We start from the raw sequence: 57342 nt of genomic DNA on the forward strand, positions 1-57342 counted from the left end.
CAGCCTGTACGGCAAGGTCGGCAGGCTCGCCCACGCCATCGACGCCACCTACGAGGCCGGGGCCGGCGAGGAGTACCTGGCACGCCTCGTCTCCTCGTCCGAGGAATCAGCCAGCCAGACCCGGATCCTCAAGGACGCCCTGGTCTCAGACCTGAAGGAGATCCTGACTGACCTCGCCGAGCGCCAGATTGCGGCGACGACGCAACGCTCGGGCGAACTCGGGACGTCGATCGCCAGCGCGCTCACCGACGCATTGAGGGAGCCGCTCGACCAGATCGCGGGTGCCGTCGGACGCGTCAGCCAGGATCAGTCGTCCGCCGTCACGCAGCTTCTCACCGACGTGCTCGCCAGCTTCAGCGACCGGCTCGAAGGCATGTTCGGAAGCCAGCTCTCCGGCATCGGTGACATGCAGCAGCGGACGGTCGATGCGATGCAGACGGCGGTGGCGCGACTCCAAGATCTGACCGCCGGCATGGAAGCGGCCGGCACCAGGGCCACGGACGCAATGTCGGCCAAGCTGATGGAGGCAGTCGAGGCCGCCGAGGCGCGACAGACGGCGATCACCGAGGAGCTGCGCACCGCGCTATCCGAGATGCGCTCCGGCCAGGGGGCGGCGCAGGAGCAGACCCGGTCCCGCCTCGAGGGAATGCTGGACGATCTGGGCCGGCGGCTCGGGGAGGCCGTGGCCGGCATCGAGCGCACCGCGGAGGAGCGGTCGCGGCGTCAGGCTGAGGACGACGGCCGCCGGTCGGAGGCTGCTGCCCGGCAGGTCGCCGGCATGGGGGAGAGCGTCGGCGCGTTGACAACCAACGTGGACACCATGCTCGCCGCCGTGCGGGAGATGGTCTCCCGGATCGAGCTCGCGACGTCCGACGCCTTCTCACGGCTCAACGGCGGCGCCGACACCCTTTTGGCCGCCGCTGGCCGCTTCGAAACTTCGGGCCGGGAGGCGGCCGACGGGTTCTCCCGGATCGCCACGGTGACGTCCGGTCTCGCCGACGCGGCGGGCAGCGTGGCTGGCGCGGCGCGCAGCCTCGACTCGGTCATGGCCGACTACCGAAGCGCCCGGGACGCGGTCGGAACCATGGTGGAGGGACTGCGCGCCACGGTGGAGAGCGCGTCAAGGGAGGCGTCGCTCACCGCCGACGTGCTCTCCCGCATCGAGGGCGCTGCCCAACGGCTCGCCGCGGCCCAGGTCGAGGCGGACGGGTTCCTCGACGAGGTGGCGCAGGTGATCGCCACATCGCACGAGAAGTTCTCCGAGGGCATGCGCGGCACGGTGGTGGATGCCAATCGGCAGTTCCATGCCGAGCTGTCGCAAGCGACCGGGCTGCTCAGGGAGACCATTCAGGAGCTCGAGTTCGCGCTGCCGCAGGGCGGCCGGCGGGCGGCCTGAGCTAGGTGTTTGGACATCGCCATGCCATCGCGCCGCGCGGACGCGACGAGGGCGAGAAGCCCTTCTGGATCTCCTTCGCCGACCTGATGACGGCGCTGATGGTGCTGTTCCTTCTCGTCATGAGCGTCGCGCTGCTCGCCGTCACGAGGACGATCTCGGAGCGGGAGCGCCTCGAGAGCCAGAGGCAGGACGCCATCGAGCAACTGCTCGGACGCATCGAGAAGGCGGCCGAGCGCCAGCCGGGGGTTCATGTCGACCGGAACCGGGCGGTCATCGACTTCGGCGATCGCGCCCGCTTCGATACATCGAGCCATACGCTGAGCCCCGAACAGGAGCGGTTGCTGCGCGCGTTCGTCCCTGAGGTGCTCACGATCGCGCGGGATAAGGCGGGAAAGCGCTGGCTCAAGCGCATCGTCGTCGAGGGCTTCACCGACCGGCGCGGAAGCTACCTCTACAACCTCAATCTCAGCCTTCAGCGCAGTCAGCGGGTGCTATGCGCGCTGATGGCGAGGCCAGGTCCCGACGAACGGGCGATGTCCCGCTCCGAGCTGGAGGAGGTCCGTCGGCTGTTCCTCGTCGGCGGCTACTCGTCAAATTCGGCGCGAGAGTCACTCGATGCGAGCCGTCGGATCGAGCTTCGCCTCGAGTTCTTCGGAGTGGAGGAACCCGCCGCCTCAGAGGCAGCCGGCTACCAAGGCGAGTTCGGTCTATGCGCCCTCTGAGCCCGCGTTCGGTCAAGCTGGCCGAGCGGATGCGTGCGGTCGCAGAGGCGGCCCTCGGCAGCATGCCCGATCCCGATTTGGCCGAACTCAGATCCGAGATCCGTCAGCTCAAGGACATGCTAGGCGGCGCGGGCGCGGGTGCCGGAGCGGCGCCCGACCGCGTGCGCGAGCAGGTCTCGCTGTTCCGCCGGACCGGCACGCTGCCCGACGTCCGGGCGGCGCGCCTGGTTTGCTGGGGCACCACGCTCCGCGACGGGCGAGATCCCGCGCTGATCGAGGATCGCGAGCGATTTCCTGGTCTGATCGACGGCGTGGACGAGTTCCGCGACATGCGCCGACCCTACCGGCGCTGCTGGCGCGGCCTGCTGGACGGCTACGTCCGCTACGATCCGGGCGACGCGACCGAAGCAGGACGCCGCAACTGGACCATGCTGCGCGACTACCTGAACGCCAATCTGCCCTCGCTCGAGCGGTCGGGCAGCGTGCCCGATTGGCTGTCCACCATCGATGAGCACCCGAACCTGCTCGGGGAACGGCCCTGCGCTCGCTACGGAGCGGCGCTGCTCGAAGGCGATGCGAAGCTCCTGGAACCGCTCCGGCGCGACCTGTCGATGGGAGACTCCTCCTGGCTGACCAGGCGCATCTTCGAGGCCCAGATCGATGCCGCGGTCAACCACGACGACCGGGCACTGCGTCGGATCATGCCCAGATTGGTCGCTCTCCTCGCGGAGCACGACCTCCTGGCGGACGGCGCGCTTGTGCGTGTGCTCGACCGATGGGCGAGATGCCGCCCGCTCGAAGTGGAGGCGGAACTCCGAGATCTGTCGGTCGCTCGCTGGGGCAATCCCTGGCTGGAGCGCAACGACACGCAGTGGACGAGGGTCGAGGCGGAAACGCGCCAGATGGTCTCGTCCTGGCTCAAGCTGTCGCTGATCGAGAAATTCTTCTCGCTGCTGTCCGAGGACAAACTGAACGACCAGCGGCGGGTGGCATTCTGGAAGCGCTACGTCGACCGGATCGACGACATGCACTTCGCACTTGGCGAGGCGGCCTACACCAGCCCGAGCGCGGATTTCCGCGCACTGCGCAAGGCGATGGCGGGCAAGCTCCTGCGCCTCGACAACGGTGGCGTCGCCCGCAACAACGCCTTCATCATGCGCCTGGGTGGACACGTCGTGGTTGAGTTCGGCGAGCACGGCAATGCCATGTACGCCTTCGACGCGGCCTCTGCCCCTTTCGACCTCCGCCGTCCATCCATCTCGGGCAACAGAACGGCGCTGAAGCACCCGTCGCACGTGGCGCGCATCACGCACACCGACGGCGGCGAGAGGTGGGAGCGCAAGTTCGAGCGGAGGCTGGCAGAGGTGCTCGGCCGCGCCGGCAAGGCACCTACCGCCGCCCTTTCAACGGTATCCTCGCCGACAGCGGCTCCTCCGATCCGTCCCGCGCCGACCTCCATTCCGACCGTAGTCCCCCCCGTAGAAACCAAGCCGCAGGAAATGCGGCAAGCGGCCTCGGAGCCGCACGCCGTGCGAGACCTGCACGCCTTTCTCGCCGAGCACAGGGTTAAGTTCGCCGACCTGCGCGACAAGGGTGGCTCCCTCTGGGCATATGCGCCGGAGCGTGGCCCCGCCGCCGATGGCCTGCGGAGCCGCGGGTTCGCCTGGTCCGCCCGCCGGGGCGCCTGGTTCCTCAAGTCGTGATCTGGCGCCGGAGATCTTCGGCTTCGGCGCCGATCGCAGCAGCGTCGACCGAGGGCGAGCAACGCATTCGTGTAGAGCCGGAAGGATTGATCTTCCCGGCTGACGGCGTCCCACCTTCGATCGGGGTCGCCGCTGCGGCCCTGCTGGAGGAACTGGAGGACGAGGGGCTCGCCACCACCGTGGAGGGAGTTCGCCGCATCGGCTGGCGCGAGCTCTACACGATCCTCGACGACACGGTGCGGGCTGCGGACCTACCCGTCCTGAACCTTCCCGAGTCGGTTCTCGCCGTACCGCGTCTGGTCAGCAGGGGGTCGCTGACCGATACCGGCTTCGCCGTAGCGATCGATGGCTGGCTCGATGGCGACGGGCGCATAATCCACGGTGCGAGACTGCATGGCGGCGCGCTGGAGATCGAGGGCGTGCCGCACCTGCTGCCGCCCGCCGCTTGGCGGCTCGTGGATCGGGTCGCGGCCTTCGGCCGTCGCGGGCCCGACGAGCGGGGGGAGGGAGCGCAACGGCTCGCCTGGGGCGCGATACGCGCCGAGGCGCTTGCGGTCGGCGCGGCGCTCGACGACTTCCTCTTCCGCACGGTCGTGCTGACCCCCGACCGCCTCCAGATCGCACTCCGGCGGTCGGATCGCCTCGGGTTGGTCGAGGTCGAGCCCTGGTTCGAGGGAGCGCCCACGCACTGGCTCCAGGCCTTTGATCGCTCTGCTCAGGTCCGGGATCGCTACGATCTCGTCACGCCAGATGGCGTGGTCCAGGTCATGGTGTCGCCCGAGGTCGGGACGGTGCTGCGAGAGCTGAAGCGCATGCCTGGTCGCCGCCTCGCGGGCGAGCGCGCTCAGGCCTTCCTGGTCAATCCCATCGCAGCCCTCGGCCCGGATGCCGCCGAGGTCATCGACCAGGAGGCGTTCGAGGCGGCAAAGGAGGAGGCCGGCATCTCCTTCGACCGGTTCGCGGCGATCACACCCGAGACGCACGGTGACGGCGCGCTCGGGCTGCTGGTCACTTCCGGGACGGGCGAGCGCATCGAGACGAGCGAGATATCGCTGAGTGACGAGGACGCGCTTGAGTTTGTGGCGCGCGTCGAGGACCATGTCGCTCGTGGTCTGCAGCTTTGCGCGTGGGATGACTTCGAGTTCGAACTCGATGGCGACAGCGCACTGCACTGCGCGGCGCTGCGGCGCGCGGTCGGCCGACGTGCGGCGTCCGTGATCAGCCATGGGCAGATCTACGATCTCTCGGGCTACTCGGACCGTGTGGACGGCATCGGGGAGGAGCGGCCGTTCTACTCGCCCCACATCGCGCGCAAGAGCGACGATGCGGGCTGGTTTCCCGACAACCTCGTACCGATCATCGGCTGGAACGATCCGACTACCGGCGAGCCTGGGTCCGCACCACTGACCGACGAGCTGGCGGAGCGGCTGCGGAGCGATGTGGAGGAGGCCCGTCGGATTGGAGCCGGAGCCGTTAAGGTGCCGGGCTGCCCGGTGCCGATGCCGGTGCGCGAAGCCGAGGCGATCCTCAAGGCGTTCGGGCGCGTCCGCGTGGAGGCGGAGGCGGGCACGCTCGACCCCGCGCATGCGGCTCCGAGCCGGAAGCGGCCTACGCTCATCTTGAAGGCCAATATAGAGCAGGTCGACTATCGGGAGGAGCGGCTGGCCGCCATGTCGGCGCCACCCGGGCCACCACGCCTTCCCGCAGGTCTGCGCGAAGAGGTCCGCCTGAAGGACCATCAGCTGGAGGGGCTCGCATGGTTGCAGCACCTGTTCGGCCTAGCGCCCAACCGGTGCCGCGGCGCCCTGCTCGCCGACGACATGGGGCTAGGCAAGACACTTCAGATCCTCAGCCTTATGGCGCGCGCGAGGGAGGACGATCCCGCCACGCCTCCCGCGCTCGTCGTCGCGCCCCTCACTCTTCTCGAGAACTGGCGCGAGGAGGCCGAGAAGTTCCTGCGGCCTGGATCACTGAAGATCCTCACGGCCTACGGCGACACGCTGTCCGGGTTGAGGGTGGGCAAGTCGTCGGTCGACGAGCAGCTCCGTCGCGAGGGGCTTGTCCGTTTTCTTAGACCCGACTGGCGCGGCGACGCGGACGTGGTGTTGACGACGTACGAGACGCTGCGCGACCTGGAGTTCTCGTTCGCCCGTGAGCGCTGGTCCATCATGGTCTGCGACGAGGCGCAAAAGATCAAGAACCCCAACGCGTCCATGACCCGCGCGGCGAAAAAGCAGCAGGCCACGTTCAGGATCGCGTGCACCGGCACGCCCGTCGAGAACAGCCTGGTCGACCTCTGGTGCCTCTTCGATTTCGTGCAACCCGGACTGCTGGGCGCGCTGAACGAGTTCGGGAGCACCTACCGTCGGCCGATCGAGGCGGAGGGCGACGCCGACCGCGCGAAGCTGGAGGAGCTCAGGACGCTCATCGAGCCGCAGATCCTGCGACGCATGAAGTCGGAGGTCGCGGCCGATCTCAAGGCCAAGCTCGTGGACGAGGCGAGCCGACGCCTGCCGATGAGCATCCCGCAGAGGGGGCTCTATGTTGGCGCGATCGAGGGCTTTCGTCGTGAAGCAGGCCGGCCGGGCGCGCACCTTGGCCTGCTGCATCGGCTGCGGCTGATCTGCTCGGAGCCGGCCCAGGCGGAGGAGACCGGGTCGTATGACTCGATCGACGCCTATCGCGCCCGCTCGCCGAAGCTCGATTGGCTACTGTCTACGCTCGCTGCGGTCAGGGAGCGTCGCGAGAAGGTGATCGTCTTTTGCGAGTTCAAGGCCGTGCAGAGACTGCTGCGCCACTACATTCGCGAGGCGTTTGCGATCCCCGTCGATGTCATCAACGGCGATACGTCGGCGGCAGCTGGAGCGGCGGACAGCCGACAGAAGCGCATCCGGACCTTCCAGGAGGCACCAGGATTTGGTGTGATCATCCTGTCGCCTGTAGCGGTTGGCTTCGGCGTCAACATGCAGGCCGCCAACCACGTGATCCACTTCACCCGGACCTGGAACCCTGCGAAGGAGGACCAGGCTACCGATCGCGCATATCGTATAGGGCAGAGACGCGACGTATTCGTCTACTACCCGACGGTCGCTGCCGACGACTTCAAGACCTTCGATGTGAAGCTGGACGAACTGCTTGAACGCAAGCGGGCGTTGGCGGGCGACATGCTAAACGGAACCGGCGAGATCGGCGCAAAGGACTTCAACGTAGACGAGCTGCGACCGCATCCTGATCGGAACTGACCACGCGCTATTCTAACAAGTGCGATCGGGAAGCGCCGACCCGCCGAGGATACTGGTCGCGAAACGCCTCATAATTGAAACTGCGAGTGGCACTTAGGCTAGATCTTAAGCACCTGAACGAATGGCGGATCGTGGGCGGTCCCTCATTGAAGCTGAGTGGCTGGAAGTGGGTCCTCTTGATATCACGCGTCTTCGATGACGGTGCTGAGTAAGGTCAGGAACTCGCTCGCCGTAGCGCTCGGTGGGCGGTCGAGCAGATGCATCGCATGGACGTCGAAGGTCAAAGACGGCTTGAGCGAGCGCATTGCAAGGCCCGATGCCATCGAGGCTTCGGCGGTGAAATTGTCGACGACGGTCAGGCCGACGCCCGCGTTGACCAGCGCGGTGGCGATGTAGAAGGTCCGTGCGGAGGCCACTTCGTCGAGGTCGAGCGCGAGGCGGTCGAGTTCGGTGCTGAACAAATGTCCAATCGGTCCGCTGGCCGCCAGGGTGATAAAGGGCCGATCGACGAGTTGCGTTAGTTCCACGCGCGGCGGCGCATCGGGCATGTCCTGCTCCCGATAAAGGACGACGAGTTCGCCTTCGCCCAGCCAGATTTGACCGAGCGGGGCGCCGCGTGGAACCTCGGCGGCGATCGCGATGTCAGTTTCGCGTTCATAGAGCTTTCGCAACAGGTCATCGTGATGGACGGTCTGCAAGTCAAAGCGCACGTTCGGCCGGATCTTGAGGAAGCGTGCGACCGCCATCGGCAAAGCGCCCAGCGCCAGGCTGGGCAGCGCCGAGATGCGCAGCGTCGTGCCGGCGCCGGCCCGGAGATTGCGACCGGCTTCGCGCAGCGCACGGACGCGTTCCTGAATATGGGCGACATCACCGAAGAGCGTGTGGGCATCCTCCGTAGGAACGAGGCGGCTGGCACTACGCTGGAAGAGCTCGAAGCCGAGCAGCGTCTCCGCGTGGCGCAGCGTTTTCGAAACCGAGGGCTGTGAGATGTTGAGTGCGCGCGCCGCGGCGCTGACCGAGCCGTTCACGTACACTGCGTGAAAAATCTCGATATGGCGCAGGTTCATCATGCCTCTGTGTCAAGGCGGCACGGGTACAGGTCAAGCCGTCGCAAAGATCTCGGCATCGGCAACCGGTATAACCACAGGTTATGCGGCAGCGCAGCATTGGAACGCGCAGGCTGCGAAAGGGCGGATATGTTTCGGGAATGTGACCAAGAGGTTTCCGATGATCCGCAGTCCCTATCTATTATATCTGGGCCATTCCAATGACGAGGTCGGCATCAAGACCTCGCGCGGGCTCGCCGTGTTCCGCCCCGACGATTGCGTTGGCGAGTTCCGTCATGACGATTGCGCACTGACGCTTGGGCTGTCGCGCATGACACTGGAACAGGCGGTCGCGGCGGGGGCGAAGACGCTGGTGCTCGGCATCGCCAACGCCGGCGGCAAGCTGGGCGACGATCTGGTCGCCGATGCCATCGCCGCGATCGCGGCGGGGCTAGATGTCGCGTCGGGTTTGCACAACCGGCTGCGCGACGATCCGGCGCTGGTCGCGGTGGCGGAGGAGCATGGTCGCGCGCTGCACGACGTCCGAGACCCGCGACCCGACATCCCGATCGGCAACGGCAAGCGCCGCGCCGGCCGCCGCCTGCTGACCGTCGGCACCGATTGTTCGGTCGGCAAGATGTATGCGAGCCTGTGCCTGGAACGCGGCATGCGCGCACGCGGCCTGACCGCCGATTTCCGCGCGACCGGGCAGACCGGCATCCTGATCGCCGGCAGCGGCGTGCCGCTCGACGCGGTGATCGCCGACTTCATCTCCGGCGCGATCGAGCAGATTTCGCCGGCGCGCGAGGATGACGGCTGGGACCTGATCGAGGGGCAGGGGTCGCTGTTTCACCCGTCCTTCGCGGGCGTGTCGACGGGTCTGCTGCACGGTGCGCAACCCGACGCGCTGGTGCTGTGCCACGATCCGGTGCGCGACCATATGCGCGGGTTGCCGCATTACCCGTTGCCGGGGCTCAAGGAGACGCTGGAGGCCAACCTTGCGGTTGCGCGGCTCACCAACCCGGACGTGCGCGCAGTGGGCGTGGCGCTCAACACGTCGAAGCTCGCGCCCGAGGCGGCGAAACGGCTGTGTGCCGAAACCGAGGATGCGCTCGGTCTGCCCTGTACCGACCCCTATGCCATGGGCGTCGACTCCATTATCGATCGGATCACCGCATGTTTCGCACCCTCGCCGCGCGTCGCGACGCTTTCCCGCTAGCGACCCCGTTCCGCATCTCGCGCGGCGTGAAGTCGGTGGCGGATGTGGTGACGGTGGAAATCGCGAGCGCCGGCGTTTTCGGTCGGGGCGAGGGTGTGCCCTATGCGCGCTACGGTGAATCCGTCGACGGCGCGCTCGCGGAGATCGAAGGCGTGCGCGTTGCGATAGAAGGCGGCGCGACCCGTGACGAACTTCAGCAGCTCATGAGGCCGGGTGCCGCGCGCAATGCGGTCGACTGCGCGTTGTGGGACCTAGAGGCGAAGCGCGCGAGGCGCGCCGTCACCGACTTGCTGGGCCTGCCGCCGGTCGCAGCGACCGCCACCGCGATGACGGTCGGGCTCGACACGCCCGAGGTAATGCGCGTCGCGGCGCGCGCTTTGGCCGGTGTGCCGCTGATCAAGATCAAGGTCGACCGTAGCGACCCGGAAGCGCAGATCCGCGCGGTCCGCGATGCCGCGCCCGATCCGCGCATCATCGTCGACCCGAACGAGAGCTGGACCATCGCCGAGGTCGAGCGGCTGATGCCGTTGCTGGTCGATCTGCGCGTCGACCTGCTCGAACAGCCCCTGCCGGCGGAAGCGGACGACGCGCTGGAGGGGTTGACGCCGCCGGTGTCGATCGCCGCCGACGAATCCGCCCATGTCGCGGGCGACGTCGCGGCGCTCGCGCGGAAATATCAGGTCGTGAACATCAAGCTCGACAAGACCGGCGGGCTGACCGCCGCGCTGGCGCTGGCCGATGCGGCGCAGGCGGCGGGGCTGGGGCTGATGACCGGCAGCATGATCTGTTCGTCACTGTCGATCGCGCCCGCGCTGATCGTCGCGGCACGGTGCGGGTTCGTCGATCTCGACGGGCCGCTCTGGCTGTCCGCCGACTGGGCGGGCGGGGTGCGCGGGCTGGACGGCGTGCTCGCGCCGCCCGAGCCCGGTTTCTGGGGTACGGTGTAGCCCAAACAGTTTTCCATTTCGGAGGGGTTTTGCGATGACCAGAGCGAAGACATTGAAGGCGGCGCTCGCCTGCGCCACGGTCTCGATCGCCGCGGGCCTCGCCTGGGCGCCGGGCGGCGCGCAGGAGGCGGGGCCGGACCTCATCATCCAGGGCGGGACCGTCTATCCGGGCAATGCCGCGCCGTTTCGCGGCGACGTCGCCGTTCGCGGCGACCGCATCGTCTATGTCGGACCCAAGGCCCCGGTTGGCGCAAAAAAGGTGATCGACGCGACCGGCATGATCGTCTCGCCGGGGTTCATCGACACGCATACGCATATCGACGAGGCGCTGGCATCGGGCCTGCCGGCGGCGCGGCTGGTGCTGCCGTTCCTGACCCAGGGGGTCACCACCGCGTTCATCGGCGTCGACGGCAATGGCGATCCCGATATCGCCGCGACGTTCGGCACGGCGAAGAAAGCGGGCGGGGAGGGCGTTGCGGCGCTCGGGCAGAGCACGCGCGACTTCGGGGTGAATTTTGCGAGCTATGTGGGTCTGGGGCGGGTGCGCGCCGCGGTGATCGGCGATGCCGACCGCGCGGCGAGCGCCGCCGAACTGGCGAAGATGAAGAGTCTTGTGGCGGATGCGATGTGTGCGGGCGCGCTGGGGCTGTCGACGGGGCTGTTCTATGCTCCGCAGAGCTTCGCCAAGCGCGACGAGGTGGTCGCGCTGGCCGGCGTCGCGGGCGAGAAGGGCGGCATCTATGACAGCCATATCCGCGACGAATCGAGCTACACGATCGGGCTGAAGGGCGCGATCGACGAGGCGCTGACGATCGGGCGCGACGCGCATCTGCCGGTGCATATCGCGCATATCAAGGCGCTGGGCACCGACGTGCAGGGTCAGGCGCCCGCGATCATCGCGATGATCGAGTCGGCGCAGAAGGCGGGACAGGTCGTCCATGCCGATCAATATCCCTGGTCGGCGTCGGGCACCGGGTTGTCGGCGGCGCTGCTGCCGCGCTGGGCGCAGGATGGCGGGCGTTCCGCGTTGATGAAGCGGTTCGCCGACACCGCGACGATGGCGAAGATGCGTCCCGAGATCGTCGAAAATCTGCGTCGGCGCGGCGGGCCGTCCTCGCTGCTGCTGACCTCGGGCCCCGCCTGGGCCGAGGGCAAGACGCTGGAGGCGATTGCGAAGGAGCGCGGCGTCGATCCGGTCGACGCGGCGATCGCGGTGCTGAAGGAGCGCGAGGCCGGCGTCGCGTCGTTCAACCAGAGCGAGAATGACATCGCCGCATTCATGAAGCGTTCCTGGGTCGTGACCAGTTCGGATTCGTCACAGGGGCACCCGCGCTACTACGCGTCGTTCGCACGCAAATATGCGCTGTACGTGAAGCAGAAGCAGGTGATCGACCTGAAGACCTTCATCGCGCAAAGCAGCGCGACGACCGCGAAAATGTTCGGCCTGGAAGGGCGCGGGGAACTGAAGGTCGGGGCGTTCGCCGACGTGATCGCGTTCGATCCGAAGACCTTCGGTCCGCGCGCCGACTACACCCATCCCGCTCTGTTCTCGACCGGCATGCGCACGGTGGTCGTGAACGGGCAGGTTGCGATCGAGAATGGCGAACCGACCGGTGCGGCGGGCGGACGCCCGCTACCGCGCACACCCAAGCCAGGAAGCTGTCCGGCACGATAACGACACGGGGGGAGAGAGATGCGGCCGGCAACGACCGGCACAAGGCATCCTGATCATCACAAACAAGGGGACATATCATGACCGGATCACGGTGGATCGCGTCGACATCGGCGCTGGCGATCGCACTTGCGTGGAGCCCGCTGGCGCTTGCCCAGGACGCTACGCCCTCGGCGACGGCGCCGCAGACGGCCGAGCCCGCGCCGGACGCGGGGGCGGCCGAGATCACCGTGACCGGCACGCGCATTCAGCGGAACGGCTATAGCGCCCCCACCCCGCTGACGGTGCTGAGCAGCCAGGATATCGAGGCGACCGCGCCCGCCAACGTCGCCGATTTCGTTAATGACATTCCGTCGCTGGCGGGCAGCGTGACGCCGGCCAGTTCTAACCTGAACATCAGCGCGGGCACGGCGGGCGTGAACGCGCTCAACCTGCGCGCGCTCGGCACCGCGCGGACGCTGGTGCTGCTCGACGGGCAGCGATCGGTGGGCTCGACGCTGGGCGGGCTGGTCGACGTCAACACGTTTCCGCAAGGGCTGATCAAAAGCGTCGAGATCGTCACCGGCGGCGCCTCCGCCGCTTATGGCTCGGACGCGGTGTCGGGCGTGGTCAACTTCATCCTCGACAAGGAGTATTCGGGGCTGAAGGGCAATGCTGAATACGGCATCACCGATCGCGGCGACGCCGGCAGCTACCGGTTCAACCTGACCGCAGGCACTGGCTTTGCGGGCGGACGCGGCCACCTGTTGCTGAACGGCGAGCTGGCGGTGAAGGAGGGTCTGCACGGGGTACCCCGCGACTGGAACAACCAGGGCTGGTACATGATCAACAACCCAGCCTATGTCGCGGGGAACGGCCAGCCGGAGCGCCTGATCACGTCGGGTGCGGGGCTCAGCCAGGCGACACGCGGCGGCCTGATCACCAACACCGCGCTGCGCGGCACGCAGTTCGGGGTCGGCGGAGCCGTCAGCCAATATGATTTCGGAACCGTGCGCGATCCGTGGCAGATCGGCGGCGACTGGCAGTCGACGCAGGTCAACGGCTTCCAGTCGCTCGATCCGGAGGAGAACCGCAAAAGCGCGTTCGGGCGGCTGAGCTATGACGTCGCCGACTGGCTGAGCGTGTTCGGTCAGGCATCCTATGCCAAGTCGGACAATCTCGGCTGGCTGGGCGTGCAGCTCAACCAGGCGAACGTGACGATCCGGTCGGACAACGCCTTCATCCCGCAATCGGTGCGTACGCAACTCGCGGCTCAGGGCATCACCCAGTTCACGCTCGGCACCACCAATGCCGACCTGCCGATCCGCAAGAACGACACCGAGCGCGAATTGCAGCGCTATGTGATCGGCGCAAACGGGACGTTCGGACTGTTCGCCGGCAATGCGCGCTGGGACGCCTATTACCAGAAGGGCATCAGCAACACGCGGGAGATGGCGCGCCACATCACCAACAACGCGCGCCTGGCGCTTGCGCAGGACGCCGTGTTCGCGCCGGCCGGCAACGCGATCGGCGTCGCGGCGGGGACGATCGTGTGCCGGTCGACGCTGACCGCGCCGACCAACGGGTGCGTGCCGCTGAACCGGATGGGGATCGGCGTCGCGAGCCAGGCGGCGCTCGACTACGTGATCGGCAATCCGTTTCGCAAACAGAAGTTCGAGCAGGACGTGTTCGCGGCGAACCTGTCGTTCGACGCGTTTCGCCTGCCTGCCGGCGCGGTGTCGATCGCGATCGGCGGCGAGCATCGCCGCGAGAAGGTGACCGGCGAGGTATCAACCGAGTTCCAGACGGGCTGGTTCGTCGGCAATTTCCTGCCGACCTTCGGCAGCTACGACGTGACCGAAGGCTATGTCGAGGTGCTGGTACCGGTCATCAAGGGCCTCGACCTGAACGGCGCGGTGCGCGGGACCGACTATTCGACCTCCGGCTATGTGACGACGTGGAAGGCGGGGGTGACGTTCGAGCCGATTCCCGACATCCGGTTCCGCGCGACCAAGTCGCGCGACATCCGCGCTCCCAACCTGGGTGAACTGTACACGGCGGGATCGACGCGCATCAACGTGCTGATCGATTCGTCGCAGAACAACGCATCGGTGACCTTTGCGGGCACCACGCGCGGCAACCCGCTGCTCGAGCCCGAAAAGGCGGATCAGTGGGGCGTGGGTGTCGTGCTGCAACCCCGCTTCGTGCCGCGCTTCGCGCTTTCGGTCGATTATTACGACATCAAGATCAAGGGCGCGATCGGGTCGGTCGCGGCGCAAACCATCGTGGATCGCTGCAACGAAGGGGTCACGGCATTCTGCTCGGCGGTCGTGCGCGGTTCCAACGTGTTCGGCAACAATCTGCAGGTGTTCGAAAGCCCGTTCAACTTCGCGCAGCAGCGCGCGAAGGGCATCGACATCGAGAGCTCGTACCGGATAGCGGTGGGCGCCGGCAACGTGACCCTTCGGGCGATGGCGACGCGGTACATCAAGAATTACTTCAACAACGGCATCGATGCGCCGACCGACACGGTGGGGCAGAATTCGACCGGCGGCACGCCCAAATGGCTGTACCGGTTCCAGGCGGGGTACAGCAACGACGGGTTCGACCTGACGCTGATCGGGCGCGGGATCAGCGACGGGGTGTACGACAACAGCTTCGTCGAATGCACCAGCGCCTGCCCGGCATCGACCGTCACCAACCGGACGATCAACGACAACCATATTGACGGCGCCTTCTATCTCGACGCGACGATCGCGCAGGACATCGCGATGGGCGGACGCAGCATGCAACTGTTCCTCAACGCGACGAACCTGTTCGACAAGGACCCCCCGGTGGTGGCGCAGGGACCGGCAGGCAGCGCTTATGCGACGCCCGCCACCAACCAGTCGCTGTATGATCTGCTCGGGCGCACCTATCGCGTCGGCGTGCGGTTCAAGCTGTGAGGGCGGGGGTGATGAAGAGCCTATCGCTCCCTCTCGGTTTATGGCTGGCGGCGACGTCGCCGGCCTCGGCGCAGACCTATGACGTGCTCATCCGGGGCGGGACCGTCTATGACGGCGGCGAAACCCCCGGTCGCGTGACGGATGTCGCGATCAGGGGCGACCGCATCGTCCTGGTCGGGGCGGCGCCCAAGCGCGCGACGGCAAAGCGGACGGTCGATGCGACGGGACGGATCGTCGCGCCCGGTTTCATCGACCCTCATTCGCACGCGGGACCGACCATCGCGACCGCGAAACTGGCCGCCGCGCTGCCCATCCTGTACCAGGGCATCACGACATCGATGATCAACCCGGACGGCGGCGGCCCGGCCGATCTGACCGCGCAGATCGCCGCGATCCGCGCGGTGACGCCGGGGGTCAACGTCATTCCGCTGATCGGCCACAACGCGGTGCGCGGCGCGGTGATGGGCAATGCCGATCGCAAGGCGACGCCCGCCGAACAGGCGGCGATGGAGGCGCTGGTCGCGACTGCGATGCGGGCGGGTGCCTACGGCCTGTCCGACGGGCCGTTCTACATCCCCGCCAAATATTCCGACACCGCCGAGATCGTCGGGCTGGCCAAGGCGGCGGCGCGCTTTCCCCATGCCTTCTACACCAGTCACATCCGCGACGAGGGCAACTACAATGTCGGCGTCGTCGGCGCGGTGGACGAGGTGGTCACGGTTGCGCGGGAGGCGAAGATCCCGGGGATCGTGACGCATATCAAGGTGCTGGGGCCGCAGGTCTGGGGCAAGTCGGCCGACGTGATCGCCGACATTGAACGGGCGCGGGCGGACGGCGTGCAGGTCTGGGCGGATCAATATCCCTATGCGGCATCGGGATCGAGCCTCCAGGCCTCGCTCGTGCCCGGCTGGGCGCAGGAGGGCGGCCCCGAGGCGCTGGCCGCGCGGTTGAAGAACCCCGTCATGCGGGCGAAGATCCGCGCAGAGATGGTGCCCAATCTCGAACGGCGCGCGGGACCGCACGCGTTGATGATCCGGCATTTCGCCGCCGACCCGTCGCTCGACGGAAAGCGGCTGGACGAGATCGGGCGGGCGATGGGCAAGGATCCGCTCGACGCCGCGATCGACATGCTGATCCGCGGCGGCGCCCCGACTGTGTCGTTCAACATGAGCGAGGCCGATATCGAGGCGTTCATGAAACAGCCCTGGACGATGACCGTGACCGACGGCGCGTTGCCAGCGTTCGGCGAGGGATCGGAACATCCGCGCGCCTACGGTGCCTTCACCCGCAAGCTGAAGCGCTACGTCCTCGACAAGCCGGTGATCAGTATGCAGCAGGCTATCCACGCCGCGACCGGCCTTCCCGCGCGGGTCTTCGCGGTGCCCGACCGCGGCGTGCTGCGCGCGGGCGCGTTCGCCGACGTGATCGTTTTCGACCCCGCGACGGTCACCGATGTCGCGACCTATGAGCGACCGCACGCCTATTCTCGAGGCATGGACTATGTCTTCGTCAACGGCAACGCGGCGTTGGTCCGCGGTAAGGCGGTGCCCGAGCGGTTCGGTCGCGTGCTGTTGCGCACGCCGTGACTTCCGGACGAAAGGGCAACTGATGGCGCGGTGGTTTGCGATTCCCCTGTGGCAACGGGTGCTGGGCGGGCTGGCGCTCGGGCTGCTATTGGCGCTGGTTTGGCCGGCGGCGGCGCCGAAGGTTGCGTTCCTCGGTGACCTGTTCATACGTGCGATCCGGATGCTGGTCGCGCCGATCGTGTTGGTGACGATCGCGTCAGGGATCACAACGCTCGCCGACCCGAAGCGGCTCGGGGCGCTCGGCGGTCGCGCGGTCGGGCTGTTCGCGGCGATGACGGCGATCGCTGTCTGTGTGGGGATGGCGGTGGCGGTGGCGATTCAACCGGGCAAAGGCGCGCTGCTGGGCACCGCGGTGCCTAAAGCTCTTGGCGCGCCTGTACCCCTCTACGACCAACTCGTCGGCATCGTGCCGCTCAATATCGTCGAGGCGCTGGCAAAGGGCGACATGCTGGCCCTGATCTTTGTCGCGATCCTGGTCGGGGTGGGCACCGTGTTGACGGGCGAGGCAGGCAAGCCGTTCGCGGCAGTGCTGCAATCGCTGTCCGCCATATTGTTGAAGATCGTCGGGCTCGTGATGGAACTCACGCCGTTCGGGGTATTCGCGCTGATCGCAAATGCGGTCGCGACCAACGGCACCGGGGTGTTCCTGCACGTCGGGTGGCTGGCGCTGAGTGTCGTGATAGCGTCGCTCCTGCAGATCCTCGTCGTGCACGCTGTGATGCTGAAACTGGTCGCGCGGGTGCCGGTGTTGCCGTTCTTTCGCGGGATCGTCGATGCGCTGGTCGTGGCCTTCTCGACCGCGTCCTCGTCGGCGACGCTGCCGGTCGCGATGAAGGTCGCGGAGCGCAATCTGGGGATCGGACGATCGGTCTATTCGACCGTGCTGCCGCTGGGGGCGAGCATCGGCAAGGACGGGACCGCGATGTATGTCGGGCTGCTGAGCGTCTTCAGCCTTCAGGCGTTCGCCGTGCCGATCGACGCGGGCGTGCTGGCGATCGTGCTGCTGACCGGCGCGCTGGCGGCGTTCGGCACCGCGCCGGTGCCCTCCGCCTCGCTGTTCATGCTGGCGGCGGTGCTGTCGGCGGTCGGCGTCGCGCCGGAACAGACCGCGCTGGTCGTGGGGTTCGTGCTGCCCTTTGACCGGCTGCTCGACATGACCCGCACGGTGCCAAGCGCGAGCGCGAACCTGATGGTCACGACGGTCGTCGGTCAATGGGAAGGTGAGTTGGATCGGACGTCGTGCGAAGGCACTAGACTTTCAAGTTCGTAGCTGAAGCCGCGTCGAAGCAACCTAGAGGCGTGCCGCGCCTAATGCACCCTCAAAGGGCCGCTTGTTGAAGTGGGTCATGCTCCCGTCACCTAAAGCAGCTAATTCGTTTCGACCCACTTTCTGCCTTCCGACGCCGGGACGACCTCCGTTTATGCCGAGATGAACGAGCGTCTGAACTTGAAAAGCATAAAATCATCTGGGAACGGCGACTTGTGGGTCGTCGTGGTGCTTTGCGACTTCGGATCGGCCTAACCCATTGAGGTGCTGGTTGCAGCGCCGCCGCACGGCCCGCTACGATGCCCTACTCGTACAGCACGCCCAACACGCGGCGCGCTGATGCCATAACAGGGGTGCTTGCCACGTCATCGATTGTCTCGGTCGCGATTACGATCGACGAACCCAAGCCGCCGATGGTTTCGAACTGACGAAGGTGAGCGAGGCCGCCGCCAAGGCGGGCACCAACCCGTTTGAGTACGCTGGTTCCGTCGTTGAGCGTAACCGCAACGAGCTTGCCCTCCCAAGCGCTGAGGTCGTTAGGGCTTAGCTCGGCGCCGCCCAGAATGACTTGACCCGGTAATGCCAGTGGGATCGCGCTGTCTTCGCGGACACGATAGGCGACCTCGATTCGCGTCAACTCGGGCGCAGCATCGACCGGCGTCGCCTCGCCGCCGCCGACCGGCGGGGGCATGTCGGTGAAGATCGCCCCGACGATCCGGTATAGGCGCACCTTGCTCTCGTCATAGGTCATCGTTGGGCGCGGGGTTCGTGGATCGGGCGTCTCCGCCGCGAGCGAGATGCCGAGCGAGCCGGGCGCCTTGACCAACCGGCGCGCCAAGACGTTGCCCTGATGCCGGGCGATCACAAGGTTGCGATCGCGACCGGGATAGGGTTCGGCATCAACAACGGCGATCGCGCCGGACGGGATGGAGAAGCCCAGCGTTTCGCCGCGGACGTAGAACAACGCTTTGCCGTCGAACCAGTCGCCATCGAGTTGTTCGCTGGCGGTATCCTGCGAACCGCCCGCCGGCATCGCGCCGGCGAAGGCGGCAATGTCGGGGCAGATCGGAACCGAGAAGCCCGGTCGAGCCATGACTGGCAGCAGCACTATGTTGGTGTCGGTTGGATCGGTCGCCGAGAGTGGTTCGCGCCAGCGGTGAAGGCGAAACTGCTCGTGGACCTTCTCGACACCGGTGCGCAGACGCACGAACGCCGGCTCGACGTCCTTCACGTCCATATAGGTGATCGACGTCCGGTCCTGATGATGCGCCTTGTTGAGGATACGGCGCGGGGCCGCGCCATCGGCGAGCCCGGGATCGTCGGCGAAGCGCTTGAGGACCGGGTTGTTGAACAGCTCACCACTGCTGGCGGCGATCAGCGCGCGCAGCCGGTCGAGCAGCTGGAACAGCGTCAGCGCCTGGGTCGAGGTGGCGTGCGCCGGCTCCGCCAGATCGTCGAACAGGTCGCCCAGGCGTCCCTCGATGAACACGCGCAGGTCGGAGGCATAGTTCTGCGCGTCGATCGCCGAATCGAGATTGGCGACGAACGCCTGCCGACGCCGATCGACTTCCTCGATGGTCGGCGACAGGCTCAGCGTTGGATGCACGAAGTTCACCGCATGGACTGACAGGTGCTGGACGCGATCGTCGGCGCGGTTCTCGGCGACGAGCGACCGGGCGAACCTGCGATCATGGGTGGTGACGAACAGCTGCGCGCCCGCCGCGGCGACGGCGGCCAGCCCGTGCGCGAGCCGCTGGCGGTTATCGTGATCGAGCAGTTCCTGCGGATCATCCAGCACGAGCAACTCCAGTCCGCCGCGGGTGGCGAGAACGTGCTCGCGGAAGGCGAGAAAGAAGCCGAGCAGCGCACCGCGCAGCGCCGACGCGTTGGAAATGTGCTGCGCCGGCGCGGTCACGCCGTCCCGGCCGACCTTGAGGTCGAGCACACCGCGCGCATTCATCCCGGTGCCCGCCAGGTCGGGCGCGAAGGTCGTGGCGTTGCGATAGATCGCACGGCGCCAGTGCTCGGACCGGTTGTGCAGCTTGCGACGTAGCGTATCGACTTGCTTCTGCGCGAGCCCACCGAGGGGAACGAGCACGTTAAGCGCGGCAGAGGCGCGCCCACAGGCCGCGATCCGCTCCTTCTTCGCGGCATGAGCCACGCGCGCAGCTTCCAGTCGCCGCACCTGCTCGATCGCGGAGTTGAGCGGGGCGACGCCCTCGACGATCCGCAGCAGTGACGTCAGCCGCCGTCCGATTGCGCGCGGCGCATCGGCGTCGCCATCATCACCGCGCCGGACCGCCTGCAGAAATGCCTTGAGCGGTTCGCTGGCCGCTTTGCGCCACTCCGCGAACGCCAGCGCGCGGTAGATGCGCTTGATCATCTGCTGAAGACCGGCGACCGACTTTCCCAAGGCGACAGGCAATGAACGATCTGCGGGTTCGGTGAATTCGGGCAGGCCGGCGAGCCGTTTGTCGATCAGCTTCTCGGCATCGGGTCGGAGCGCGACCAGCGCGCCCTGAAACGGGTCGCTGGCGAACAGCTCATCGGCGAGCCCGGTTCGAAGCAGCGCGGCGGGGCCGGCGGGCAGGTCGCCGCGTGCTTCCCTCGCGATTGCCGGCGGCAGCGCCTGCAGCAGATGTCCGACCCAATGCCCCGCCCAGTCGGCGATCGTCCTGGCGATCACCTGACGGTCACGGGCCGCCTCGATAAGGTGATCGACGACGGGTTCCCCCGAGACCGGATCGCATGCGCCATGCAACTGGCCGACGCAGACCGGACAGGTGCCGTCATCGACATGCGCGTGATCGTGCATCCATGCTGAGACCTTGGCGTAAAGCTGAGCACGGCGGGCGCGGTCGGGATTGGTGGCCAACTGCGCGAGTGTGGCGGCCTCCGCTTCCACCTGCGTCAGCAAGGCGACGATGTCGGCCACCTCGGCGGCGTCCACGTTCAGGGCGGACAGGCGAGCAATCGACGGCAGTTCACCCGCCGTCCGCAACCGCTCGATCGCCGGAGCGATGCTGGCCTCAAGGTTGTCGCGCGCTTGCTTGTTCTCGGGATCGAATGCTTCGCCGAGCACGCCCTGCGCCTCGCTCAACGCCGTTGCCTTCATGTCGGCAAAATGGGCGGAGAGCTCGGCGATACTATCCGCGGCCTTCTCGCCGTCGACCGCAGGCACGTCGCCCTCGAACGAGATCGTCGGCGTCTCGACGATGATACCGGCGAGGTCGTCGGCCGCCTGCTGGTATCGCCCGGCGATCTCGCCCCGCTGCTTCTCGATCTCGGGCGTCGCGGTCTTGGTGATCCGCGTCGACATCTTTTCGGCGTGCCGGGCAAGATCCACCAGATCGGCAAGCCCCGTCAGCCGTGCGACCGCCTCACCGAACTGTGACGCCGAGCCGACCGAGAGGAACGGGAGCAAGGCCGGCATCGTGGTCGCGATCCGCCAGGCGATGGGATCGATGCCAACTACGTCGAGGTCTGGCGCGGCCTCGTTGAGTTTTCCGCGCGGAGACCGGCTCTGGCTGCGGCGCAGCGGCGGCAGCATCGCGCCGTCCGCGTCAGCAAAGGTCAGCTCAACCCAGCTGTCGGCGGGGATCGCCTCGCCATTAGGAGGCAACTCCGCGGACTTCGGCGGCAAGGGCGTGATCGCCGACATCGGATGAGTAGTGGTCGTGTTGTCGTCGCGTGCGATCTCGCACGCGAAATCCAACGGTCCTTCCTCAGGTGGACGCTGCGACCGAATCAGGTGACCGGTCAGGCACCAGATGATCGCATTGACGATCGAGGTCTTGCCCGAGCCGTTCACACCTTCCAACAGGATGACCGGCTTGCCCGGCTCAAACACGAAGGACGCAGGCGGCGCACTCGGCCGGCCATAGGCGTGGAGGCCGGCGAAGCGGTGCGCCTCGACCTTGACCAGCCGCAGCAGCTTGTTCGTTCGTGCCGTGCCATTCTTGGCTTCCGCCTCGGTAGTCGGGGGCGGCGCGCCGATCACGTCGATGATTGCATCTGTGTCCGCCGCCGACAGGTTGCCAGCCCACTTTCCGCGGTTAAGGCGATACCAGTCGAGCACCGCGCGCGCATCGTCGGATGCCAATGCCAGCTGCTCGCCGTTGCCTAGCGCCACCGGGCGCCCGCCGATCAGGTCGGCGAGCAAGGCGTTGGTAATCAGCAGATGGATGTCGCGCGGTGCGCCGGTATCGTCGGCCATGATGTCCCCTTAGTCCGGAGCATTCTCGACCCTAAATTACCGCCCGTCTAGCAGATCAGACCAGACCGGCTCGCACGTGCTTCTGCCTGAGAGTAGACCTTCGATTGGGTCGAGCGAAATGGCAGCGAAGTCTCAATCCCAGCGGACCAGCGCGGCCGTTGGTGCCCCGGAGAGGCTCCAAACACAATGTGAACAGACGACCGCTTTCGGGAAACGTGAATTTTGCTGTGAGCGACCGGACATGGGTCGCTGCCGCCACACCGGCTGTCCCCCAGGAAACGGGTGTGGCGACCACCGCCATCGCCCCAGCTAGTTGTCCCACACTGGTTGATGGTGACCGGCGCCTTATCGAATGCAGAATTTTTGCTTCAACTCCGCGACTAACGCCTGGTAGCGAAGCTCCGCCATCGGATCCCGCTTGTTTGGCGAAGCGTTCCAGTAGTTCGGCGGTACGTCGTAATCATCGCGGAACGGATCGCCGCCTTCAGGCGGATTGTACCAGCCGAAGCCCATCGAACGATCATTGTCCGCGATGCAATCGCAGTCGAAAGCTAGCGACGGGAACGCCTCCGCGATCCTCTCGAACTCCCGCGTCGGGAACCACATGAGGGTGTCGAAGGCGAAGCGATAATGCCCCGCTGACTTGGTAGCCCGCTGTCGAAAGTTCCATGTGTCAATCCGGCTCCCGACAAGCCCCACCATGACGATTGCCTCTTCGTCTAACTCGGAGTCCTGGCAGTTTTGTCGGTATACCGGCACCGGGTCGAAGCACGTGGCCTTGAAGCGCTCGATCTCCGCCGGCGAGCCGTAGACGTCGACGCTGTTCCACATCTCGTCGCAGAAGATCATGGTTTCTCTTCCAGCAGGATCTTGGCGACTGCGGCGAGCTGCTCCGCGCTGAGCGATTTCCAATGATGGTACGTCGCCCCGTAAATGGTGTGGAGCCGATCGGCAGCCGTCGCCACGTCGGTGTACAGACCGTTTCTGCGGTGTTCGCCTTTAGCTGCCTTCACCTCTCGACTGCGTTTCTCCTCCATCTCGAGTTCGGTCGTTGCGAAGTCCCGTGATACGATAGCCGCCATGAGGAGCGGCGCGAGACGCTGAATGGCAGTCTCGTTCTCGAGAATGAGCGCCCGCAGCGCTTGCTTACGAACGCCCGGATAAGCGGTCGTAAGTCGCAGACTGTTGAGCCGCTGCGCGGGGCTGTCGCCTCGCTGCGTGTCGATGATGCCTGCGTGCTTGCGAACGAGCGTGACAAGCCGCGCCTGAACGGCTTCGAAGTCTTCGTCATAAGCGTCGATGATCGACGTCGCGCCACTGGCGTCGGCTTCGAATTCGTTCTTCATCGCGTCCAACAGAACGCGACCTAGACTCTGCATGTTCATGATGTCCTCCAGAAACGATTGTGTTTTGAAGGAAGGGATCAGGAGGCTTGCCAGCCCGCGGGAGGTCGTAAGGTCATCCGCGACGAGGCTGCAATGAATAATGCTGCGCCGATGGGGCGTGTGTCACGACTGATCGCATCCGCCCGCCGCAGCGCTAGCGGATACTCGCGCAATAACGCCTCAAGGGTGAGACCAAGAAGAACGGAGAGGATTGCAGCCACGGCTCATAACTTACGATCGCTGCTTTGCTCTTGCAATATCCCCCTCAGTTATCGCCGGGCATTTGCGTATTCGCGTTCCACGCGGCAGCCGAACTCGCCTGCCTGATTGCTGACCAATCGACGAAGCTCCAGTCGATCTGGTGCAGAAACTTGCTGAGGGCAGGGAGTCGTACTCCCGAGCCGTACCGTCCGCCGATCGTGGTCGGCGCGTGACCGGTGATCTGGTCAGCGACCCGGTCGGTGATCCCTGCCTCTAGCGCGAAGTCCTTGAACTGGTGTCGGAAGCTGTGAAAGCGGAGGCGCCGGTCCTTGGACACGAACTTGTCGATTAGTCGGTTGCTCGCGCGTGAGGCTTCCTTCGTCCGCTTGCCGAAGCGTCCCGGCGTGAGGTCGGGAAAGAGCTGGACCTCGCCTGCATCACGCAGCATCGACGCATAGCGCTGAAAGCCCAGCGTCTTCAGGTTGTCGTGAACGGGAATGACGCGCCGGGAGTTTGCGTTCTTGACCGACTTGGCGACATCCTCAGCCTCGTCGTCGGTCACGTAGTCATCCACGTCGATGTAGATGACGTCACCATCGACCTTCACGTCTGTGAGGAGTGCCTGTCCGAGCTCCTCGATGCGGGCACCGGTGGTCAGCGCGAGGAGGAAGAGCCAGTACAGCGTCCGGCTCGACACCTTGCGATCGCGTCGCCAAGTGGACAGGTCCGTGAAGAGCGGAGCGGCGAACAGTCGTGCGATCTCGGTCTCGTCGAGGCTGTTCGGCTTGAGCCCGCCGGTCTTGGAATAGCCCTCGATCTGGATGCCGATCCCCACGTTAGCAGCGATCCACTTCTGCTTGAAAGCGAAGGCGAGGAACGCCTGGATCGCGCCGACGCGCTTCTTCAGCGTCGGTGGCTTCACCTTCGGGAACGTCGTCTCGTGTTTCGCGACCCGGCGGGTGAAGGGGAGGGCGCGGTCGACCCGAGGCATGGAGCGGGGCAGCTTGAGCGCTTCGTCGCGATAGTCGAGGAGATCTTCCGGTGTGACCTCGGCCGCGCGGACGTCGCCGAACATCTCGATGAAGTCGTTGAGCGATTGCTCGAACTCGTGCGTGGTCTGCTCGGAGGGTTGAAGCGCGGTCTTCCAGAAGCCGAACAGCTCCGTCATGCGCATTTCGGGACGCAGCCTCGAGCCGGGCGGACGCGATCGGCGTTCACGTGGCTGTGACACGGGCTGGTCGTAGAAGAAGCTGGCGATCGCGTCGGGCAGCGTCCGCGGAAGCTGCGACGCCGGCATGCCGCTGAAGCGGGCGATTTGGGCAGCGACGCGGTCAATCTGGCGGCTTCTCGCATCCGCTGCGAACGAATTGTCGTGCCAGTGCCAGATTGTGCCGGGCGGATGCTGCTGTACGGGTCGCCGGCCGTTCCAGACACGGTACATCGCCGCGTTGTTGGTCAGGTCCCACCAGCTGTCTTCGTCAGCCGGCTGCGGAAACGACATGCCGTTCTCCGTTTCGTTCCACAGGCCGCGGTCGACCTCGATACGCGCGAGTTCCAGCCGCTCGGCGCCGTCGAGTCCACCTTCCATGAACTCCGGCGCATGGAAGTAGGCGAGCACCAGCTGCTCGGCCTGATCCTGCAAGGACGGTCCGGCACTGCCGGTCTTGCGCAGTCGGCGCCGCGCCTCTTCAAATTGCCGCTCCAGCTTGGCGTTGGCTTCGAGGAAAAGAATAGCGGCTTTGGCGACGTCCTTGGTCCGCAGCGACTGCTTCTCCAACGCCTTGCCGCCGAACGCGGGCCGGAGCTCCTTCGGGATCTGCCGTCGAAGGTAATAGACCCCGGTCTCGGGGTGGAGCCACGGCGTCGCCATCTGCACCATTTTCCTGCCTCGCTGTACCATATCGCTGTACCAGCAAGCAGGCAAATTCGGCGGAATAGCGCATTTCCGGGCATCTTAGCCCAGATGGTGACCCCTACGGGACTCGAACCCGTGTTTCAGCCGTGAAAGGGCCGCGTCCTAACCACTAGACGAAGGGGCCGTTGCCGGTTGCGGCGAACTAGGGAAATGCTGCCGGGCGGTCAAGCGGGTGTTTGCGATTTTTGTTTCGGGTCCATCAATCGGCCCAGGCGGCGTCCTCGACGTGGAGCTCGGCGGCCGGGCGGCTGCCCCAGTCGTCGATCTTGGCCCGTCCGGCGAGCCAGAGCCGGCGGTGGGGCGGGGCGCCGAGCAGCGCCATGCCGAGCGGCGTGTCCGCCTGCCGGAACGCCACGGCCTTCAGGCTGCGCCCGTCGTCTCCGGCGACCGTCAGCCGGACATGGCCGTTGCCGACCGTATCCGCGCGGATCACCCGCACCGGACCGGCTGCCACCCGCGGCGCGGGCCAGCCGACACCGTAAGGACCGCCCACCTCCAGGGCCTCCACGAGCATCGGGTTCACGCCGCCGGGGGCGAGCACCGCGTCGAACAGCAGCGCGCGTTCGCCGCGCGCGCATTCCACGGCCTCGGCAAGGTTGTCGTGCAGAAAGTCGGCGAGCGCGGGAATCGTGTCCTCCGACACGGTGACGCCCGCCGCCATGGCATGGCCGCCGCCCGCGTGGAGAAGGCCGCTGTCCTTCGCCGAGAGAATCGCCGCGCCCAGGTCGACGCCTGCGATCGATCGGCCCGAGCCCTTGCCGACGCCATTCTCGTCCACTGCGATCACCAGGACAGGGCGCCCGAGCTTTTCCTTCAGCCGGCCTGCGACGATGCCGATCACGCCGGCGTGCCATCCCCGCCCGGAAACCACCGCCACGCCGCGGTCCTGCTGCGCAGCGCAGCGCTCCTCAGCCTCGGCCTGCACCACCGCCTCGATGGCGCGGCGTTCCTCGTTCAGCCGGTCCAGTTCCTCGGCGATCGCGCGCGCTTCGTCCCGATCCCGGGTGGTGAGCAGCCGGACGCCCAGGTCCGATCGTCCGACGCGCCCGCCCGCGTTGATCCGCGGCCCGAGCGCGAAGCCCAGATCCGAGCAGGTCGGCGCCCGCGTCAGCCTGGACGCCTCGATCAGCGCAGCGAGCCCCAGGTTGCGGCGCTGCGCCATGACCTTGAGCCCTTGGGCGACAAAGGCGCGGTTCAGCCCGCGCAACTGCGCGACGTCGGCAACGGTGCCCAGTGCGACGAGGTCCAGAAGCTCGATCAGCTTGGGCTCCGGACGGCTGGTGAACCAGCCTCGCGTCCTGAGCGTGCGCAGCAGCGCTGCTCCCAGCAGGAAGGCGACGCCGACGGCTGCGAGGTGCCCATGCTCGGCACCCTCGCGCTCGTCCATGCGATTGGGATTCACCAGCGCGTGCGCATAGGGGAGGGCAGCTGCGCACTTGTGATGGTCGACCACCACCACGTCGACCTTGGCCTCGCGGGCAGCATCCAGCGCCTCGAACGCCTGGGCGCCGCAATCGACCGTCACGATCAGGCTCGCGCCTTCTTCCTTCAGCCGCAGCAGCGCGGGACCCGAGGGGCCATAGCCCTCCGTCATCCGATCGGGGATATAGGCGCGGGGCTCGATACCGAGCTGGCGGAGCAGCAGGATCAGGAGCGCTGCCGAAGTCGCCCCGTCGACGTCATAGTCGCCGAAGATCGCGACCTGCTCGCCTGCCTGCACGGCATCGGCGAGCCGCTCGGCGGCCTTGTCCATGTCACGGAAGATCGAGGGATCGGGCATGAAGCCGCGGATGCTGGGACTGCGATGTGCCTCCAGCGCCTCGCGCGCGCAGCCGCGGGCGAGCAGCAATTGAGTAACGAGGTCGTCGGGCGCGAAGCTCGCGTCGCACGGGTCGGCGGCGAGGCCGCGCCAGCGCCAGGGTTGCCCGAGGATCGAGCGGTGAATGTTCAGAACGGGACGCATGGGCGGCGCTTACGCCAACCGGCAGAGGATGGAAATCGCCGTCGTTTCCATCACTTGACCCAGGGGCGCTCGCGAAACCACTTGGTGATGATGTATTTGGTGCCGCGCACCACCGCCATCCCCTCGTGCAGGGTCAGCTTGTTGGGGCTGCCGTCCGGGTTCATGTTGTTCCAGGCGACGAGCTGGCCGGCATTGGGCTTGAAGCGGACGCCCGCCTGCGGGAACCACGTGGCGCCGCCCTGCTCGACGGTGTTCAGGAACACCATCGCCGTCCAGGTCCGCTGCCCGCCCTGCTGCTCCATGTCGGCCCAGTAGCGCTCGCCCTCGTGGAAATAGTCGTGATGCGCCCGGAATTGCTGGCCGGGCGCATAGCGCTGCCCCTGCATCGTCTCGCCGAACTGCGGCTCGATGCCGAGCAGGTCGGCGATCCGCTCGTCCAGAGGCTGAATCTCGGGGGACCAGCGGTCGAGGTCGCAGCTGTCGCTGGTGCGGAAATTGGGGTCGTTGGACTCGGTGAGCAGCGTCGAGCGACGGCTGCCCGCGTCGATGGTACGCATCAGCATCGCGCATTCCTCCGGGCTCAGGAAGTCCGGATGGACGAACATCTGGGCCGCCTCCGTCTTGGCGGGGCGGACGTTCGGATTGGCTTTGAGCCGCTCGGCGACGCGGGTCCCGAACTCTGCCCGAACCGGGGACGGGGAGCCATGCGGACGGGTCGATTGCACCTTCATGGCACCGTTCCTTCGAACAAGGTGCCGGCGAACGCAAGAGGGCCCGGCAGTCGCCTGCCGGACCCGCTCGCATCGATTCCGTTACCAGAACAGGTCGTAGACGGTGTCGACCACTTCGCCGGTCTCCAGATCCACCAACAGCGCGTCGTTATAGTAGCGGACCCAGCGGTAGGGGCCGTACGCCGGCGGCAGGCGATAGTAGAACGGGTCGTTGATCCAATAGCTCGATCCGTAAAGCATCGAACCGAGCGTCAGTCCCACCGAGAAGCGGCGATAGCCGTAATGGTAGCCGGACGGCGGATAGTAGCGCGGAAGGCGATAGACGTTGCGGTTCGCCTGGCGATACCGGTCCCAGTCGTACCGGCGGTCGTCGCGCCAGCCGCGGCTCCACCCACGGCGATCGTTCCAGTCCTGCCGGTCGCGGGCTTGATTGCGCCAGCCGTCGTTCCGATCGTATCCGCGGCCGGGCCGGCGGTCATTCCGGTCGAAGCGGTCGCCGGGACGACGATCGTTGCGATCGAAGCGGTCGCCGGGACGACGGTCGCGACCTTCCCAATTGCCGCCTGGACGACCGGGCTGGACCCCCGGACGATCGGGGCGACCGTCGTTGCCGCGGACGTTCGGTCGGTTGCCCGGTCGAGGATCGGGGCGATCGACGCGGCCGTCCGGGCGCCGGTCGCCACCTTGCCACCGCTGCTGCCCGTCGCCGCGGGGGCGATCGAAGCCAGCCGGACGTTCCGGGGGATGGCTCAACTCCTCGCGCCGCTGCGGGCGTTCTCGCTGGAAGTCGCGCTGCGGCGTCTGCGGACGAGCCTGCTGCGGCCGCTGGTTCTGATAGTCGCGCTGCGGCATCTGCGGGCGCGCCTGCTGCGGCCGCTGGTTCTGATAATTCCGCTGCGGCATCTGCGGGCGGGGCTGTTGCGCCCGCTCGTTCTGGAAGTTGCGCTGGGGCTGCGGGCGCTCGCGCGGAGCATCGCGCTGAACGCGCTGCGGTGCAGGGCGGCCCGCCTCACGCGCCTCGCGCCGCGGGCGATCGCCCCGGTCCTGCGCCCATGCCGATGCAGGCACCAGCGCGGTGGCTGCCATCAACCCCATCAACAAGAACTTGGTCACTGCGGCTCTCCCAACCGGACCCGCCGGTTACGTTGATCCGCAGATAGGCCCTGTGCGATGAGCCGTGGCTGAACTCGGGTGACAGCCGCCTGAAAGAATCAGCGCGGGCTGAGCGCCGGCACCGCGCGTGCCGCCTCGTCATGGTCGGTGCCGGGCTTGGGCGCCGGCTCCAGCGTCTCGTCGCCCCGGGCAAGCCGCGCCGCCCGCCGGACGGCCTCCGTCAGGCGCGGCTGGATGCCACAACGGCAGAGGTTCGTCAGCGCCTCGGCGATCGCCGCATCCGAAGGATCGCGGTTCGTCCGCAGCAACGCGGCCGTCGCCATGACCAGGCCGGGGATGCAATAGCCGCACTGGCCCAGGTTGGAGGCGAGGAACGCGGCCTGCACCGGGTGGCTGCGATCGCGCGACAGGCCCTCGATGGTGGTGACGAAGGTTCCTTCCAGGGCGCCGATCGCGACCTGGCAGGAGCGCACCGCCTCTCCGTCGACATCCACGGTGCAGGCCCCGCACTCTCCGACACCGCACCCGTATTTCGTGCCGGTAAGGTTCGACGCATCGCGCAGCGCCCACAGGAGCGGCGTCTGCGGGTCCAGTTGGTATTCGACGGGCTGGTTGTTCACGGTGAAGCGGGTCATGAGCCTGCAGCCTAGCCGAGCGGCGGGGTTCGCGAAACGGCGCGTTTGCGCCGCTGGAGCGGTTCCACCTGCCGCTTCGGCTGAACTGATGCGTCTGGAGGGCGAATGCTGCAACTCCGCGGGGTGCCGGCCGTTGATCGGGCTCCGCAGGAGGAGAGCGATCATGGCCAAGGACGATATCCGCATGCACGGCCACAACACGCCCGGCATGGACACCAAGCGCGGGCACGAGCGGTACGAGGATCCCGTGGCTCCCGGCGACGCGATCGGCAGCGGGCCAGAAGGCGCGTGGGAGGGCGATCAGCGCGAGGCCGATGTCGCCGGCAGCACTGCCGACCGGGAGCAGGACAGCGCGCTCGGCGGCCACACGGCCACCCGTTCCTCGGGCGAGTGACGTGACTGGTGGCGGGGGTCGACCCGCCACCGCTTTTGGGTGCAGGCGATCGGACGGGGAGTGCTCATGGCAGAAGCGCGGCCGTGGTGGGAAGCGGCCACCATCTACCAGATCTATCCCAGGTCTTTTCAGGACAGTGACGGCGACGGGATCGGGGACCTCAGAGGGATAACCGATCGGCTGGACTATCTCGTCGAACTCGGCATCGATGCCGTCTGGATTTCGCCGATCTTCCCGTCGCCCATGGCGGACTTCGGCTATGACGTGGCCGATTATTGCGACATCGACCCGCGGTTCGGGACGCTGGTGGACTTCGACGCGCTGCTCGCTGCCGCACACGCCCGCGGGCTGCGGGTCCTGCTCGATTTCGTGCCCAACCATAGTTCGGACCGGCACCCCTGGTTCGTGGAGAGCCGCCAATCGCGGACCTCGTCGAAGCGGGACTGGTACATTTGGCGCGATCCGGCGCCCGATGGTGGTCCGCCCAACAACTGGATCAGCGATTTCGGCGGCCCCGCCTGGGAATGGGACGCGGCGACCGGGCAGTATTACTCTCACGCCTTTCTGAAGGAGCAGCCGGACCTCAACTGGCGCAATCCGGAGTTGCGGGCCGCCATGCTTGACGTCCTGCGCTTCTGGTTCGCGCGCGGGGTCGACGGCTTCCGCATCGACGTGCTCTGGCACATGATCAAGCACGCCGACTTCTCCGACAATCCGGTCAACCCGGACTATCTGCCCGGCTCGGGTGAGAAGAACCGGGTGCTCCAGCTACATTCGACCGACCAGCCGGAAGTCCATGACATCGCAGCCGACATGCGCGCAGTTGCCGACGGGTTCGCCGCGACGGAGCAGGAGCGGGTGCTGATCGGCGAGATCTACCTGCCCGTCGAGCGGCTGGTGGCGTATTACGGGAATGCTCGCCCAGGCGTGCACCTACCTTTCAACTTCCAGCTGATCGAGGCGCGGTGGGACGCGGCCGAACTCTCGCAGCGGATCACTGAATATGAAGCGGCCCTTCCACCCGGGGGGTGGCCGAACTGGGTGCTAGGCAACCATGATCGCTCCCGCATCGTCAGCCGGGTCGGGGAAGCGCAGGCGCGCGTCGCGGCCATGCTGCTGCTGACCCTGCGGGGTACTCCCACGCTCTACTATGGCGACGAACTCGCCCTTGCGGATGTGGCGATCCCGACGGGCCGGGCCGTCGATCCTCAGGAACTGCGGGAGCCCGGCCGCGGTCGCGACCCGGTGCGTACCCCCATGCCGTGGGACGAAAGTGCCAGAGCGGGCTTCACCACTGGAGATCCCTGGCTGCCGCTCAACCCGGATCACCCGACCCGCAACGTTGCGGTCCAGCGAGACGATCCCGCCTCGATGTGGACGTTGACGCGCGCGCTCCTGATGCTGCGCAAGAACACGCCGGCCCTGTCGGTCGGCAGTTGGCACCTCGTCGAGGGCGAGGGCAGGTTGCTCGCCTATGAGCGGCGTGACGGCGACACGCGGGTCTTGGTGGCGCTGAACCTTGGCGCTACTCCCGTGGAGATGAACGTGCCGCATTGGGCGGCAGGCTGTCGCCCGTTGCTGTCCACCCTGGCGGAGGCGACGGAACCGGTCGAGGGGCTGCTGCGCTTGAGGGGGAATGAAGGAATGATCCTCGGGACTGCCGCCTGATGCGGATTGCAATGCTGGCGCCGATTGCATGGCGCACACCGCCGCGGCACTATGGTCCCTGGGAACTGGTCACCAGCCTGCTCACCGAGGCGCTGGTCGCGCGCGGCGTGGACGTGACGCTGTTCGCGACCCTCGACTCGACCACCTCCGGGACCCTCGCGGGGGTCGTGCCCGCCCCCTATTCGGAAGATCCCGCGGTCGACGCGAAGGTGTGGGAGTTCCGCCACCTCGCCCATGTGTTCGAGCGCGCGGGCGAGTTCGACCTGATCCACAACCAGGCGGACTTTCCGGCACATGCCTTCTCCGGGCTGGTGTCGACGCCCATGGTCACCACGATCCACGGCTTCTCCTCCGACCGGATCTTGCCGATGTACGCGCCCTACCAGGATCGGGTGAACTACGTCGCGATCAGTGATGCGGACCGGCATCCGGCGTTGCGCTATGCGGCCACCATCCACCACGGCATCCCGGTCGACGACTTGCCCTTCGATGCGGCGGGCAGCGACGATCTGCTGTTCTTCGGCCGCATGCACCCCGACAAGGGGCCGCGCGAGGCGATCGAAGTGGCTCGGGCAACCGGCCGGCGACTGCACATGGCCGGGATCGTCCAGGACGAGCGCTATTGGCGCGACGAGGTCGAGCCCGGGATCAACGGCGTCCGCATCCTCCATCACGGCGCCGTCGGCGGCGCGAAGCGAACGGCAATGCTGGGAGAGGCACGCGCGCTGCTCCACCTGATCGGCTTCGACGAGCCGTTCGGCCTTTCCGTAGTCGAGGCGATGGCCTGCGGCACGCCGGTGATCGCCTACCGGCGCGGCTCCATGCCGGAACTGATCCAGGACGGGGTTACCGGCTTCCTGGTGGACGACCTGGACGGGGCGATCGACGCCGTGGCACGGGTCGACCAGATCGATCGCGCCGCGTGCCGCGCGAGAGTGGCGGCGCACTTCTCCGTCGAGCGCATGGCAGAGCGGTACGAGGCGCTCTATCGCCGGATCCTGGGCTAGCCGGCGCATCAACCAGAAAAACTTTGTCACAAACGCCATTTGCCTATTGTGACGTTGTATCATTGCCCGCTAGGGGAGGCCGTCCGCTTGTGGGAGGGTCTCGATGTCGTTTGCTCGTCTTCTTCTTGGTAGTGCTGCGCTCGCCTGTGCGCTTCCGGCCTATGCGCGCCCGGATGCTGCCCCGGCAGAGACCGACGGCGCCCCGGCGGATGCAGCCGCGCAGGCAGGGCAGGGCAGCACTACCGACGCGAACCACCAGGAGATTGGCGCCAACATCGTCGTCACGGCCTCGCTGGATCGCCCGAAGGCGGACCTGCTCGGCGGCACCACCGTGCTTTCGGGCGAGGCGCTGACCCGCTCGTTGCGGCCCACCCTGGGCGACACCCTGGCACGGCAGCCCGGCGTGAGCTCCAGCAGTTTCGGGCCCGGCGCCTCGCGACCCATCCTGCGCGGCCTGCAGGGGGATCGCGCACGCGTGCTGACCGAGGGGATCGGCAGCTTCGACGTCTCGACCACCAGCGTCGATCATGCGGTGGCCATCAACCCGCTGATCGCCGACCGCATCGAGGTGCTCCGCGGTCCCGCGGCGCTGCTGTTCGGTCCGTCGGCGATCGGCGGCGTGGTCAATGTGATCGACAGCCGCATCCCGCGCACGCTTCCGGAGGAACCGGTCCATCTCGACGGCATCGTCGGCTATGGATCGGCCGCGGACGAGCGTACCGCCTCGGGCAGCATCGACGTGCCGGTCGGCGGCAAGGTCGTCCTCCACGCCGACGGCAGCTACACCAAGTCCGACGACCTGGAGACTGGGGGCCACATCCTGGCCGGGCCGCAGCGCCGGGCCGCAGCCGCAAGCAGTGATCCCGACATTGCCGATCTGGCAAACCTCAGCGGTACGCTTCCCAACAGCTCGGCCGAGACCTGGCAGGTGGCCGGCGGTGCGGCGGTGGTCGCGGAGGGCGGCAATCTCGGCTTCTCCGTGTCGCACTACGACACCAACTATGGTGTGCCGATCCGCTATGCGATCGAGCCTGGCGAGGAAGCGGAGGCGGTGCGCATCGCCATGCGCCAGACACGCCTCGACATGCGCGGTGAGGTGGAGACTGGCGGTTTCATCGACCGGCTTCGTTTCCGCGGCGCGATTGCCGACTATCGCCACCAGGAACTGGAGGACACGGGCGAGGTCGGGACGACCTTCTACAGCCAGGGGCTGGAAGCGCGCGTGGAAGCGCAGCAGGCGGTTCGCGGCGGCTGGCGCGGCACCACCGGCGCGCAGATGCTGATCCGCACGCTCAACGTCATCGGCGAGGAGAAATTCCTCCCGCGCAACGAGACGCAGCAATATAGTGTCTTCACCCTCCAGAGTGCCGATTTCGGTGCGGTGCGTGGGGAACTGTCCGGCCGCTACGAGCGCACCGAAGCGGTGGCGCAGCCTGACGCGGACCTTGGCAACGCCCGGCTGGAGCGCAGCTTCAATGCCTTCTCGGCCGCCGGTGGTGCGAGCGTGGGGCTTGGCAATAGCGGCGTGCGCTTCGGCGTGTCGCTGTCGCACAGCGAGCGGGCGCCGACCGCGGAGGAACTCTTCGCCAATGGCCCGCACGCGGGCACCCAGGCGTTCGAGATCGGCGACGTGAACCTCGGCGTGGAGCGCAGCAACGGGGTCGAGGCGACGCTGAAGGGCGGTGGCGACGGCTTCGATTTCAGCCTCGCGGCCTACCACAACTGGTACGATGGCTTCATCTACGAGCAGCCGACCGGCGAGCTCGAGGACGGGCTGCCGGTGTACCAGTACAACCAGGTCGATGCCCGCTTCTACGGCCTTGAGGCGGAAGCCTCGGCGCGGCTGGCGCAGATCGGCAGCACCGCCGTCGTGCTGGACGGCGTTGCCGACTACACGCACGCCACGATCAAGAACGGCGGACCGGTGCCGCGCATCCCGCCGCTCCGCCTGCTCGGCGGCATCGAGGCGCAGGGCGTGCTCGCTCAGGGTCGCCTGGAAGTGGAGCATGTCACCAAGCAGGACCGGGTCGCCGCGAACGAGACCGAGACGGGCGCCTATACGCTCGTGAATGCCTCGGTCACGCTGAAGCCCTGGGGACGCGACAACCCGACCAGCCTGCTTCTGTCCGCGAACAACCTGTTCGACGTGGTCGCGCGCCGGCACGCGAGCTATCTCAAGGACTATGCCCCGCTCGCTGGCCGGGACCTGCGGGTCACCGCGCGCTTCGCCCTGTAGGGACCCGAGGCGGGCTCACCCGCCTCGGCTCACCGGCGCACGAACGAAAACGGGGCCGCTTCCAATCCGGAAGCGGCCCCGTCTCGTTCCGGCTCTGCCGGGCTGCTCTTACTTCAGCTCGGGCTCGAGCAGGCGGTGCAGCGGCACCACCACATACTTCATCTCGGCGTCGTCGACCGTCCGCTGCGCGGCGGCGCGCCACGCCTTTTCGGCGCTCTCATAGTCGGGGAACAGCCCGACCAGATCGACTTCCTTCAGATCGACGAAGTCGAGCGTCTGGGGGTCGCTGACGCGGCCACCAAAAACGAGATGCATCTTGCTCATGTCAGCTCCTGATGTGTGCTGCACTGCCGCATAGCGGCTCGAGCCGAGCACTCAAGGGCGCAGAGGCGATCAGGCCGCGCTGCTACCGGTAGCAGCCGTTTTTCCGCCGTCCTTCGCCGCCTCGACGACGTTGCCGAACGCCTTCTTCAGCGACTCCTTGGCAGCATCCTTGTCGGGGATCGCGCTGGTCAGCTGTTCCTTGCCGGCCTCGCGAGCGGCGGTGGCGGCAGCGGCAGCGGTCTCGGACAGCCGCTTGCCGAGCGGGCCCAGCACCTTCTGCTCGCTTTCCGACTTGGGCAGGAGCGCGCCGAGGATGGCGCCGAGCGCGATGCCGCCCGCCAGCACCGCGAGCGGGTTTGCCTCGATGCCCTCGCTCGCACGCGCCGCTGCCGTCGCCGCGCTCTCGCGCGTGCTCTCATAGGCGTGGCTCGCGCTCTCGCGCAGGTGGGCGAGGGTGCCTGCGTCGCCCTGGGTGTCGGCGGACGTGTTGGTCGAAGCCGTGGTGTTGTTGCCGTTCGTGGTCATTCCACTTGTCCTTGCTAGGGGCCGATCACGGCCCAGTGATGGTGTCAGGATCCTGCGGGGGGCGGTGCTGCCGGCGGCTCCGGGCTGGCGACGGTAGCCGGTACCTTGGCGCGGGCCCGCTTCTGCTTGCAGCGCCGCCGAAGGCTGCGGATCAGCTTCGGCGTGATGAACAGGGCGAACAGCCCGGCTGCACCCGCCGCCACGGCGCGGGGCTCGCGCTGGACGACGGCGACGCCTTGCTCGACCGCAGCCGATGCCCGTTCCTTGACCCGGCCGGCCACGTCCTCCGCGACGGTTCCCGGGTTCAGCCGGGCCTTCAGCGCGTCGACGGTACCCAGCATCCTGGACTTGGCCTGCTGCGCGTTGGCGCGCGCCGCTGCGATGCCCTGGGGTTCGGTCACAGCCCGTCTCCCGAAAAGGCGCGGCCCAGCCGCGTCGCCGCCATCTTGCCGAGGATGCCGGCGATCGCGAGCGCGACGAGCACGACCACGGCAGTCGCGCCGCCATTGCCCAATGGTTCGCGCAGCACCAGGATCAGCCCGACGAGCAGGGCGCCGATTGCTGCAAAGGTGAGCACCAGCGCCCCGACGCCGAAGGCGATCCCCAGGATCGCGTCGTTCTTGCGGGAGGCGGCGACCGCCTTCCACACGGCCAGCTCGGCCTGGACCCACGTCCGGCCGTCAGAGACCAGTCGCTGGATCAGTTCGCCGATACTGGCGTCGCTCCTGCTATCGCGCATCGCGTCCACTCGCTCGGGGTCAGGCCGTCGGGGTCGTGTCGGTGGCGTCCGCGGCGCCGTCCACGCCCGCCTTCACCACGCGCGCCAGGACAAAGCCCAGGGCGGCTGCGGTGCCGATCGCGACTGCCGGGCTCTTGCGGACGAAGCCGCGCACGTCCTCGATCAGCTCGTCGACATCCTTGTCGCGCAGCGAGTCGGAAAAGCCCGACAGCGCCTGCGCCGCGGAGCGGGCATACTGGCCGTACTGCTCGCCCAGCTTGTCGTCGACGGTGCCTGCCGCGTCTTCCATCATCTTCGAAAATTCATCGAGTGCGCCCGTCGCGCGCAGTTTGCCTTCATCGGCCAGGCCGCGTGCCTTGTCCGTCGCCTGGCGACCCAGCTTGTTCGCCTCGTCCTTCAGCGTCTGTGCCGTACCCTTGGCCTTGTCCGCCGTCGTGCCGGTGGTGCTGCCGCCCGTGTCGGTCGTGCCTGCGGTCTCGAATACGGACTCGTCGCTGCCGGTTGGCTTGAAGCTGACGTCCGCACCACCGGCTGTGCTGGAAGAGGGGGTGAACTCGACGTTGGTGTCGCTAGGGCCCGTGCTCGAAAGCGGGTCGGTCCGGTTGGTGTCGCTCATCGTGCGTTTCCCTTTGTGGTTCGCCTGGAGAACCAAAGCCGGCGACAGCGGTTCCCGATCCGGCACGAATTGCCCCGCGGAGGCCGAGCGGATAGGGCTGCGCACGATCGCCGGCAGCGTCCGGCCGAGAAGGTAGGGAGATCGTTACGTGACCGCAATCATCGACATCCACGCACGCCAGATCCTGGACAGCCGTGGGAACCCCACCGTCGAGGTCGACGTGATGCTGGAAGACGGCAGCACCGGCCGCGCAGCCGTGCCCTCGGGCGCCTCCACCGGCGCGCACGAAGCCGTCGAGAAGCGCGACGGCGACAAGAGCCGCTGGATGGGCAAGGGCGTGCAGGCGGCCGTGGACGCGGTGAACGCCGACATCGCCGAAGCGGTGCTGGGCCTCGACGCCGAGGATCAGGCAGACGTCGATCGGGCGATGATCGAGCTCGACGGCACGCCCAACAAGGGCCGCCTGGGCGCGAACGCGATCCTGGGCGTGAGCCTTGCGGTCGCCAAGGCGGCGGCGGATGCGCGCGGCCTGCCGCTCTATCGCTATGTCGGCGGCGTCTCGGCGCACCTGCTGCCGGTGCCGATGATGAACATCATCAACGGCGGCGAGCATGCCGACAACCCGATCGACTTCCAGGAGTTCATGGTGATGCCGGTCGGCGCGCCCAGCCTCGCCGAGGCCGTGCGCTGCGGGTCGGAGATCTTCCACACGCTGAAGAAGGGCCTGCATGACAAGGGCCTGGCGACCTCGGTCGGCGACGAGGGCGGCTTTGCGCCGAACCTCTCGTCCACCACCGACGCGCTCGACTTCATCATGACCAGCATCGAGAAGGCCGGCTACACGCCCGGCGACGACGTGATGCTGGCGCTCGACTGCGCCGCGACCGAGTTCTTCAAGAACGGCAAGTATGAGATGGTCGGAGAGGGCAAGTCGCTGACCCCGCTGGAGATGGCCGATTATCTGGCGGATCTCGCTGCCCGCTATCCGATCTTCTCGATCGAGGACGGCATGGGCGAGGACGATTTCGAGGGCTGGAAGGCGCTCACTGACAAGATCGGCGGCAAGGTCCAGCTGGTCGGCGACGATCTGTTCGTCACCAACCCGGAGCGCCTGGCGATGGGCATCGGCAAGGGCCTCGCCAACTCGCTGCTGGTGAAGGTCAACCAGATCGGCACGCTGACCGAGACGCTGGAGGCGGTGAGCCTGGCCCAGCGTTCGTCCTACACCGCCGTCATGTCGCACCGCTCGGGCGAGACCGAGGACGCGACGATCGCGGATCTCGCGGTCGCCACCAACTGCGGCCAGATCAAGACCGGCAGCCTCGCGCGCTCGGACCGGCTCGCGAAATACAACCAGCTGATCCGCATCGAGGAAGAGCTGGGCGACGCCGCCCGCTACGCGGGCCGCTCGATCCTGCGCGCGTAAGGGGAAGTGGGGGACGCGCGGGCAACGCGCTCCCCCGCCATCCTAAGCTGGAGAGCGTCGGGCGGCGAAGAGGGGCGGTAGCTGGTAGCCGTCGCGTAACCGGCTAACATCGGCTGATGGCATGCTCTAGCTACGCGCTACTCCCTTCCGTCCTCTTCCTGGTGGGCTGTCCCGCGGGCAAACCGAGTGAAAAGGTCGTGGAGCAGATAGAAGGACAGCTGGCCGCCGATCCTTGTCTCAAGAACATCGCCAGCATGCGACGAACATACGCGTATGCGAGACGGGGCTGGAAGATCGATCCCAACAGGATCGACGTCAGCATCGAGCGCGCCGGCTTCGATGGACTTCCTGCGGGGAGGATCATCACCAGTCCTCCCAGCCAAGTTGGTATCGATGAGCGGGAGCGCTTTAGCGCCGCCGCGACCTATGTCGTCAGCGCAGATGCCCTGGATATCTGGGCTTGCGGGGGGAGCCGGAGCGGGCTGCGCCATCTCCCACGCTTCTGACCTCTTCTTCTCTTTACACCAACGCTCAAAAGAGCCGCCCGCTGTGCCGGCCGCTCGATCCTGGCCCCCTCCCTACGCCGGGGTAACGGTGGGAAAGGACGGGGGAGAAGTCGCGAAGATCAAGGCGCCAGCCTGGCCGACGCGAGAAAGCACAGGATCTCCTCGCGTGCTACCTGCTCTGACTCCGCAGCGGGAACTGTCTCGCTGTGATCGAACGCCAAGTAGAACTTCCAGAACATCTTGGGCTCATCAACAGGGTGCGCGTCATCCAGTTGTAGATCGGTAAGCACGCCAAACAGGGTTAGCGGTGACGTCGCAGAACTCCCACGTCAGGATCCCGGCGGCATAATCGCGTGACAGCTCGATGCCGAGCCGATCAAAGGTTTGCGTGAGGTTGAGGCTGCCAACCACGGACCACCGAACCACATCTTCTTTCCCGACGTTGCGTGATCGACCGGTCTCAGAAGCGTCTCCGCGATAAAGCTTGCGTAAGTCGCGAAAGGCTTCGTCATACATTCCGCGGGCCCTCCCTTGCGCAACTGATGTTGGCGGGCTGATTTTCCGGGCCCGTGGGTTCTGCACGACTTGCCTCCGCGACGCCTTTCCACCACCCCTCATGTCAGAACAGCCGCCCACCATCCGGCACCTTCTGGTCCGGCGCGAACAGCACCACGGCGCCGTTCTCGTCAGGGAAGCCAAGCGTCAGCACTTCGGACAGGAACTTGCCGATCTGGCGGGGTGGGAAGTTCACCACCGCCGCCACCTGCCGCCCGACGAGCGCCTCGGGCGTGTAATGCTCCGTGATCTGCGCGCTCGACCGGCGAACCCCGATCGTCGGGCCGAAGTCGATCCGCAGCTTGATCGCCGGTTTGCGCGCCTCGGGGAACTCTTCAGCGGCGACGATCGTTCCGACGCGGACGTCGACCGCGAGAAATGCATCGAAGTCGATCGGCTCGGCAGCGGGGCTGGCGGGGTCGTGGCGTAGATGCATCAGCTTTGAATCTCTTGATGTTTTCGACTCGGGCGACCTTGCGCACGCCCGCGGCTTGCGCAAATATCGGGGCATGCCGCGCTCCTCGCCGCTTCACCCGATACTCCGTCGTGCAGGATTTCCCGCGTTCGCGATCCTGTTCATGGGGTTCTTCGGCTATTATGCGGTGCTCGGACCCAACGGCATTCTCGCCTACCGCGATTATTCCCGCAAGCTGGCCCAGCGTCAGGCCTACTACGCTTGCCTGGACAAGGCGCGGGCGGAGCTGCGCAACCGCGTCGCGCTGCTCGATCCCCGCCACGCCGATCCCGACATGGTCGATGAACTGGTCCGCAAGCAGCTGAACGTGGCGCACCCGGACGAGTTCATCATGCCGCTCGGCAGCGGTACCGGCAATGCGGATCGCTGCGCAGGGACGGTCGACGGCTAGGCCGAGTTGCGCTAGCAGGGCTCCAGCGCGGTCGCCCAGCCGCTCCGGCCGGGTGATTGCAGTTGGGAGAGAAACCGGCCTATAGGCTCGGCTCCTTTCCCCTTTCCCAGGCATGAGGGTACCTACATCGTGGCAAAGGCACCGGCGCAGAGCGCCAAGAGCGAACCTGCCGTTCCGAACCGTGAGCGTCCCAACGAACCGACGCGCTACGAGGCCTCGAAGGAGGAACTGCTCGACTTCTACAAGCAGATGCTGCTGATCCGCCGCTTCGAAGAGAAGGCGGGCCAGCTCTACGGGCTCGGCTTCATCGGCGGCTTCTGCCATCTCTACATCGGCCAGGAGGCGGTTGCCGTCGGCCTGCAGTCGGCGCTGGATGGCGAGAAGGACTCGGTCATCACCGGCTATCGCGACCACGGCCACATGCTGGCCTATGGCATCGATCCCAAGATCATCATGGCCGAGCTGACCGGCCGTGCCGCCGGCATCAGCCGCGGCAAGGGCGGCTCGATGCACATGTTCTCGACCGAGAAGAAGTTCTACGGCGGCCATGGCATCGTCGGCGCGCAGGTGTCGCTCGGCACCGGCCTGGCGTTCGGGCACAAGTACAACGAGGACGGCGGCGTCGCGATGGCCTATTTCGGCGACGGCGCGGCCAACCAGGGCCAGGTGTACGAGAGCTTCAACATGGCCGAGCTGTGGAAGCTCCCGATCATCTACGTGATCGAGAACAACCAGTACGCCATGGGCACCTCGGTCAACCGCTCGTCGGCGGAAGACCAGCTCTACAAGCGCGGCGAGAGCTTCCGCATCCCGGGCATCCAGGTCGACGGCATGGACGTCCTCGCCTGCCGCGGTGCAGCCGAAGAGGCGCTGGCGTGGGTGCGTGCGGGCAAGGGCCCGATCATCCTCGAGATGAAGACCTATCGCTATCGCGGCCACTCGATGTCGGATCCGGCCAAGTATCGCTCGCGTGAGGAAGTGCAGGCGATGCGTGACAACTCCGACCCGATCGAGGCGGCGAAGCGCGAGCTGGAGAAGCTGGGAGTCGGCGAGGCCGACCTCAAGACGATCGAGCAGGAAATCCGCAAGGTGGTGAACGAGGCCGCCGACTTCGCCGAGAGCACGCCGGAGCCCGATCCGGCCGAGCTCTATACGGACGTGCTGGTGGAGAACTACTGAGATGGCGATCGAACTGAAGATGCCGGCGCTGTCGCCCACGATGGAAGAGGGCACGCTGGCGAAGTGGCTGGTCAAGGAAGGTGACGTCGTCAAATCCGGCGACATCATGGCCGAGATCGAGACCGACAAGGCGACCATGGAATTCGAGGCCGTCGACGAAGGCACGATCGCCAAGATTCTGGTCACCGAGGGCACCGACAATGTGAAGGTCGGCACCGTGATCGCGCTGATCGCGGGTGAGGGCGAGGACGTGGCCGAAGCCGCCAACGCGTCGCAGACCTCCACCGGTGCGGCCGCAGGCTCCAAGCCGGCCGAGGGCGAGGGCGGCGTGCAGACACCGTCCGACCAGCGCACCGAAGCCGTTTCGGACGCGCCCAAGGCGCAGGAGACCGGCACGACCCAGCTCGTCAACGCCGTCGAGCAGACGTCGACCGATCCCGAAGTGCCGGAAGGCACTGAGATGGTGAAGGTGACGGTCCGTGAAGCGCTGCGCGACGCGATGGCCGAGGAAATGCGCGCCGACGGCCGCGTGTTCGTGATGGGCGAGGAAGTCGCCGAGTACCAGGGCGCCTACAAGGTGACCCAGGGCCTGCTCGAGGAATTCGGTCCCAAGCGCGTCATCGACACGCCGATCACCGAATACGGCTTTGCCGGCGTCGGCACCGGTGCGGCCATGGGCGGCTTGAAGCCGATCGTCGAGTTCATGACGTTCAACTTCGCCATGCAGGCGATCGACCACATCATCAACTCGGCCGCCAAGACCAACTACATGTCCGGCGGCCAGATGCGCTGCCCGATCGTGTTCCGTGGCCCCAACGGCGCTGCCAGCCGTGTCGGCGCGCAGCACTCGCAGAACTATGGCCCGTGGTACGCCAGCGTTCCCGGCCTGGTCGTGATCGCGCCCTATGACGCGGCCGATGCCAAGGGCCTGCTGAAGGCGGCGATCCGTTCGGAAGACCCGGTCGTGTTCCTCGAGAACGAGCTGATGTACGGCCGCACCTTCGAGGTGCCCAAGCTTGACGACTATGTCCTGCCGATCGGCAAGGCGCGCATCATGCGCCAGGGCAAGGACGTGACGATCGTGTCCTACTCGATCGGCGTGGGCGTCGCGCTGGAAGCAGCCGAGAAGCTGGCGGGCGAGGGCATAGAGGCGGAGGTCATCGACCTGCGCACGCTGCGTCCGCTTGACACCAAGACGGTTCTCGCAAGCCTGAAGAAGACCAACCGCCTGGTGGTGGTCGAGGAAGGCTGGCCCGTCTGCTCGATCGCGAGCGAAATCGCTGCGGTCGTGATGGAGCAGGGCTTCGACGACCTCGACGCGCCGGTGCTGCGCGTGACCAACGAGGACGTGCCGCTTCCCTATGCGGCGAACCTCGAGAAGCTGGCGCTCGTCACCGCCGACCGCGTGGTCGAGACGGTGAAGAAGGTGACCTACAAGGGTTGAAGATGAAAGGGGCGGCGGGCTGAAGAAGCTTCGCCGCCCCTCACGTCGCCGAGTAGACGGTGCAGACGCTCGGCGTCACGCCGGTAGCGCTCTGGATATCTTCGGTCCGCCGTTCGCGGACGGAGAAGGCCGTCTCTGAGCGAAGGACCATCGGTCCGAACAATGTCTCCGAAACAATGGGCTTATAGCGGTAAGTCACTTCGGCCAGGATCAGGTTGGTGGTGCTGCTGGCGGCAATCGAACGCGTGCTGCTCCCGATGAACTTCAGGCTGCCCGTAGTCTTGCCCGTTCCTTCCCTGCCGTAGCGCGGTTGGGACTCGGCGGTGTTCAGTGCCCCGGTGCATCGTTGCCAGCGGATCCATTGGCCTGCTTGGCTGCCGCTGAGCCCGTTTGGGGACACGCTGGAAACGACGACGCGCCCGCGCGGGCCGAAGTCGATCCCGCCGCCAAGCAGGTTGGCGCCGAGCAGCAGCTCATTGACATCGCGTTCATCGATATCGTCGCGGACGCGCGCCGCATTGTCGGCGATCGTGCTGGCGATCTGGTTCACCCGCATCTTAGCAATCGCGAGATTCGCAGTCTCCACGCCATAGAGGGTGACCGTCAGCAGCAAGGGCAGCGACAGCGCGAACTCCAGGAGCGCTACGCCGCGGACGTCGGCCGCGACAGCGGCGGGAGTGTGCCGCGGTTTCCGGGATGGCGTCAGTCGCATCGGATGGTTGCCGCAGCGCGCGAGGTGAAGGGCTGGTTGCGCAGGGCGATCGTCGCCGAGACCGATCGCCTGCCTACCCAGCTGGCGAAACGGGAGATCGGCGTCAGGTTCGGATAATTGGCGGTAACCTTGTAGTAGGTGATATCGTCTGCGGTTCCCAAGCCCGCGGAGCCCAAGGACGTGTCATACTGGCCATTGTTGTTGGCGTCTTCGTAGCAATCACCCTTATTGTACACCGTCTTCGGATCCGTATCCTGAGTGATCTTTTCTGCGGACCCGACATTGGAGAAGTTGTAATAGCTTCGGGTCTCAACCGAGATGTATTGTCGATCCACGACTTGCCCGACCTCGTCCTTGATCATCTTCTCCACGTCGGCGGAGGTCCGGCCGCCAACGGTCGCCAGGCGAGCGGCCTTGGTCATCGCCCCTTGTACCATCGCGTTGATATAGCCCTGATACCCGAACTCGAGCGCGGCCATCAGGACGAGCAGAAGGATCGGGGTCACCAGCGCGAACTCCACGATCGTCGCACCGCGTCGATCCGAAGCCAACGCCAGACGAGAGCGGGTCGCGCTCACTGGCTCAGCCTCAGCGATCCGATCTTCGAACCGATCTCCTGGAACTTCGCGATCAGATCTGCAGAGGTGCTGATGCCGGCCGCTTGGCTGGGCGAACTCGCGCAGTTCTGCATCTCCGAAGTGAGGGTGGTGGAGAAGGCGATCACCCACACGTCGATGTTCTGCCCCTTTGCCGCGTTGCACGCCATACGAAAGCGCTGAAGATGGCGGTTTACCTGGTTGGTGCCCGTCACTGCCGCCGAGCCGAGAACCCGCTTATCCAGGTTCTCGATGCCATAGCTGGAATATTCGTCGAGTGTCGGCGAGAGATCACCGTCCGTCATGAATATGAGGTACTTCCGCACGGAAAAACCGCGGATCTTCGAGGGATTGTCCGCAGTGAACTGATCGTTGGTCTCCGCAGGCCCCGCGAAAATGCCTTCCGACGCGATGAACCGAGCACCCCAGATCATGCCGATGTCGTGATAGGTCGATCCTAGAGGCTTCAAGTTGGCCAGATAGTTCGTGAACCCTTGCTTGTTATTGTAATATTCGGTGAGGCGGCTCGCCTCGCTCGCACAATAGTCACTTCTGGTTCGCTGCGCCGTCGCGTCTCTGCCGAATTCCACTTCCGGCCACCAAGGTCCCCAACGGCTGTCATCCGAGTTCGGAATGCGTGTGACGTCGAGATCCCAAGCATCCGCCGGCGCGGTGGTACCGCTTCCGCCGTTGATTGTGACGTTGTTCGTCTTGCGCTCCTCGATGCAGCCGGCCCAGCGTGCCGTGCTGCCGTTCGTCTGCGTCGGAACGGTAACCGTAGCGCCGGTAACATATCTGGAGACGTCGACCGGATACTGGCCGTAGGACCAGGCCCCTCCCGTCACCTCCTGGTACGTGCAGTATCCGAGAGACAAGAAAAAGCGGCTCCACGTCCCGCCCAGGGCGGCACAGTCCGACTCCGACCTGAACGAAGTTGTTGTTCGGGTGGTGGGCACCCATACCCGTGTCTGATACGGGTATGTTGGACCGCGGATATAGTCCGGGTTCTTAGCGTACAGAATCCTTCCGACGTTAACCGTTCCGTTATACGGCACAAATCCATAGCGCAGCCGCAGGCTGTTCGCATGCAGTTGGTTCTGCGCGCCCGCCAGGGTATCGTATAGGGATGTTGCGGCCGAGCGTAGTGCGGCCATCTTGGACCCCGGTTGCTCGACTTCGTTGCACGCGCCGGCTTGGCCCGGGGGACAGTTCATGGAACCGGACATGTCGAGCACCAGCATGATGTCGGTCGAGACGAAGTCCTGCGTCGCCGAACAACTCGCCGAGAGCGCCATCGTCTTGAAGCCGAGAATGCCCATAATAGCCGTCGGGATCGTCGTACTGGCCGTCATCCGCACCGTGCCCAGCTTCGGAACGGTCACCACAGGCGTGAAGGCTGCCGCGTCGTACGTTCCCTGCGGGAAGTTGAAATTGAAGTACGCCTTGGCTTCGTTGTTCACTGCGTCCGTCAGCTGGGAGCCGCTGAGCAGCCGCCGGGCAGCGAGCACTCCGGCATCGCATGCTTGTTGCAACTGGTCCTGCGCCATATAGCCGCGAGCCATGTCGACCCCCGACCCGATCATCGCCATCAAGGGAATCAGGGCGGCGGCGACCAGCATCAGCGTGTTGCCGCGAACGTCCCGGGCGAGCGCGCTCAGGAACGGCCGCGCACCTGCACGCCGCTTGGGCAATCGCTTCTTCATTTCAGTGCCTTGGGACCATGACGTTCGACAGTCTCCTATGGTTCGCAGAGGGATAAGCTTGGTTGAACCATCATGGTTGATTTGATGTTTACCCGTTTGCCGGGGGTGGATGCGTGACCGGCAACAATCCCGAACATGCTGTTCTTCTTTCCTACGCCCCGGCGAAGGGACGACCAGCGCTTGCGGCTGCTCTGGCCTTGGACGCAGCGCTTGCAGAGGTGCTGCGCTCTACGAGCGAGCCTGTGCTGGGTCAGATCCGCCTGCGCTGGTGGGATGATGCCTTGCGCGCGCTAGATGACGGTCCTGCGCCTGCCGTCCCCGTCCTGACGGACCTTGCCCGGGCGTTCGCCGGCACCGGGGTTCGCCCGTCGATGCTCAGTGGGATGACGGATGGGTGGAGCATGTTGCTGGAGGAGGAGGCGTTCGACGCGGAAACGCTGGATCGGCAGGGGCGGCTGCGCGGCGGAACCCTGTTCGAGGCGTGCGGGCAGATGTTCGGAGCGCAACCAGATGACCCGTTGATCGAAGCCGGTATTGGCTGGGCTCTCGCAGACCTGGCCAGACACGTCCGTGAGCCGGCGCTGGCAACCATGGCGGCGGCGCGTGCGCGGGTGCTGCTGGACCAGGCGCTGGGCATGCGATGGAGCAGCGCCGCCCGCAGTCTTGGGGCGGCAGCCCATTTCGCCCGAATGGACCTGGATGTGCCGCTCGATGCTCCATTGCCGTCCGGCTCGCCGCGCCGCCTCTCGCGGGTGCTGTGGCATCGGTTAACCGGACGTTAGGGCTATTCGCCGCCTGCAGCTTGCGATAGCCTGCGCTCCGGCACAGCGGGGCGGGGGCAGGCATGTGGCGGTACGGGGCGGGGGTCTTGTCGGCGTTGCTTCTGGCGGGGGGCGGCGTGATCCTGTTCCGTGGCACCGCGCAGACGGAGGCGCCGTTGCCGCAGCCAAAGGCGCCGCCCGTCGGCATGGCACCGCTGCCCCCGGTACCCGTCACGATACCCAGCGCCCCCGAACGTACCCGCGAGCAGAAGCGCTTCGATCGCTATGACAAGGACCGGGACGGCAGCATCACGCGCGACGAATATCTCGCCAGCCGGCGCAAGGCTTATGCCAAGCTCGACACGAACCGCGACGGCCAGCTCTCGTTCGACGAATGGGCGGTCGCCACCACGACCAAGTTCGCCAAGGCAGATGCGGATCAATCGATCGCGCTGAACCCGGCGGAGTTCGCGACCACCGCGATCCCGCGCAAGCCTGCCGCGCGCTGCGCCTGTCCAGCCCCGCGCGCGGAGGCAGAGGACTAGGCGGGCATCCAGTCCGCAAGCGCAGCACGGGCACGCGCGGTGTACATCTTCTTGCGATCGGCCTTCTTCGTGCGGCCCTCGATCGGCGGGAACAGGCCGAAATTGACGTTCATCGGCTGATAGGTCTCCGCCTCGGCGCCGCCGGTGATGTGGCCGAGCAGCGCGCCCAGCGCCGTCTCGGGCGGGGGCGGCGGAAGGTCCTTGCCGGCAAGTTCGGCCGCCGCGAAGCGGCCGGCCATCAGGCCGATCGCGGCACTCTCGACATAGCCTTCGCAGCCGGTGATCTGCCCCGCGAAGCGCAGGTGCGGCCGTGCCTTCAGCCGAAGGGTCGGATCGAGCAGTTCGGGCGAGCGGATGAAGGTGTTGCGGTGCAACCCGCCCAGCCGCGCGAACTCGGCCTTTTCCAGGCCCGGGATGGTGCGGAACAACCGAACCTGCTCGGCATGCTTGAGCTTGGTCTGGAAGCCCACCATGTTCCACAGCGTCCCCTGGGCATTGTCCTGGCGCAGCTGCACAACGGCATAGGGCCAGCGGCCGGTACGCGGATTGTCGAGCCCGACCGGCTTCATCGGGCCGTAGCGCAGCGTGTCGACGCCGCGCTCGGCCATGACCTCGATCGGCATGCACCCTTCGAAATAGGGGACGTTCTCCCACTCACGATACTCGGTCTTCTCGCCCGCGAGCAGCCCGGCGTGGAAGGCGAGGTACTGGTCCTTGTCCATCGGGCAGTTGATGTAGTCCTTGCCACCCTTGTCCCAGCGCGCGGCCATCCACGCAACGTCCATGTCGACGCTGTCGAAGTGGACGATCGGCGCGATCGCGTCGAAGAAGGCGAGGGCGTCGCTGCCGGTGGCGCCGCCGATGCTCTCGGCCAGCGCGGGTGCGGTCAGCGGGCCGGTGGCGATGATCGTCGGACCCTCCGCGGGAAGGATGTCGACCCGCTCGCGAACGATCGTGATGTTGGGGTGCGCCTCCAGTGCGGCGGTGACCCCGGCGGAGAAGCCCTCGCGGTCCACCGCCAAAGCCGAACCTGCGGGCACGCGGTGTTCGTCGCCCTTCGTCATGATCAGCGATCCCAGAGCCCGCATCTCGGCGTGAAGCAGCCCGACCGCGTTGCTTTCTGCATCGTCGGAGCGGAAGCTGTTGGAGCAGACGAGCTCGGCCAGCCCATCGCCCTGGTGCGCGGGCGTGCAGTCGCCGCTGCCGCGCATCTCCGAAAGCCTCACGCGAAAGCCCGCCTGCGCCAGCTGCCAGGCTGCCTCGGACCCGGCGAGACCGCCGCCGATGATGTGAATCTGGTGGGAATGCGTCACGAACGTCTCGAAAGCTGCTAGGAGAGGGAGGGCGGCATGCGCCGCGATCGAAGGCTGCCTAGCCGATCCAGGAGCGGGTGCACAGCCGCAACGAAGGACATGCCATGCCGGATGCGCCGCAGACGATCTACACCATCGGCTATGAAGCGACGACCATGGCGGACTTCCTTGCCGCCCTGCAGCGCGCAGGCGTCCGACGGGTAATCGACGTGCGCGCGCTTCCGCTGTCGCGCCGTCCCGGCTTCTCCAAATCTTCGCTTGCCGCGCATCTCGCGGAGGTCGGGATCGAGTACCACCACCTGAAGGCTCGGTACGCCCAAGCGCGGGCGGGACGCGGCGAAGAAGGGAGACGTGGCAACCCTCCGGGACGTGTACGCACATCAACTGGCTTTGCCCGAGGCGCAGGCGCAGGCCGCGGCGATGCTGGCGCTGGCCGCGGAGATGCCGTCGGCGCTGCTCTGCTACGAGCGCGAGCCCGGCCACTGCCACCGAACGCTGCTGCTCCAGGCGGAAGCCCCGGACGCGCGCATCGTCGATCTGGTGCCGTAGCGTCTGGAACCAAGCCGGCGGCGGAACGTTCCGGCGCTGTGGGGGAAGTCTCATGCCATTCCCGGATGACCCGGCCGATCCGACCTCGCCTTGCGCGGGGAGGGGCAATCGCCGATCCGCCCGTGCGTCGCGATCGACAGCGATGCCGGCCATTCCCTCCAAGGGCCTTTTGCCCTAACTAAACTCAAATAAAAAGACGATCAGGAGCCGGCATGATCGGCTCCATCCAGGACAGGATCGGCGCATCGTCAAGATGCGTTCGAGAGGCAATCATGACTGAAGTCGACAACAACGCGTATTTCTACGAACGCGCCGAAGCAGAACTGAAGCTGGCGCAGAATGCCGAGCATCCAGCCGTGGTGAAGGCGCACTATCTGCTTGCAGGCTATTATCTCGACCGTGTCTATGGCCCCGGCGATGCGGAGAACACGCCGGCGGTGCCGCTGCCGTCGGCAGGCGAGCCGCTGGCGCAGTCCGACGCCTCCAAGTCTCCGCCGGCCTAGGGCGCTGCTGCGCTACCGGCGCCGAGTGGCTGCTCGACGCTACGAGCGCTATTCGCCCCGGTGAGGCTCCGGCGGATCACCGCCGGAGTCGTTGTCAGCCGGTGACCGGCAGCCGCACGCTGCCGTCGCCTTCCCGCTCGAGCGGGGAGTAGGCGACGATCGTGTCCAAGGTCAGCTTCCCATAGAGATGCGGGAAGTCCTGACCGCCGCGGGAAGGCTCCCAGCGGATGGCGTCGCCCAGCGCCTCCAAATCCACCTCGGCGACCCACAGCCCTTCCTGACCCGCGAAGTGCTTGTCCACCGTCTCGGTCAGCTGGGCTGCCGTCGACAGGTGGATATAGCCGTCCTGCTGATCGATCGGGGCACCGGCGAAGCTGCCGGCCTCCAGTTCGGCCATCTGATCGGCCGTCAGAACCTTGAACGCGGCGTTGGGCTTGCTCATTCCTCGTCGCTCCCGCTGTCCTCTTCTTCGATCCGCTCGGGCAGGGTCTCCGGACCGATGCCGTCATCGAGCTGGATCGCGTCGTCGGTCGAACCCGCAGGCGGGGTTGCGGTTGCACGTTCCTCGGCGACGATCGCCTCGGCCTCGTTCTCCGGCTCCTCCTCCTCGTCGATGCGGGCGGCGGAGACGACATGCTCCTGGGCGGCGACATGGAACAGGCGCACGCCCTGGCTGGCGCGGCCGGTCACGCGGGTGTCGCCCACCGACATGCGGATCAGCTTGGCCTGGTCGGTGACCAGCATCAGCTGCTCGCCCGAGCTCGCCGGGAAGCTGGCGACGACATGGCCGTTGCGATCGGAGGTGACGATGTTCGTGATGCCATGGCCGCCGCGGTTGGTGCGGCGATATTCGTAGGCGGAGGTACGCTTGCCATAGCCATTGGCGGTGACCGTCAGGATGAACTGCTCCGCCGCCTCGAACTCGGCCATGCGCTCGGGCGAGAGGGTGACTTCGCGGTCGCCTTCCTTCCACGGTGCTGCCTTCAGATAGGCGTCGCGCTCCTCGGTGGTGGCCTGGAAGCCGCCCAGGATCGACAGCGAGATCACCTCGTCGCCCTCGGCCAGGCTGACGCCGCGCACGCCGGTGGAGGTGCGGCTCTGGAACTCGCGCACGTCGGTCGCAGCGAAGCGGATCGCCTTGCCGCACTTGGTGGCGAGCAGCACGTCGTCGGTCTCGGTGAGCAGCGCCACGCCGATCAGGCGATCATCGCTCTCCTCGTCGAAGCGCATCGCGATCTTGCCGGCGGTCGGCACGTTGGTGAACGCGTCCATCGAATTGCGGCGCACGGTGCCATTCGCGGTCGCGAACATGACGTGCAGGTCGGACCAGCTCGCCTCGTCCTCCGGCAGCGGAAGCACGGTGGAGATGGTCTCGCCCGCCGCCAGCGGCAGCAGGTTGATCATCGGCCGGCCGCGCGTGGCGGGGCCACCCTCCGGCAGGCGCCACACTTTCATGCGATACACCTTGCCGGCGGTCGAGAAGAACAGCACCGGCGTATGGGTGGACGTCACGAACAGCGAGGTGACGGCATCCTCGTCCTTGGTCGCCATGCCCGCGCGGCCCTTGCCGCCGCGCTTCTGCGCGCGGAAGGTGTCGAGCGGCGTGCGCTTGATATAGCCCTGCATGGTCACGGTGACGACCATGTCCTCGCGCTCGATCAAATCCTCATCGTCGATGCCGTCGACGGCATTGGCGATCTCGGTCCGGCGCGGGGTCGCGAACTCGGCACGGACCTGCACCAGCTCGCCGCGCATCACGGCATAGAGCTTGGCGCGATTGCCCAGGATCTCGAGCAGTTCGGCGATCGAGTCCGCCAGCTTCGACAGCTCGTCCCCGATCTCGTCGCGGCCGAGCGCGGTCAGGCGGTGGAGGCGCAGGTCGAGGATCGCGCGGACCTGTGCATCCGACAGGCGATAGGTGTCGCCGGTGACTTCGGCTTCCACCGCCTCGACCAGGCGGATGTAGGGCGCGATCTCGGCGATCGGCCATTCGCGCGCCAGCAGCGAGGCGCGGGCGGCGGCCGGGTTGGCGGCGCCGCGGATGATGCGCACCACCTCGTCTAGGTTGGTGACCGCGATCACCAGGCCCAGCAACAGGTGGGCACGGTCGCGCGCCTTGGCGAGCTCGTACTTCGACCGGCGGGTGATCACCTCCTCGCGGAAGGAGACGAACGCGTCGATGATGTCCTTGAGGTTGAGCAGTTCCGGACGGCCGCCGCGGATCGCCAGCATGTTGGCGGCGAAGCTCGACTGCGCAGGCGTGTGCCGCCACAACTGGTTGAGCACCACGTCGGGGGTCGCGTCACGCTTCAGGTCGATGACGATGCGGACGCCTTCGCGGTTCGATTCGTCGCGAATGTCGCTGACGCCCTCGATCCGCTTGTCCTTGGCGGCTTCGGCGATCTTCTCGACCAGGCCGCTCTTGCCGACCTGGAAGGGGATCTCGGTGAGCACGATCGAGCGACGCTCGCCCCGCGCCTCGGTCGTGTAGCGCGAGCGCAGGATGATCGAGCCGCGGCCGCCGGCATAGGCGGCGCGCGCACCGGCGCGGCCCAGCATCAGCGCACCGGTCGGGAAGTCCGGACCCGGCACGATCTCGGACAGTTCCTCGACCGTCACGGGCTCGCCGCCCTCGACCGCGCGGTCGATGGTGAGCAGGCAGGCGTCGATCACCTCGCCCAGGTTGTGCGGGGGGATGTTGGTGGCCATGCCGACGGCGATGCCGCCCGCGCCGTTGACCAGCAGGTTGGGGAAGCGCGCCGGCAACACCGACGGCTCGCGCTCCGACCCGTCATAGTTGGGGACGAAGTCGACCGTATCCTTGTCGAGGTCGTCGAGCAGGAAGGCGGCCGCACGATGCAGGCGCGCCTCGGTGTAGCGCATGGCTGCGGGCGGATCCGGGTCCATCGAGCCGAAGTTGCCCTGACCGTCGATCAGCGGCACCCGCATCGACCAGTCCTGGGTCATGCGCGCCAAGGCGTCATAGATCGCCGTGTCGCCGTGCGGGTGGTATTTACCGATCACGTCACCGACGATGCGCGCCGACTTGCGATACGGGCGGTTGTAGTGGAAGCCGCTCTCGTTGGCCGAAAACAGGATGCGCCGGTGAACCGGCTTCAGGCCGTCGCGCACGTCGGGAAGCGCGCGCGAGACGATCACGCTCATCGCATAGTCGAGGTAGCTCGACCGCATCTCGTCGACGATGGAGACGGGGGAAATGTCGGAAGGGTCCGCGAGGCGAATCTCGTCGGTCAAGGCGTCCTGCTTTCGGGAAGATTGAAATCCGGTGCCCTGACTAGCGGGGAGAGGCTCCTATGCCAAGCCGCGCGCACGCGTGCGCGTACGCGAGGGCAGGGTCAGAACGGGATTTCGGCGCCGTCCCAGGCGAACAGCTTGCCGCTGTCCTTCGGCTTCAGCTCCTCGATCACGTCGAGCAACTGCATCGCGGCGCGATCGGGTGCGAACAGGCTCCCGGGTGCGACATTGCCCTGGAACGGCTTCGACAGCGCGCTGTCCACGGTGCCCGGGTGAAGCCCGACCACGATCGCGCGCGGGCTCTGCCGCTTCGCCTCGATCGCGGCGTTGCGGGTCAGCATGTTGAGCGCCGCCTTGGCCGCACGATAGCCGTGCCAACCGCCCAGGCCGTTGTCGCCGATCGAGCCGACGCGCGCGGAGAGCGCCGCCACCACCGGCTCGCCGGTCTTCGGGAGTAGCGGCAGGAAATGCTTGAGCACCAGCGCCGGCCCGATCGCGTTCACCGCATAGCTGCGCGCCAGCCACTCGGCGTCCAGTTCCTTGAAGCTGCGCTCCGGCACGCGATCGCCCTCGTGCAGCAGGCCGGTGGCGATCAGGATCAGCGAAGGGGAGGGGCCGGCCGCAACCCGCGCTGCCGCCGCCGCGATGCTGGGCTCGTCGAGAAGGTCGAGATGGTCCGCCCCGGTGCGGGAGCGGGCAAAGCCCCAGACACGGTCGTGCGCGCCTTCCTCGATCAGCGCGCGCTCGATCGCACCGCCGATCGCCCCGGAGGCGCCGATGACGACGGCCGAGCCGCTCATGCGCGGGTAAACCGCCAGCGGGTGTCGCTGCTTTCCTGCGGATCGAATCGATAGCCGTCGCTGTCGAAGCCGCGCATCGCCTCCACCTCGGTGATCCGGTGCTCGCACATCCAACGCGCCATCATGCCGCGCGCCCGCTTGGCGTGGAAGCTCAGGAAGCGGGGGCCATTCGGACCAGGTTCGCGGAAATCGACGTCGATCACGCGGATCGTCTCCGGCAGCTTGCCGGCCACCGCCTTCCAATATTCCTGGCTGGCGAGGTTCAGGACCACGCCCGATCCCTCTGCGGCGACGTCCTCGGCGAGCAGTTCGGCGATGCGGCCCTGCCACCAGTCGTACAGCGTCTTGGCCGAGCCCGGAGCCCAGCGCGTGCCCATCTCGAGCCGGTAGGGGCGCATGGCGTCGAGCGGGCGCAACAGGCCGTACAGGCCCGACAGGATGCGCAGGTGGTCCTGCGCGAAGTCGATCGCGGGCGCGTCCAGCGTCGTCACCTCGAAGCCGGTGTAGACGTCCCCGGCGAAGGCATGGACCGCGGGGCGCTCGGGCGCCTCTGCGAAGTCGCGGAAGCGGGCCGCATTCAGCTCCGCGAGCTTGGGCGAGATGTGCATCAGCTTGCCGAGCTTCTCGGCGCCAAGCGACGCGGCGCCCTCGGCAAGCGTCTGCGCTTCCTTTGCCAGGCGGGGCACACTGGGCGTGCTGCTGGCCGGAACGGGGGTTTCGTAATCGAGCGATTTTGCGGGAGAAACAACGGCGATCATCGCGCGGCTGCCTAGCGGGCAAGCGCGAGCGGGTCAAAAATTTCGCCCGGGCGCCCGCGCTACGGGATCGGCTCCGTTCAATTCGCGTTCACCGGGGCAAGGGCATCCGTCCGGATGGCCGCTGCGACTTGTCTGGCGTATCTGCGCAACTTACAGACGGTCCGACGCGTGTGCGCACAGCATCAGGAGAGTTCCGAATGGGTTTCGTATCGAAGTCGGCGCTTGCCGCGGTTCTTGCTCTGGGAGCGGCAGCGCTGACGGCGGCCCCTGCCGAGGCCCAGAAAAAGAAGAAGGAAGAGGCTCCCAAGGTCCAGATCAACGACGCGTTCCGCGCCGCAGCGGTTGCGGGTGAGACGGCGGCGAAGGCGGGCGATATCGCGACCGCGAAGGCCCGCCTGGCGGAGGCGGACGCAGCCGCGACCTCCGACATCGAGAAGTTCTACGCAGCCAACCTGCGTCTGCAGGTGGCCCAGGCGTCGAAGGACAACGCCCTGCTGGCGACCGCGATCGACCAGATGATCGCGAACCCGAATACGCCGGCCGAGCAGCAGGCGACGCTGAACTACAACCGCGGCATCCTGGCGCTGAACGCCAAGGACAAGGCCGGGGCGCGGCAGTATTTCCAGCGCGCAAAGCAGCTGGGCTACAACGACCCCGAATATGATCTGCGCATGGCGAGCCTGGAGCTCGAGGGCGGCAACGTCGATCAGGGCGTTTCTGCACTCGACAAGGCGATCCAGGCGAAGGTCGCGGCCGGCCAGCCCGTGCCGAACGATTGGTACAACCTGGCGATCTCGCAGCTGTACAAGGCGAACAAGCCGGCGGAGACCGCGGCCTGGATGCGCCGCCAGCTCAAGGATTATCCGACCGCGACCAATTGGCGCAAGGCGCTGATCCTGTTCCGCGACCGTGCGGACCAGGGCCGTGCGCTCGGTGGCTCGGCACGTCTCGACACCTTCCGCCTGATGCGGGAGACGGGCGCGCTGACCGACCAGGCCGAGTTCGGCGAATATGCGCAGCTCGCCCAGGACCTGGGCCTGCCGTATGAGACCGTGGCGGTGATCGACCAAGGCCGCGCCGCCGGCAAGATCCCGGCATCGGCCACCCAGTACAACGCGCTGAAGACCGAGGCGCAGGCCGGCATCCGTGCCGAGGGCTCGCTGTCGTCGCTCGACGCCAAGTCGCGCTCGGCAGCCAACGGCAAGCTCGCCGCCGGCACCGCCAACGCGTACCTCGCCAACGGCGATGCGGCCAAGGCGGCGGAGTTCTTCCAGCTCGCCCTGCAGAAGGGTGGCGTCGATCAGGACGAGGTCAACACCCGTCTCGGCATCGCACTCGCCAAGAGCGGCCGCCGCGAGGAAGCCAAGGCGGCCTTCGCCAAGGTGACCGGCTCACCGCGCAACGAGCTCGCGGCCTTCTGGACGCTGTGGCTGGACTCGCCCAAGACGGCGGGCTGAACGAACACGGGCGGCAGGTTGCCCTGCCGCCCGCTGTTTCCGGAATGGAAGAAGGGCCGTGCGACTGTGTCGCGCGGCCCTATTCCGTTGGCACCGGGATGCCCGGCAGCTGCTTGGAAGTGCGGATCGTCAGCGAGGTCTTGACGCTGCTGACATTGTGGGCGGTCGTCAGCCGCGTGGTAAGGATGTCCTGGAACGCCTTGAGGTCGGTCGCGACGATTTTCAGGATGAAGTCGATCTCGCCGTTGAGCATGTGGCATTCACGCACCTCGGGAATGCCGGCGACATGCGCCTCGAACGCCGCCAGGTCGCTCTCCGCCTGGCTGCGCAGGCTCACCAGCGCGAACACGGTGATGGTATAGCCCAGCTGTGCCGGGTTCAGCGCCGCGTGATAACCGCCGATCGTGCCCGACTCTTCCAATGCGCGAACCCGCCGCAGGCAGGGCGGAGCCGTCAGTCCGACACGTTCTGCGAGTTCGACATTGGTCATCCGACCGTCCTCCTGAAGCAGCGAGAGGATTTGACGGTCGATACGGTCGAGAACCATGGAAGGGGCAACTCCGGGAATCTGATACAAGGAAAAAGGATTCTGTCCGCCCCCTATAAGATAATTACACGCCAAAGCAATTGTCCCACAGTGTTACGGGCGCAAAATGTCTGTACCCGAACGGCTTTTCCGGGCGTAAGGAGATGCGGCAGGCGCGAACGGCGCCGGGGATCAGGTGGCGCGTGCGGTTCGACGATACTCTTCAAACAGTGCTCACCACGGACCTCAGCCATCCGCAGGCACGCCAGTCCGCGTGGCGGCAACTCGTCGACCTGATCGGCCGACGCCGTGCCTCCGCCGACCCGCGCGCGATCGCGCTGCTGGCCGACATCCGCGACGCGGTACCGCAGTCGGTGCGGGCGGCGAGCGCACGTGCTCTCGTCTTCGCGAACCCGCCGGCAACGTTGGTTCGCCTGCTGGCCGAGGACGTGCTTACCGTCGCCGCGCCCGTGCTCGCGAGCGCGCGGCTCGACAC

General features: G+C 66.7%; 49 protein-coding genes, 1 tRNA gene and 1 pseudogene (2 of these 51 only partly in view). 25 read left to right on the forward strand and 26 right to left on the reverse strand.

Annotated elements, in window-relative coordinates; all coding sequences use genetic code 11:
- The 4 genes in view from zorA to EDF69_RS19890 are tightly spaced (at most 5 nt apart) and all read left to right on the forward strand, a layout consistent with a single transcriptional unit that may run on beyond the window.
- A protein-coding gene (gene zorA / locus EDF69_RS09115; protein WP_132883559.1) for an anti-phage ZorAB system protein ZorA crosses the window boundary here: on the forward strand, positions 1 to 1396 show its 3' portion. It extends 578 nt beyond the left edge of the window; 1396 of the gene's 1974 nt are visible here — the last part of the coding sequence; the start codon falls outside the window, past its left edge; its stop codon occupies positions 1394 to 1396.
- Positions 1397 to 1401: 5 nt separating this feature from the next.
- Positions 1402 to 2118, forward strand: coding sequence for an OmpA/MotB family protein (locus EDF69_RS09120; RefSeq protein ID WP_339538112.1), 717 nt, complete (start codon positions 1402 to 1404; stop codon positions 2116 to 2118).
- Entirely contained in the window at positions 2106 to 3821 is a 1716-nt protein-coding gene (locus EDF69_RS09125; protein ID WP_132883558.1) for an EH signature domain-containing protein, read from the forward strand. The genes EDF69_RS09120 and EDF69_RS09125 overlap by 13 nt, the downstream gene beginning before the upstream one ends.
- On the forward strand, positions 3818 to 7063 hold the full coding sequence (locus tag EDF69_RS19890) for an SNF2-related protein (protein WP_204991351.1): 3246 nt from the start codon (positions 3818 to 3820) through the stop codon (positions 7061 to 7063). Before EDF69_RS09125 ends, EDF69_RS19890 begins: the two co-directional genes overlap by 4 nt.
- A gap of 182 nt (positions 7064 to 7245) precedes the next feature.
- On the opposite strand, the gene EDF69_RS09135 is transcribed toward EDF69_RS19890, so the two are convergent.
- The gene (locus EDF69_RS09135) at positions 7246 to 8130 is read right to left on the reverse strand and encodes a LysR family transcriptional regulator (protein ID WP_132883617.1); all 885 of its coding nucleotides are present in this window, start codon (positions 8128 to 8130) and stop codon (positions 7246 to 7248) included.
- Positions 8131 to 8290: 160 nt separating this feature from the next.
- On the opposite strand from EDF69_RS09135, the gene dgcN reads away from it, so the two are divergent.
- The 6 genes from dgcN to EDF69_RS09165 all read left to right on the forward strand — a co-directional run bounded on the left by dgcN (position 8291) and on the right by EDF69_RS09165 (position 17727).
- Positions 8291 to 9328 carry an N-acetyltransferase DgcN gene (dgcN, locus tag EDF69_RS09140; RefSeq protein WP_132883556.1) on the forward strand — a complete coding sequence of 346 codons (1038 nt, stop codon included), beginning with the start codon at positions 8291 to 8293 and terminating at the stop codon, positions 9326 to 9328.
- Positions 9286 to 10275: an N-acetyl-D-Glu racemase DgcA gene (dgcA, locus tag EDF69_RS09145; RefSeq protein ID WP_132883555.1), complete on the forward strand. Its 990-nt coding sequence runs from the start codon at positions 9286 to 9288 to the stop codon at positions 10273 to 10275. The genes dgcN and dgcA overlap by 43 nt, the downstream gene beginning before the upstream one ends.
- Positions 10276 to 10309: 34 nt before the next feature.
- The gene (locus tag EDF69_RS09150; protein WP_132883554.1) at positions 10310 to 11950 is read left to right on the forward strand and encodes an N-acyl-D-amino-acid deacylase family protein; all 1641 of its coding nucleotides are present in this window, start codon (positions 10310 to 10312) and stop codon (positions 11948 to 11950) included.
- Between the two features lie 77 nt (positions 11951 to 12027).
- Positions 12028 to 14871 carry a TonB-dependent receptor plug domain-containing protein gene (locus EDF69_RS09155; protein WP_132883553.1) on the forward strand — a complete coding sequence of 948 codons (2844 nt, stop codon included), beginning with the start codon at positions 12028 to 12030 and terminating at the stop codon, positions 14869 to 14871.
- Between the two features lie 11 nt (positions 14872 to 14882).
- Positions 14883 to 16457, forward strand: a complete 1575-nt coding sequence (locus EDF69_RS09160) for an N-acyl-D-amino-acid deacylase family protein (protein ID WP_132883552.1) — start codon at positions 14883 to 14885, stop codon at positions 16455 to 16457.
- Between the two features lie 22 nt (positions 16458 to 16479).
- Positions 16480 to 17727: a dicarboxylate/amino acid:cation symporter gene (locus tag EDF69_RS09165; protein ID WP_132883616.1), complete on the forward strand. Its 1248-nt coding sequence runs from the start codon at positions 16480 to 16482 to the stop codon at positions 17725 to 17727.
- Between the two features lie 301 nt (positions 17728 to 18028).
- Here the strand turns inward: EDF69_RS09165 and EDF69_RS09170 are convergent, their stop codons facing one another.
- From EDF69_RS09170 to EDF69_RS09210, 9 genes are all read right to left on the reverse strand, one after another.
- A complete protein-coding gene (locus tag EDF69_RS09170) occupies positions 18029 to 21940 on the reverse strand; it encodes an AAA family ATPase (RefSeq protein WP_132883551.1) in 3912 nt (1303 codons plus the stop codon).
- 345 nt (positions 21941 to 22285) lie between these two features.
- Positions 22286 to 22789, reverse strand: coding sequence for a hypothetical protein (locus EDF69_RS09175; RefSeq protein ID WP_132883550.1), 504 nt, complete (start codon positions 22787 to 22789; stop codon positions 22286 to 22288).
- Complete coding sequence (locus tag EDF69_RS09180; protein ID WP_132883549.1) at positions 22786 to 23325, reverse strand: hypothetical protein; 540 nt, start codon at positions 23323 to 23325, stop codon at positions 22786 to 22788. Before EDF69_RS09180 ends, EDF69_RS09175 begins: the two co-directional genes overlap by 4 nt.
- Positions 23326 to 23590: 265 nt before the next feature.
- On the reverse strand, positions 23591 to 25405 hold the full coding sequence (locus EDF69_RS09185) for a DUF6538 domain-containing protein (protein WP_239555401.1): 1815 nt from the start codon (positions 25403 to 25405) through the stop codon (positions 23591 to 23593).
- An 85-nt stretch (positions 25406 to 25490) separates the two neighbouring features.
- Positions 25491 to 25565, reverse strand: a tRNA-Glu gene (locus tag EDF69_RS09190).
- Between the two features lie 75 nt (positions 25566 to 25640).
- Positions 25641 to 27404 carry a single-stranded-DNA-specific exonuclease RecJ gene (recJ, locus tag EDF69_RS09195; protein ID WP_132883548.1) on the reverse strand — a complete coding sequence of 588 codons (1764 nt, stop codon included), beginning with the start codon at positions 27402 to 27404 and terminating at the stop codon, positions 25641 to 25643.
- A 50-nt stretch (positions 27405 to 27454) separates the two neighbouring features.
- Positions 27455 to 28135, reverse strand: a complete 681-nt coding sequence (locus EDF69_RS09200) for a prolyl hydroxylase family protein (protein WP_132883547.1) — start codon at positions 28133 to 28135, stop codon at positions 27455 to 27457.
- A gap of 81 nt (positions 28136 to 28216) precedes the next feature.
- Positions 28217 to 29248 (reverse strand): RcnB family protein, encoded by a 1032-nt coding sequence (locus EDF69_RS09205; RefSeq protein WP_339538118.1) that lies wholly within the window; start codon positions 29246 to 29248, stop codon positions 28217 to 28219.
- 98 nt (positions 29249 to 29346) lie between these two features.
- Complete coding sequence (locus EDF69_RS09210; RefSeq protein ID WP_129341271.1) at positions 29347 to 29883, reverse strand: (2Fe-2S)-binding protein; 537 nt, start codon at positions 29881 to 29883, stop codon at positions 29347 to 29349.
- A 163-nt stretch (positions 29884 to 30046) separates the two neighbouring features.
- Between EDF69_RS09210 and EDF69_RS09215 the strand changes: the two genes are divergently transcribed.
- The 4 genes from EDF69_RS09215 to EDF69_RS09230 all read left to right on the forward strand — a co-directional run bounded on the left by EDF69_RS09215 (position 30047) and on the right by EDF69_RS09230 (position 35188).
- Positions 30047 to 30277 (forward strand): hypothetical protein, encoded by a 231-nt coding sequence (locus EDF69_RS09215; protein ID WP_132883546.1) that lies wholly within the window; start codon positions 30047 to 30049, stop codon positions 30275 to 30277.
- A 66-nt stretch (positions 30278 to 30343) separates the two neighbouring features.
- Entirely contained in the window at positions 30344 to 31945 is a 1602-nt protein-coding gene (locus EDF69_RS09220; RefSeq protein WP_132883545.1) for an alpha-amylase family glycosyl hydrolase, read from the forward strand.
- Entirely contained in the window at positions 31945 to 32952 is a 1008-nt protein-coding gene (locus EDF69_RS09225) for a glycosyltransferase family 4 protein (RefSeq protein WP_132883544.1), read from the forward strand. The genes EDF69_RS09220 and EDF69_RS09225 overlap by 1 nt, the downstream gene beginning before the upstream one ends.
- A gap of 103 nt (positions 32953 to 33055) precedes the next feature.
- Complete coding sequence (locus EDF69_RS09230; RefSeq protein WP_132883543.1) at positions 33056 to 35188, forward strand: TonB-dependent receptor domain-containing protein; 2133 nt, start codon at positions 33056 to 33058, stop codon at positions 35186 to 35188.
- A gap of 108 nt (positions 35189 to 35296) precedes the next feature.
- Here the strand turns inward: EDF69_RS09230 and EDF69_RS09235 are convergent, their stop codons facing one another.
- From EDF69_RS09235 to EDF69_RS09255, 5 genes are all read right to left on the reverse strand, one after another.
- Entirely contained in the window at positions 35297 to 35512 is a 216-nt protein-coding gene (locus tag EDF69_RS09235) for a DUF4170 domain-containing protein (protein ID WP_125961882.1), read from the reverse strand.
- A gap of 69 nt (positions 35513 to 35581) precedes the next feature.
- The gene (locus tag EDF69_RS09240) at positions 35582 to 36037 is read right to left on the reverse strand and encodes a hypothetical protein (RefSeq protein ID WP_239435908.1); all 456 of its coding nucleotides are present in this window, start codon (positions 36035 to 36037) and stop codon (positions 35582 to 35584) included.
- A gap of 44 nt (positions 36038 to 36081) precedes the next feature.
- Positions 36082 to 36438 carry a DUF3618 domain-containing protein gene (locus EDF69_RS09245; RefSeq protein WP_132883542.1) on the reverse strand — a complete coding sequence of 119 codons (357 nt, stop codon included), beginning with the start codon at positions 36436 to 36438 and terminating at the stop codon, positions 36082 to 36084.
- Positions 36435 to 36776 (reverse strand): phage holin family protein, encoded by a 342-nt coding sequence (locus tag EDF69_RS09250; protein ID WP_132883541.1) that lies wholly within the window; start codon positions 36774 to 36776, stop codon positions 36435 to 36437. The genes EDF69_RS09245 and EDF69_RS09250 overlap by 4 nt, the downstream gene beginning before the upstream one ends.
- A gap of 19 nt (positions 36777 to 36795) precedes the next feature.
- Positions 36796 to 37392 carry a hypothetical protein gene (locus tag EDF69_RS09255; protein WP_204991352.1) on the reverse strand — a complete coding sequence of 199 codons (597 nt, stop codon included), beginning with the start codon at positions 37390 to 37392 and terminating at the stop codon, positions 36796 to 36798.
- 148 nt (positions 37393 to 37540) lie between these two features.
- Between EDF69_RS09255 and eno the strand changes: the two genes are divergently transcribed.
- Positions 37541 to 38818 carry a phosphopyruvate hydratase gene (eno, locus tag EDF69_RS09260; protein WP_132883540.1) on the forward strand — a complete coding sequence of 426 codons (1278 nt, stop codon included), beginning with the start codon at positions 37541 to 37543 and terminating at the stop codon, positions 38816 to 38818.
- Between the two features lie 197 nt (positions 38819 to 39015).
- Positions 39016 to 39324: a hypothetical protein gene (locus EDF69_RS09265; RefSeq protein ID WP_165890025.1), complete on the forward strand. Its 309-nt coding sequence runs from the start codon at positions 39016 to 39018 to the stop codon at positions 39322 to 39324.
- Between the two features lie 264 nt (positions 39325 to 39588).
- Here the strand turns inward: EDF69_RS09265 and EDF69_RS09270 are convergent, their stop codons facing one another.
- Positions 39589 to 39840 (reverse strand): hypothetical protein, encoded by a 252-nt coding sequence (locus tag EDF69_RS09270; protein ID WP_132883538.1) that lies wholly within the window; start codon positions 39838 to 39840, stop codon positions 39589 to 39591.
- Between the two features lie 103 nt (positions 39841 to 39943).
- The gene (locus EDF69_RS09275; protein ID WP_132883537.1) at positions 39944 to 40315 is read right to left on the reverse strand and encodes a tRNA-binding protein; all 372 of its coding nucleotides are present in this window, start codon (positions 40313 to 40315) and stop codon (positions 39944 to 39946) included.
- Positions 40316 to 40388: 73 nt separating this feature from the next.
- Here EDF69_RS09275 and EDF69_RS09280 point away from each other — a divergent pair, with 73 nt between their 5' ends.
- The 3 genes from EDF69_RS09280 (at position 40389) to EDF69_RS09290 (ending at position 43368) form a co-directional block, all read left to right on the forward strand.
- The gene (locus EDF69_RS09280) at positions 40389 to 40745 is read left to right on the forward strand and encodes an FtsB family cell division protein (protein WP_239435901.1); all 357 of its coding nucleotides are present in this window, start codon (positions 40389 to 40391) and stop codon (positions 40743 to 40745) included.
- 129 nt (positions 40746 to 40874) lie between these two features.
- A complete protein-coding gene (gene pdhA / locus EDF69_RS09285) occupies positions 40875 to 41924 on the forward strand; it encodes a pyruvate dehydrogenase (acetyl-transferring) E1 component subunit alpha (protein ID WP_132883536.1) in 1050 nt (349 codons plus the stop codon).
- A 1-nt stretch (position 41925) separates the two neighbouring features.
- On the forward strand, positions 41926 to 43368 hold the full coding sequence (locus EDF69_RS09290) for a pyruvate dehydrogenase complex E1 component subunit beta (RefSeq protein ID WP_132883535.1): 1443 nt from the start codon (positions 41926 to 41928) through the stop codon (positions 43366 to 43368).
- Between the two features lie 40 nt (positions 43369 to 43408).
- Here the strand turns inward: EDF69_RS09290 and EDF69_RS09295 are convergent, their stop codons facing one another.
- Genes EDF69_RS09295 through EDF69_RS09305 form a run of 3 tightly spaced genes read right to left on the reverse strand, consistent with a single transcriptional unit; the run spans position 43409 to position 46379 of the window.
- Complete coding sequence (locus EDF69_RS09295) at positions 43409 to 44080, reverse strand: TadE/TadG family type IV pilus assembly protein (RefSeq protein ID WP_132883534.1); 672 nt, start codon at positions 44078 to 44080, stop codon at positions 43409 to 43411.
- Complete coding sequence (locus EDF69_RS09300; protein ID WP_165890024.1) at positions 44071 to 44658, reverse strand: TadE/TadG family type IV pilus assembly protein; 588 nt, start codon at positions 44656 to 44658, stop codon at positions 44071 to 44073. Before EDF69_RS09300 ends, EDF69_RS09295 begins: the two co-directional genes overlap by 10 nt.
- The gene (locus EDF69_RS09305; protein WP_132883532.1) at positions 44655 to 46379 is read right to left on the reverse strand and encodes a TadE/TadG family type IV pilus assembly protein; all 1725 of its coding nucleotides are present in this window, start codon (positions 46377 to 46379) and stop codon (positions 44655 to 44657) included. The genes EDF69_RS09300 and EDF69_RS09305 overlap by 4 nt, the downstream gene beginning before the upstream one ends.
- Positions 46380 to 46492: 113 nt before the next feature.
- Here EDF69_RS09305 and EDF69_RS09310 point away from each other — a divergent pair, with 113 nt between their 5' ends.
- Together EDF69_RS09310 and EDF69_RS09315 are read left to right on the forward strand one after the other, a co-directional pair.
- A complete protein-coding gene (locus EDF69_RS09310) occupies positions 46493 to 47161 on the forward strand; it encodes a squalene/phytoene synthase family protein (RefSeq protein ID WP_132883531.1) in 669 nt (222 codons plus the stop codon).
- Positions 47162 to 47247: 86 nt separating this feature from the next.
- Positions 47248 to 47685, forward strand: a complete 438-nt coding sequence (locus tag EDF69_RS09315; RefSeq protein ID WP_425336617.1) for an EF-hand domain-containing protein — start codon at positions 47248 to 47250, stop codon at positions 47683 to 47685.
- Here EDF69_RS09315 and trmFO read toward each other — a convergent pair.
- A complete protein-coding gene (gene trmFO / locus EDF69_RS09320) occupies positions 47682 to 48998 on the reverse strand; it encodes a methylenetetrahydrofolate--tRNA-(uracil(54)-C(5))-methyltransferase (FADH(2)-oxidizing) TrmFO (protein WP_132883529.1) in 1317 nt (438 codons plus the stop codon). The genes EDF69_RS09315 and trmFO overlap by 4 nt on opposite strands.
- Before the next feature lie 104 nt (positions 48999 to 49102).
- Between trmFO and EDF69_RS09325 the strand changes: the two are divergent.
- Together EDF69_RS09325 and EDF69_RS09330 are read left to right on the forward strand one after the other, a co-directional pair.
- Positions 49103 to 49547, forward strand: a pseudogene (locus EDF69_RS09325) (DUF488 domain-containing protein).
- A 272-nt stretch (positions 49548 to 49819) separates the two neighbouring features.
- Positions 49820 to 50050 (forward strand): hypothetical protein, encoded by a 231-nt coding sequence (locus EDF69_RS09330; protein ID WP_132883528.1) that lies wholly within the window; start codon positions 49820 to 49822, stop codon positions 50048 to 50050.
- A gap of 94 nt (positions 50051 to 50144) precedes the next feature.
- Here the strand turns inward: EDF69_RS09330 and EDF69_RS09335 are convergent, their stop codons facing one another.
- From EDF69_RS09335 to yaaA, 4 genes are all read right to left on the reverse strand, one after another.
- Positions 50145 to 50492: a DUF952 domain-containing protein gene (locus EDF69_RS09335; protein WP_132883527.1), complete on the reverse strand. Its 348-nt coding sequence runs from the start codon at positions 50490 to 50492 to the stop codon at positions 50145 to 50147.
- Positions 50489 to 53305 (reverse strand): DNA gyrase subunit A, encoded by a 2817-nt coding sequence (gyrA, locus tag EDF69_RS09340; protein WP_204991353.1) that lies wholly within the window; start codon positions 53303 to 53305, stop codon positions 50489 to 50491. The genes EDF69_RS09335 and gyrA overlap by 4 nt, the downstream gene beginning before the upstream one ends.
- Before the next feature lie 101 nt (positions 53306 to 53406).
- On the reverse strand, positions 53407 to 54105 hold the full coding sequence (locus EDF69_RS09345) for an SDR family NAD(P)-dependent oxidoreductase (protein WP_132883526.1): 699 nt from the start codon (positions 54103 to 54105) through the stop codon (positions 53407 to 53409).
- Complete coding sequence (gene yaaA / locus EDF69_RS09350) at positions 54102 to 54863, reverse strand: peroxide stress protein YaaA (protein ID WP_132883525.1); 762 nt, start codon at positions 54861 to 54863, stop codon at positions 54102 to 54104. The genes EDF69_RS09345 and yaaA overlap by 4 nt, the downstream gene beginning before the upstream one ends.
- 197 nt (positions 54864 to 55060) lie before the next feature.
- On the opposite strand from yaaA, the gene EDF69_RS09355 reads away from it, so the two are divergent.
- The gene (locus tag EDF69_RS09355) at positions 55061 to 56320 is read left to right on the forward strand and encodes a hypothetical protein (RefSeq protein WP_125962309.1); all 1260 of its coding nucleotides are present in this window, start codon (positions 55061 to 55063) and stop codon (positions 56318 to 56320) included.
- Between the two features lie 79 nt (positions 56321 to 56399).
- Here the strand turns inward: EDF69_RS09355 and EDF69_RS09360 are convergent, their stop codons facing one another.
- On the reverse strand, positions 56400 to 56867 hold the full coding sequence (locus EDF69_RS09360; RefSeq protein WP_125962310.1) for an Lrp/AsnC family transcriptional regulator: 468 nt from the start codon (positions 56865 to 56867) through the stop codon (positions 56400 to 56402).
- Between the two features lie 143 nt (positions 56868 to 57010).
- Between EDF69_RS09360 and EDF69_RS09365 the strand changes: the two genes are divergently transcribed.
- On the forward strand, positions 57011 to 57342 hold the 5' end (the start) of the coding sequence (locus EDF69_RS09365) for a histidine kinase dimerization/phospho-acceptor domain-containing protein (RefSeq protein ID WP_204991354.1). Its footprint extends 1411 nt past the window's final position; 332 of the gene's 1743 nt are visible here — the first part of the coding sequence; its start codon is at positions 57011 to 57013; the stop codon falls past the right edge of the window.

The organism is Sphingomonas sp. JUb134, from assembly GCF_004341505.2.
Classification (GTDB): Bacteria; Pseudomonadota; Alphaproteobacteria; order Sphingomonadales; family Sphingomonadaceae; genus Sphingomonas.

Excerpts from the sequence above, each read along its gene's own strand:
- EDF69_RS09220 (WP_132883545.1), top strand. The coding sequence starts at position 30,344 with ATGGCAGAAGCGCGGCCGTGGTGGGAAGCGGCCACCATCTACCAGATC.
- EDF69_RS09170 (WP_132883551.1), bottom strand. The coding sequence starts at position 21,940 with ATGGCCGACGATACCGGCGCACCGCGCGACATCCATCTGCTGATTACC.
- EDF69_RS09305 (WP_132883532.1), bottom strand. The coding sequence starts at position 46,379 with ATGAAGAAGCGATTGCCCAAGCGGCGTGCAGGTGCGCGGCCGTTCCTG.
- EDF69_RS09165 (WP_132883616.1), top strand. The coding sequence starts at position 16,480 with ATGGCGCGGTGGTTTGCGATTCCCCTGTGGCAACGGGTGCTGGGCGGG.
- EDF69_RS09225 (WP_132883544.1), top strand. The coding sequence starts at position 31,945 with ATGCGGATTGCAATGCTGGCGCCGATTGCATGGCGCACACCGCCGCGG.
- EDF69_RS09275 (WP_132883537.1), bottom strand. The coding sequence starts at position 40,315 with ATGCATCTACGCCACGACCCCGCCAGCCCCGCTGCCGAGCCGATCGAC.
- EDF69_RS09270 (WP_132883538.1), bottom strand. The coding sequence starts at position 39,840 with ATGTATGACGAAGCCTTTCGCGACTTACGCAAGCTTTATCGCGGAGAC.
- EDF69_RS09290 (WP_132883535.1), top strand. The coding sequence starts at position 41,926 with ATGGCGATCGAACTGAAGATGCCGGCGCTGTCGCCCACGATGGAAGAG.
- EDF69_RS09180 (WP_132883549.1), bottom strand. The coding sequence starts at position 23,325 with ATGAACATGCAGAGTCTAGGTCGCGTTCTGTTGGACGCGATGAAGAAC.
- EDF69_RS09235 (WP_125961882.1), bottom strand. The coding sequence starts at position 35,512 with ATGAGCAAGATGCATCTCGTTTTTGGTGGCCGCGTCAGCGACCCCCAG.
- yaaA (WP_132883525.1), bottom strand. The coding sequence starts at position 54,863 with ATGATCGCCGTTGTTTCTCCCGCAAAATCGCTCGATTACGAAACCCCC.
- EDF69_RS09210 (WP_129341271.1), bottom strand. The coding sequence starts at position 29,883 with ATGACCCGCTTCACCGTGAACAACCAGCCCGTCGAATACCAACTGGAC.
- EDF69_RS09360 (WP_125962310.1), bottom strand. The coding sequence starts at position 56,867 with ATGGTTCTCGACCGTATCGACCGTCAAATCCTCTCGCTGCTTCAGGAG.
- EDF69_RS09295 (WP_132883534.1), bottom strand. The coding sequence starts at position 44,080 with ATGCGACTGACGCCATCCCGGAAACCGCGGCACACTCCCGCCGCTGTC.
- EDF69_RS09250 (WP_132883541.1), bottom strand. The coding sequence starts at position 36,776 with ATGCGCGATAGCAGGAGCGACGCCAGTATCGGCGAACTGATCCAGCGA.
- EDF69_RS09160 (WP_132883552.1), top strand. The coding sequence starts at position 14,883 with ATGAAGAGCCTATCGCTCCCTCTCGGTTTATGGCTGGCGGCGACGTCG.
- EDF69_RS09345 (WP_132883526.1), bottom strand. The coding sequence starts at position 54,105 with ATGAGCGGCTCGGCCGTCGTCATCGGCGCCTCCGGGGCGATCGGCGGT.
- EDF69_RS09335 (WP_132883527.1), bottom strand. The coding sequence starts at position 50,492 with ATGAGCAAGCCCAACGCCGCGTTCAAGGTTCTGACGGCCGATCAGATG.
- EDF69_RS09125 (WP_132883558.1), top strand. The coding sequence starts at position 2,106 with ATGCGCCCTCTGAGCCCGCGTTCGGTCAAGCTGGCCGAGCGGATGCGT.
- EDF69_RS09150 (WP_132883554.1), top strand. The coding sequence starts at position 10,310 with ATGACCAGAGCGAAGACATTGAAGGCGGCGCTCGCCTGCGCCACGGTC.
- recJ (WP_132883548.1), bottom strand. The coding sequence starts at position 27,404 with ATGCGTCCCGTTCTGAACATTCACCGCTCGATCCTCGGGCAACCCTGG.
- EDF69_RS09135 (WP_132883617.1), bottom strand. The coding sequence starts at position 8,130 with ATGAACCTGCGCCATATCGAGATTTTTCACGCAGTGTACGTGAACGGC.
- dgcN (WP_132883556.1), top strand. The coding sequence starts at position 8,291 with ATGATCCGCAGTCCCTATCTATTATATCTGGGCCATTCCAATGACGAG.
- EDF69_RS09185 (WP_239555401.1), bottom strand. The coding sequence starts at position 25,405 with ATGGTGCAGATGGCGACGCCGTGGCTCCACCCCGAGACCGGGGTCTAT.
- EDF69_RS09280 (WP_239435901.1), top strand. The coding sequence starts at position 40,389 with ATGCCGCGCTCCTCGCCGCTTCACCCGATACTCCGTCGTGCAGGATTT.
- EDF69_RS09355 (WP_125962309.1), top strand. The coding sequence starts at position 55,061 with ATGGGTTTCGTATCGAAGTCGGCGCTTGCCGCGGTTCTTGCTCTGGGA.
- EDF69_RS09255 (WP_204991352.1), bottom strand. The coding sequence starts at position 37,392 with ATGAGCGACACCAACCGGACCGACCCGCTTTCGAGCACGGGCCCTAGC.
- EDF69_RS09175 (WP_132883550.1), bottom strand. The coding sequence starts at position 22,789 with ATGATCTTCTGCGACGAGATGTGGAACAGCGTCGACGTCTACGGCTCG.
- EDF69_RS09215 (WP_132883546.1), top strand. The coding sequence starts at position 30,047 with ATGGCCAAGGACGATATCCGCATGCACGGCCACAACACGCCCGGCATG.
- EDF69_RS09240 (WP_239435908.1), bottom strand. The coding sequence starts at position 36,037 with ATGACCACGAACGGCAACAACACCACGGCTTCGACCAACACGTCCGCC.
- EDF69_RS09200 (WP_132883547.1), bottom strand. The coding sequence starts at position 28,135 with ATGAAGGTGCAATCGACCCGTCCGCATGGCTCCCCGTCCCCGGTTCGG.
- EDF69_RS09155 (WP_132883553.1), top strand. The coding sequence starts at position 12,028 with ATGACCGGATCACGGTGGATCGCGTCGACATCGGCGCTGGCGATCGCA.
- EDF69_RS09330 (WP_132883528.1), top strand. The coding sequence starts at position 49,820 with ATGACTGAAGTCGACAACAACGCGTATTTCTACGAACGCGCCGAAGCA.
- dgcA (WP_132883555.1), top strand. The coding sequence starts at position 9,286 with ATGTTTCGCACCCTCGCCGCGCGTCGCGACGCTTTCCCGCTAGCGACC.
- EDF69_RS09230 (WP_132883543.1), top strand. The coding sequence starts at position 33,056 with ATGTCGTTTGCTCGTCTTCTTCTTGGTAGTGCTGCGCTCGCCTGTGCG.